Below are 57,671 nucleotides of genomic sequence, written 5' to 3'. Positions count from 1 at the left end.
TTCCTTTAAAAGCATTCCCATTTCTGTTTCCTCCATCTTTTCCTATATACAGATTACTTTTTCCTGAGCTTCCCAATACATCGTCTATCCGCTGAGAAGGCACATCAAATTTGGAATACATACTCAGGGAAGTCATGCTGTCCAGTTTTTCAGGCTCTATATAATTGATCTGTTCATTATTATAGCGAAAAACACTGCTTGTACTGTAGTATAGCGCCTTCTCACCGGCAAAGTCTGTTGAAAACAATGCAGTTTCTCTATTTGTATTTTTGTTCTGGTATACCATAAAAAGGGTTACCTTATTCAAGGTTTCCATGACATAAGGAATTTTCAGGAAGTTATTGGTTCCGTCAAAATCCAGTGTTTCGTTATAATTCAGTAAACCATATCCCGGTTTATTCTTTTCTGTATCTGCAGATATAATATGCTGATTGCTGCTATAATCTGTATACAGAAGGGTCGTATTTCTTCCCGTATCAGATTTCAGCCAAAGGCTTACTTCGCCCACTCCACCGGGACTTTGTGAAAATATCAAAGAACTGAACGACACAAAAATGATTCTATATAAATGCTTCATAGCTCCTTTATTTAATGATTATTTTTTTACCTGTTTTTTGAGTTGCCGTTTCCACATACAGAATATATACTCCACCAGGCAGTCCTTTTACATATAGGGTTTTGATAAATCCACCAGCAGGGAAATTCTGAGAACTTTCCTGATGCAGAGCCTCTTTTCCTGAAGCATCGTATAGGGTAAAGGTGACTTTAGAAGAACTTTCAAGGCTGAATTTGACATTGAGTTCATCATGTACCGGATTTGGATAGACGGCCAGTTCATTTCGTTTTTCAGCTTCCGTTTTTTTAGAAAGAGCAGATGTGGCTGCAGCTTTATTAGTTCTTGTCAGTGACTGTGCCTGATACAATAAAGGAAGGTCTACTCCGGCACCACAACTGGGATCGATATAGGCTAAAAATGTGGCTCCCGGCTCTGTTTCAAAACCTATTGTATTATTGCCTCCTGATGCATCAGGTAATAATTCCACAGATTGGGCTGCTTTATAAGTAACATCTGCTGTACTTTTAATCACATTAGACGCTTTGATATTTTTGGCTGTACCTACAAAACTAGGAGCATCTATATTGTCTTTTTCTCTTACCAGTACATAAAGATCATCCGAATAGCAGAAAGAAACCCCGGAAAGTATCAGCGAAAAATTTTGGTTTCCCTGCTGAAGATTTCCTTTATGCCTGATAATTACCTGATATAATCCGTCCGGATGATCAACTTCCACTTTTTCAATATTATCTACGGAATTAACAGAATTTCTTGTAGCTGATGCCGTATAATTTTGGATTCCTCCCAGTTTCCAGGGATAGAAAGTTTGGGTATTTCCGGAATTATCTTTTTTAACAATACTGATATCCAGATCATTGACGAGAGCTGAAGTTTCATCATCCGCATTACTATTTCCTATATTCCCGGCAGGGTCTGTCCATGCCAAAGTAGCTACAAGCGGCTGATTTGCTTTGCCAGCAACTACATACAACCGGTATTCTTTTCCGTTCGCCAGATTTTCTTCTTTCACCAAGGTGCTTTTGTTATTGCTGTAGATCAATTGAGCAGCCCTCTCCGTATTCATCAAACCCCATCCGTAAGCATAGTCGGGGCCAAGCGCTCCTCTATCATTAGCTGTATGGGTAATAATGCCTCTCACAGAAGATGACCACATATAATTAGAATTAAGGGTTTTCCAATATTGCTGTAATAAAGTTATTCCTCCCGCAACGGAAGCAGAGGCAGAAGAGGTCCCATTATAATAGCCATAAGCCGAATTATAAGTCTCTATAGAAGAATAAACATTTTCTCCCTGAGCAGCAATATCCGGCTTAATTCTGCCATCATCGGTAGGTCCATAGCTACTGAAAGAGGAAATACTAAAGTCTGAATCCGCTTCAGGATTGATGTTTTCATTGACCGAGGTGACTACCAGAACATTTTTGGCAACACCTCCTCCTTCCAAGAGATCATATCCCTGCTTGGCAGACACTTGAGGAGCAATGGACGGATTGATGCTTCGGGCATTCCCTACGGCTTTTACAATTTGAAAATAGGGAGCATTATACATGACATTATCCCATTCCTGTGCAGTAATATTATACTTTCCGAACTGATAAGTTTGTAGATATATTGGATCAAATCCGTAACTATTATTGGCAATTAACATTCCTTCCAAAGCTTCTGTGCTCATTTCTTCTGTATCGTTGACCCAGTCATAGGCCTTGGAAGTAGAGTCATAAGCAATACCGGTAGCATTTGGGTTATTGGTGTTATTACCAATCAGCGTCCCAGCAATATGAGTACTGTGCCGGGAAATAGCTGGGTTTTGATTGGCATCATATGAAATTTTCCCCATTAACAATTGATGAGTAAGCCTTGGCTTCGAATAATCCCATTGGCCAATAATCATTCCCTGACCCGAAATATTCAACCCCAATCCCTGACCCGAGTAGAATGTATTTGCCTTAATTCTTTTGGAAGGATTGGCATTTAACGTTGTGTAATACAGCGGGTGCCCTTGTTCATCTTCATTAATCAATTGCTTAACGTTCTCACCATCCACGATAACTTCTTTAAAGCCCCGGTTTTTTAATCGGTTAACTGCTAACATTCTCTGTGTAGATTGTCTTTTCTTTATAGCTATGATATTTTGCAGGGCTATTTTCTTTTCTGCAGAAAAATCATTGCTTTCTATTACTTGCGCTGTGACATTCCAATATTGACAAAATAAAATGGCAATGCCTAAGCCATATTTATAGGTTACTGCTGATTCCATATCTTAAAATATTTTACGATAATCATGCTCCAGTTTTTCTATGCGCTTTTGGAGCTTGTCTGTGATTTCGTTTTGGTTGGTAATCTGATTATCTAATTCTGAACTTTGTTGGATAAAATCTTCATTCCTTTTGTTAAGATCTATTGTATAGAGTGTCAGTTCCTCTATTTTAGCTAAAAGCCGGGATTTCATCTCTCCAAGTTCAATTCCGTTTTTTACCACTTCTTCTGCAGAGGGAATATTTGATAAATTCCCTTTTTCCAGAATATATTTTTCCACTTCCTCTAATTTTGGAAGCTGATAATCGGATCTGAGAACATAATCTGCCCAATCGTTATCAGAAGCAATATCTAATTTTATTTTTTCTGCTTTAAAACCTCCTTTTACAAAAAGTCTATAGCCAGAACAGCCTGTACATGAAAAATTAGAAAATCCAATACCTGCTGTACCTCCCATTCCCAATTGCATTGCTTCCTTACCATCTGTTTTAAAAAACAGATTCTGAGAGTCTGTAGTTCCTAAAAAATGGACATCAGGGCTGGTACCAGCATTTCCTCTAACATTCCAATATTTTATAGGTGCTAGTTGCGAATATGTATATTGAAAAAATAATAGGCATATTAAGAAGCTATTTTTATTCATTATTTCAAGGTATTAGAGTTAATTATTTTCTTATTTCCAATTTTCTCCAAAGCTTCTACTTTTTTCAAAAGAATTTTGATCATTTTCTCCCTGTTTTTTACCTGTCCTCCAAGCTCAACATTCTTTTGATGAAGCTCAATATTCTTTTTATTCAGATCTATAGTATAAAGTGTGAGTTCTTCGATTTTTTCTAATAATCTGGCATCCATTTCTGCAAGATCAATTCCTTTTTCCACCACCTCATTTGCAGAAGGAATATTAGGCAGATGCCCATTATCAAGTATGTATTTCTCCACTTCTTCTAACTTCAGAAGCTGATAATTCGGATAGAATACATGATCTGCCCATCCATTGGCAGAAGCAATCTCTACTTTTACTTTTTCTGTTTTAATTCCGTCTTTTACAAAAAGTCTATAATTGATACAATCAACACATGAAAGGTTCTTTGTTCCTATTCCTATCTTGCCAGTAGCATCTATGCGCATGTTTTCCACATTGTTAGTTTTGAAAACCAAACTTTGTTTATCTGTGGTTCCTATAAAATTTGCAGTAGGATCAGTATCAGCATTCCCAGTAAGACTCCAATTATTATTACCAGTGCAAATTCCTTCATAGCATAATGACTGAACGGTATCTAGCAGCATATAAACTGCTGCATTAGTAGGACTTGATACTTCAATAATAATTTTTGCTTCTGTACCTAGGCTCCCGGAAATTTTATAAGAGTTTCTTCCATTATAATTTTCTATAGCAGGGCTTGGAAAACTCTGAAAACTCATCAAAACTCCATTAGCATCAAATAATCTTATCCCTACATTCGTCTCTTTCCATTCAGAAACGGGGATATAAATTGTATAATCTTGTTTGTTTCGATCTACACAGATTCCACCGGCTTTTGTAACACATCCTTTTTGTTTTTCAAAATCATTCCATTGATCTTGAGGTAAGGCATCCAATATTTTTGATACTGGCACATCCTGAGAACTACCTATCTCAAATGTCAAAGGCTGATCCCAGACTTGTTGTCCGTTAATCTCACCCGCACCTTTTCCCTTAAAATAGTAATACTGTACACCATTTGATGTAATCTTCGGCAGCGATTGGATACTATATCCTTGAATTGTAGATAACGTACCATCTTTAAAATAACTTTTGAATATAATATCAGTACCTTTCCACTGGCTCACAGGAATAAGCATTTCTGCCCAACCGTTATGCAAGCGGTTAAAACAAACTTTAGCTTTAGCAACCCCACAAAAACCTGTTGTTCCTGCAGTATTCCATTGATCCTGAGGTAAAGCATCCAATATTTTTGATACGGCAACATCCTGAGAACTGCCTATCTCAAATGTCAAAGGCTGATCCCAAACTTGTTGTCCATTAATATCACCGGCACCTTTTCCCTTAAAATAGTAATACTGTACACCATTTGATGTGATCTTCGGCAGCGATTGAGTACTATACCCTTGACTTGTAGATAGCGTACCATCTTTAAAATAGCTTTTGAATTTAATACTAGTATCCTTCCATTGACTCACGGGGATAAGTATTTCTACCCAGCCATTGTGTAAACGGTTAAAGCAAACTTCAGCTTTAACAACACCACAAAAACCTGTTGTTCCTGCAGCATTCCACTGATTCTGGGGTAAAGCATCCAATGTTTTTGATATTGCTGTATCCTGGGGACTGCTTATTTCATAAGTCAAAGTCTGATTCCAAATTGGCTGGCCATTAATATCACCTCCCCCTTGTGCCTTAAGATAATAATACTGTATACCATTTGAGGTTATTTTTGGCAGCGATTGAGTACTATAGCCTTGACTTGTATACAAAGAACCGTTTGTAAGATAGCTTTTAAACCTCACAGTAGTATCATTCCACTGACTTACTGGGATAAGTATCTCTACCCAACCATTATGCAACCGATTAAAACAGACTTCAGCAAAAGCTTTAGATGAGTTAACCTCATTATTTACAGCTTTATTATTCATATTATGAGCTTGAATAAAAAAACAATAGAAGCTCAATAGAAAAGTGATAAAAAAGTTTCTTTTCATATTATTGTGGTATTTAGTTTAAAAATTGATATTCGCACTGTAAGAGTATCTTATATTTTAAATTACTATGTTCTCCTATAAATTCTCAAGAGAAGATTGGATATGATGTTACAGTATCCCGATTATCAGTAATTTCTCATTATGGATAGATAAATCTATTTCCGAATTGCATTTGCCAGGTTATATGGCTGGAAATACTTAAGTAAAAAGATAAGAATGGATAAAAAAGACCTTATTTCTTTTGCCTTTTAAAAGAATAATGGATAAGTAATGTAGCGTTGCCAGATTTTTGTGTTTTCATTGTGTTTTTTGTTTAGAATAAATCTATAATAAACCATAGTTCCCATCCAAATTTACATATTGTATATCTCATTAAATTGATAAATACAATCAGTAAAAACATAAAATATGTGTGTAAAAAAAAGTATTAATAATTTACAAATAATTAAAAATCAAATGATTGTCAACTCAATTCAATTTTGTACTTTTATAAAAATTAATTCATTGTCATGAGAATTTTTCTATCCGTTTTGTTTCTCTCTGCCATTTCTTTTCAGGCCTTTATACGAAGTCCTTTTCAGACTATATATGCTTCAAATAAAAGCATATCCAGCAGCCTTGTAACTCACTTAAAAAGCTCTACACAAGATCAGATAATATGGAATAAGAAATTGGAAAAGGCAAATAAGGAAAACTCGAACTTGCGGCAATTACACACCTGGGAAAAGAGATTATATTCTGTGACTATAGTAACTACACTCATTATACTCGCTGGTCTTATGCATCTGGTCTTTACAACACATATGAAAAAGAAATACTATAAGGGTCTTTATCTTCAGGAAATAAAAAAACAAGAAGTACAAAACAGTTTCCACAGAGCAGAAACAATCTTACATAGTGAAGAGAGTATTTTTGAGCTTACAGATATTAATCCTTTAATTGTTGAAAGTATCCTTCACTCTCTTGAAATTTTTGAAAAAGAAAAAAAATATCTGGATAAAAATGCCTCTTTATCCAATTTAGCAAAAGAATGTGCTACCAATACATCCTATATGTCAAAAGTAGTCAATCATTATAAAAAGCAGAATTTTGCTTCATATCTTAATGATTTACGGTTAAATTATGCCACAGAGCTATGGAAAAAACATCCTAAGCTACGCTATAAAAGTATTCAGGGAATGGCAGATATGACCGGCTTCAATACAGCCCAAAGCTTTTCTAAAAAATTTAACGAAAAATATAAAATATCTCCTACTCATTTTCTAAAAAACCTCAACCAAAATATCAAAAAAAGCTAAAATTGCTAAAGTAAAAAACAGCTAATTCTTTTTTTATTTATATTAGTTCCAAATAATTTAAATTCATTATATCCATTGTCATAAATATTTAATAATTTAGCCTAATATTTTAAACAAATGGGACTATTCCTTAAACCTATTGATGTAGTAGATGACATTTCACAAGAAGATTTCCGTGAAAAGTATCTAAAGCCATGTAAGCCAGTGGTAATCAAGAATATGGCTAAAAAGTGGCCTGCGTATCAAAAATGGACGATGGAGTACATGAAAGAGGTCGTAGGTGATGTGACTGTTCCTTTATATGACAGCGCAAAAGCTGATCCTGCAGCTCCCATCAATACACCCACTACAAAAATGAAATTCGCAGACTATATTGATTTGATTCAAAAGGAGCCTACCGATCTGAGAATTTTCTTTTTTGACCCTATTAAATTTGCGCCCAAATTACTGGATGATTATATCCCACCTAAGAATCTGATGGGAGGATTTTTGGATAAGTATCCAAGTATGTTCTTTGGAGGAAAAGGTTCTGTGACCTTCCTTCATTATGATATAGACATGCCTCATATTTTCCATACTCATTTTAACGGAAGAAAGCATGTTCTTCTTTTTGAATACAAATGGAAAACCCGTTTATATAAGCTCCCTTATGCAACATATGCATTGGAAGACTATGATATTGCCAACCCTGATTTTGAAAAATTTCCGGCACTGGATGGAATTGAAGGGATAGAATGTTATCTGGAACATGGAGACACTTTATTCATGCCTACCGGTTGGTGGCACTGGATGAAATACCTGGATGGATCTTTCTCCATCTCTCTTCGTGCATGGGACAAAAGCTGGGCTGTAAAAGCACATTCCCTGTGGAATCTGACTGTTCAGCGAAACTTTGACAATTTCATGAAAGGCCGTTATAAAAAAAGATATATGGACTGGAAAGAAAGAAAGGCTGTTGAAAGAGCTCATACAGCATTAAAGAAAGGACTGCCAAAATAAGCAATAAACTCATCAAAAACGGGTTGAAAGAGATTTCTTTCAACCCGTTTTTCTTATCATAGCTGAAAAATCTCTTTATTCTTTATTCTTTATTCTTTATTCTTTATTCTTTATTCTTTATTCTTTATTCTTTATTCTTTATTCTTTATTCTTAAATACACTATTTTACTTTTATCCATCATTTCAATTAAAATTTTTAATTAAATTGCATAGACAAATAACTTCTATCCTTTATTTGGTCTATATGTTTGAAAAACTTATTGATAGCTTTGAAAAACTCTGCCTTCAGATTATTATAGAAATACTGTTGGTTCCGGTAACTATTTTTAAACTGTTCCAGAAACCCAGCCGTTGTTATGACTTTTCTGTACATGAAATGGAAAAGGAAGAATCAGAACGCTTCCGGGATTATTTATCTCCAATCAAACTTTCAGTATACACCTCTGTCATTATTTCTGTATTATTGATGGATTATGGTGGCGAACAAAATTTTATTTCCAAGATCAAGGAATTAAGCATGGTAGAAAAGGCTTTATTTATATTCCTGATCAACAATTGTACAGCCGTATTATTCAGCGTGATATTATTGTGGTATAAAAAAGAAAAGGTAAATACCGTAACCTTTCGTACGTTGCTGTTTTCTTTCATTTATACAACTGTTTATACTTCTACTCCATTCTTTTTACTCATTCTTTCTGCCATGTTTCTTGGGCAGACCATCAATGTGCAGGCTTATCTCACTCATCTTGAAAAGCTACACACTTACGGGGTAAAAGATGATCTGTTTTTTATTGTTTTATTATTATTTGCAGTCATAGGAATTATTGGGCTTTTTAAATTATTCAAAGCTTTGCATTATATCCTGAAAGAAAATTTTCGGTATCACCCTTATGTAATATGGATCTTTACCCTGCTATTTTTTCTTATTCAGCTTTATTATGCAACAGGATTTGTATAAAATAATTATGCAACCCAAAACATACCAGTCTGTTCATATTTTTCTTAAATTTGTCGGAAAGCCACATCAATGTCCAGACCTCGCGAAAGAATAATAAGTACAGCTATGGTCCTCTTCCATCAGCAAGGTTATAACAGTACCGGTATCAATCAGATTATTGAAGAAGCGAACGTATCCAAAGCAAGCTTCTACCAACATTTTAAATCTAAAGATGACTTATGCATAGAATTTTTTAATAAAAGATTTGACTATTGGATCTCCGAGCTGGAAAAATTTACATCTGATGCACAGACTATAGGAGAAAAACTCATAAAATCATTTGATTTTCTGATCTATATGAATGAGAAAGAAGATTTCAGAGGGTGTAGTTTCTTAAATATTATGTCTGAAATACCGACTGATAAAACAGAAATTCATGATGTCATTCGTGATCATAAGGGTAAGCTGAGAAATTCTTTCAGTAAGGATCTTAAGAATGATATTTTAGCTGACCATATTTACCTTCTTTTCGAAAGCTCAATACTTACCAGCCAGCTCTATAGGTCAAACGAATTAATAGAAAAATCCAAACTCATCCTAAAAGACCTGCTTCAGTCTTCTCTTCAGAATAGAGAAGCTAATATATAAGCTTAATTATAGATTTTGGCTAAAGCCAGTGGAATATTTTATACCGAGAGCGGACTAAAGTCCACTCCTATTGAATGGTAACCAGAACATCCGTTGCCTGATATTTGTAAAGGCCCGGATAAAGTGGGAAAACAGTGTCTAAATTAAGAGAGAGAATTTATAAATTTACAAGACAAAAATAGGTAAAGTAATCCTATGCAGCCATTAACCGATATCTTATGCAAAAAGCAAATAAAATATATGACAGCATTCAACAACAGCATGATAAGTTAGGCATACAATTCAATTCAACTGAAAATCCCTATCCGTCTGATGATATTCAACAAAAACTTCTTCAACCCCGTAAGTTGTCGTCTTATTTTATTGTACTGATTGAAAGCGGTTCCATCAACTATACATTGGATCTGCAGAACATTAGCCTCACTGAAGGACAATTGCTATTTGCAATACCTAATCAGATTTTCACCCCACCCCATAAAGCAGATAATCTTACCTACTATAAGGTAATATTTGATGAAAATACTTTAGCATTGCTTCCACAGCAATTTTCTTTTTTAGTTAATCCTTTAAACACGCAAAAAGTAAGTCTTGATGAGGCAGCCAGGCAGCGCGTACAAAAAGTTTTTGAAATTTTAAACCAACTCCTTCAAACTGATAAAACCCAATCAGACACAGAGATAATATTAGCTTATCTGAACTCATTATTAGCAGAATTAAATAGTGCCTATTTTAAAAATAAAGAGCCGGCCAATATTTTAAACCCCAACTTGTCAAAATTTATTGAGTTTAAATTAGCAGTGGAAACCCATCTCACCGAGCAACCATCTATCCATACGATTGCTGAAAAACTAGCCCTGACCACCAACAGTTTATACCGCATTGTAAAAGAATATTCAGGCGTCTCACCTAAGAATTTTTTCACCAGCCGTTTGATGATAGAAGCACAGCGAAAACTACATTATTCAAATCTTTCTGTAAAAGAGTTGGCTTACGAGTTAGGATTTAATGACGCGGATTATTTTTCTAAGTTTTTCAAAAAATGTACAGGAAAAAGCGTCACTGAGTTTTTAGAAGGCACACAAGATTTGTCTGGTAAATAAAGTGATTTGTCCATCTCTCTTCTCCTGTAGCCTTATACATTTGTTGTATTAATTTTAAAACAAAGAAATGAAATCAGCATTAGTAACAGGAGCTAACAAAAGTATTGGCTTTGAAGTTGTAAGACAGCTTGCCCAAAAAGGAATTTATGTTTATCTCGGCAGTCGTAATCTACAAAATGGTGTAGAAGCTGTTGACCAACTGAAAGCAGAGGGATTGAACAATATAGAAGCTATTCAGCTTGACATTACGGATGACGAATCGGTAAAAAATGCCCGTTTGGAAATAGGAAAAAAAACAAAAATACTGGACATACTTATTAATAATGCGGGTATTTATGGAGGCTATCCACAAACTGCACTCGGCGCAACCATTGACCAGTTTAAAGCAACTTATGATGCGAATGTTTATGGTGTAATAAGAGTTACCCAGGCGTTTATTGATTTGCTGAAAAAATCGCCAGAACCCCGTATTGTAAATGTAAGTTCAAGCCAGGGTTCAATTACTCTGCATAGCAACTCAACATATAAATACTATGACAACAAAGGCGTTGTATATCTTTCTTCAAAATCAGCCATGAATATGTTTACCGTTGTTTTGGCTTATGAATTAAAAGATACTGCTTTCAAAATAAATGCTGTTTGCCCTGGATATACTAAAACAGATTTCAACGGTCATCGTGGGCCGGGCAGTCTCGAAGATGCCGGAAAACGGATTGTAAAATATGCTTTACTGGGCAAAGACGGGGCCACAGGAAAATTCTTTAGTGAAGAAAACAATCCCGAAACCGGTGAGATACCTTGGTGAAAACAATACAATAGGCTGGATAACAATTTCTTATAAGAGCACTCCTATACTGAGGGAGTAGATATTTCTTATACCGGAAATAGTATATTGAAATTCGGAAAAATTTCTTTGCAGTACTATTCTTTTGTTTTGCTATCACATTCACATTTCTTTACAAATGTTATCGTTCAGCAAAGAATGCCAGATGTAATTTTGTTTCAAATAATAAAATTATGAAACATTTTATGCAACAGGTTTTCAGTGAGGTGCTGGAAAACCCTGTATTTGATCAGACAGCAATCGAAAAGTACTTTTCTAAGCAATATGTCCAGTTTGTAGACCATACCCAGTTAAATTATGAAGAATTCATCCTGCATATAAAAAAGCTTAAAGAAAAAGTAGCTGAACAAAAGCTCGAAATTATTAATTATGCTGAAAATGGGAATACTATTTTTACCAAGCATATCGCAACCTCTGTTTTAAAAGATGGAAGTACCGTTCTGCATAAGGTATTGGCAGAATTTACCATTCAGGATGGTAAAATTATACAATGTGATGAATTGACTTTCTTACTGGAGGGAAATTATTCGGCAAAGGGGTTAGGATCTGAAACCTAGAAAAATAGGAAGCTTCACGTTTCTTATATTAACAAATCTTAAAACAATCTTAATTTTCACTTCAACACTTTTTCCAAACAGACGTTTAAATTTGTTCCAATTTTTAATCTAATAAAAGAAAGTGAAGAAAATTTTTACATCCGTTTTGTTTTGTGCTTCTATTTTTTTCTATGCACAAACCGGTTCTCTTTCCGGAAACATTAATGACGACGCTAAGATTGCATTACCGGGAGCCAAAATATCTTTAAATCCCGGAAATATCTATACAACTTCTGATGAACACGGAAATTTTGTATTCCTGAATGTTCCTCCAGGCACTTATACCATGAAGATTGATTACCTGGGATATGGAGTGCATGAATATAATGTAAGCGTTGAGCCTGAAAAAAACACCCGTCAAAATATTGTTTTTGATAAAAAAGAAAACTCTATTGCAGAAATTGTGGTTTCGGGAGCTACTTTAAAAAACCAGGCAAGAGCCTTAAACAAGCAAAAAAATAATGCCAATATCACCAATGTGATTTCCTCCGACCAGATCGGACGTTTTCCTGATGCCAATATTGGAGATGCATTAAAACGTGTTCCGGGGGTTACTATCCAGAATGATCAGGGTGAGGCACGAAATCTTATTATCAGAGGCCTTGCCCCGAATCTTAATTCTGTTACCCTAAACGGAGACAGAATTCCTTCTGCTGAAGGTGACAACCGTAATGTACAGATGGACCTGATTCCTTCGGATATGATCTCTACCATTGAGGTTAATAAAACCTTAACTCCTGATATGGATGCTGATGCTATCGGAGGTTCTGTAAACCTTATCACAAGGGCTTCCCCTAACGGACAGAGAATTTCAGCAACCCTGGCCGGAGGATACAGTCCGATTCGCGAAAAAGGCAATTATACAGCAGGATTAGTCTATGGGAACAGATTTTTAAACAAAAAACTGGGTGCTGTATTCAGTTTTTCTTATAACAATAATAATTTTGGCTCAGATAATATAGAACCAGTGTGGAGTCTGGCTAATGATGCTGCACAAACAGCCTACATCAGCAAAATGGGTGTACGTTACTATAACGAGCACCGCATCAGGCATAGTTTTGATCTTAATATGGATTATGAATTCAATTCAAAAAATAAGATCTATGCTTCAGCGATGTATAATTTCAGGAATGATAAGGAAACCCGTTATGCTTTGGGATATAAAATAAAGCCTGTTTATAATGCTGATGAAACGGAAATTACAGACTGGAAAGGCAGTATTACCAGACAAAATAAGGGTGGAAATGCAGATAACGATAACACCCGTTTGGAAAAACAAAAAGTTCAGAACTACGCGTTACGGGGTGAGCATTTGCTTGGATCTAAAGTAGACCTTGACTGGTCGATGAATTATGCCATAGCCAGTGAAGATAAACCTCATCAGCGCTATATAGAATTTGAAAACAGCAAAATGAACTTCTCCCAGAATCTCAGTGATCCCGAAAATCCGGTTATCACCCCTCTGGCTGCAGATAATTTAGGAAGCTATAAATTAAGTGATCTTTCGGATGCCAACAGCTTTACTCAGGAGAAGGAGTTTGGCGCAAAAGTGAATGTACGTTTTCCTTTTTCTGTCATTGAAGATCAGAAAGGAAGACTCCGTACAGGTTTCCGTATGCGTCTGAAGGAAAAGGAAAGGGAAAATGACTTTTATGCTTTTCAACCGATCAGCAATATGGGAAGCCTTCTTTCTGTACCTACAGTATATCTTGATGGGCATAACTTCCAAGCAGGAAATTATATCCCGGGCACATTTGTTGATCCGGCATACCTGGGAAGCTTAGATTTATTTAACCTAGCTTTGTTCAATGGAAAGTCTAAGCCTGAAAAATTTCTTTCAAGCAATTATACTGCAAAAGAACAGATCTATGCAGGCTATGTCCGTTGGGATCAGGATTTCAATGATCAGCTTTCCATGATCGTTGGGGCACGTGTGGAAACAACAAAGATTGATTACACCGGGAATTACGTTATGAATGAAAAAGACCTGCTAGGGCAAATCAATAACACCAATACTTACACCAACGTGCTTCCCAACCTTTCTTTCAAGTATGTTCCGGTACAGGATCTTGTACTTCGCGCTGCATTTACTACAGCACTTGCCCGTCCGAACTATTACTCATTAGTCCCTTACCTGAACGTGATCTCTGAAGATGAAATCGTGGCAGCCGGAAACCCTAATCTGAAAGCCACTTACGCCTATAATTTTGATTTTATGGCTGAAAAGTATTTTAAGTCGGTGGGAATTCTTTCAGGAGGAATTTTTTATAAGAACCTTAATAATTTCATTTACACCTACTCCAAAAGAAATTATACAGCTGGTGACTTCGCTGCCGACTTTGCAGGACAATCCAACCCTATTCCTTCCGGTGAAAGCAACTGGAAGTTTACCCAACAGCGCAATGGTGATAATGTAGATATTTACGGATTTGAAGTCGCATTGCAAAGACAGCTTGATTTTATTCCGGGAGCATTCTGGAAAGGTTTTGGAGTGTATGTTAACTATACTTACACCAAATCAAAGGCGAAAGGCATTACTAATGAAGACGGTATAGAAAGAACGGATGTAGGACTTCCCGGAGCGGCACCCCATATGTTCAACGGCTCTCTTTCATGGGAAAACAAGCGTTTTTCAGCCAGAGTTTCTATGAATTATGCTTCTCATTATATTGATGAGCTGGGAGGAAAAGCTTTTGATGACCGGTATTATGACAAACAGTTTTTTCTGGATGCCAACGCTTCCTATAAAATTACCAGCCAGCTGAGAATTTTTGCTGAAGCCAATAATCTGACCAATCAGCCGTTAAGATATTATCAGGGAATCCAGAGCAGAACGGCTCAGGCAGAATATTACAGACCCAGATTTACCATGGGGGTAAAATTTGATTTTTAAAACAGTCATGAAGAAAATAAAATATTACATCATTGCTCTTTCAGCTTTTCCTTTTGTGATCAGCTGTACAGGGCAGAAAGAATTAGGAGAAAACCTTAAACCAAGCGTTATTACTGAAACCGTAGCTCATGATACTGATGATCCGGCCATATGGATCCATCCTGACGATGCTTCAAAAAGTATCATCATCGGAACGGATAAAGATACTGATGGCGGGTTGTATGCCTTCGATCTTAACGGTAAAATAATTCATAAAGTTTCAGGGCTTAAACGCCCTAATAATGTAGATATTGAATACGGTTTTACTGTAAATGGTAAAAAAAAAACGGACATTGCAGCGGTTACAGAAAGAGAAACCAATAAGGTAAAACTGTATAGCCTTCCTGATCTGAAAGAAGTGGGAGAAATTTCTGTATTTGAAGGAGAAACAGAGCGCGGCCCAATGGGTATTTCTATGTATAAAAACCCGGAAACAGGAGATATATTCGTTGTTGTCGGAAGAAAATCAGGTCCAAAAGACGGTTACCTCTGGCAATATAAACTTTCTGAGAAAAACGGAACCATCATAGGTGAGGTAGTCAGGAAATTTGGAAAATACAGTGGTTTAAAGGAAATCGAAAGCATTGCTGTAGATGATGAAAAAGGCTATATCTATTATTCTGACGAGCAGTTTGGAGTTCACCAATATTATGCAGATCCGGCGAAAGGAAATGAAGAGCTGCTTGTTTTTGGAAAGGGAGATTTCACTTCTGATGTAGAGGGAATTTCCATCTATCCTACGTCCCCACAGAACGGATATATTTTGGTTTCCAATCAGCAGAAAGATACATTTAATGTCTACCTCAGAGAAGATCCTGCAAAGGGAAAAATTGCTGAGATTCCTGTTTCTACCAGTGAAAGTGACGGTTCTGAAGTGACAAATATTAATCTGGGACCTAAGTTTCCAAAAGGAGTATTTGTTGCCATGAGCAATGGCCGGGTATTTCACTTCTATGACTGGAGAATGATTGAAGAAAGAATCAAAACGGTTATCAAAACCGCAGATCAATCCAAGTAAATAGGTTTAAACCATTAGCTTTAAGTAAGAATAATAGAATGATTTTAAATGATTCTAATATTCTTACTGTCTTATTATTTTTAACCGTTTATTTTTATCCCTGAATATGTTTCCTCAAAAATTCGGCAGTATAGGATGTTTTATTTTTCAACAGTCCTTCCGGAGTTCCTTCAAACGTAATTTCACCTCCAAATTTACCGGCCCCCGGACCTATATCTATAATCCAATCTGCCTGGGCAATAATATCTAAATTGTGTTCTATAACAATTAATGTATTCTTTTTATCCGTAAGAGTATTTAGAAAGGATAATAATTTACGCGTATCACTGGGATGCAGACCTGTGCTTGGTTCATCCATAACAATAGTCCGGTTACCGTGCTTCAGTTCTTTGGTGAGTTTCAGGCGTTGTCTTTCACCTCCTGAGAAACTGTCTAACCGTTGCCCTAGCGTCAGGTAATCCAATCCTAATTTTATCAGTACCTCAAAATGTTTAATGACAGATTCATCGGCAAAAAAGGATATGGCCTCGGAAACGGTCATATTCATGACTTCTACTATTGTTTTTTGATTGTAGTGATATTGAAGGACCTTATGATCAAATCCTGAACCGCCACATTCTTCACAGGGCTGTTCAATATCGTCCATAAATGCAAGATCTATTTTTTCTATACCCAACCCTCTACAGTTTTTACAGGCTCCTTCACTGTTTCTGCTAAACAGCTTCTCTGAAACATGATTGGCATGGGCAAAAAGCTGACGTACTGTATCCGATATATTTAAATAAGTAAGCAGGTTGGAACGGACACTGGCTGCAAATAAAGATTGGTCTATAATTGTCACATCAGGATAGAAATCCGGTAATACTCTATTGATCAAAGTGCTTTTCCCTGAACCTGCCACCCCCGTTATCACAGTCATCACCTCTGTCGGAATACCGACGTTTATATTTTTAAGATTGTACAGCCGGGCATTCCTGATCTTCAAATAGTCTTTTGGTTTTCTTGGATGTAGGTTAATAACCGGCTTTTCTGCAAAGTAAGATCCCGTTTTGCCTGCAGATTGCTTTAGCTCATTAAAAGTTCCTTCATACACCACATTACCTCCTTTTTTTCCGGATCCGGGACCCATATCAATCACCCAGTCTGCCATTTTAATAATATCAGGATCATGCTCTACAATTAAAACGGAATTTCCTTTATCTCTGATCTGTTCCATAATACGGATAATGTTCTGTAAGTCTTTCGGATGAAGGCCAATACTAGGTTCATCAAAGATATACAGCAAATCAACAAGGCTGTTCCCAAGGTTTCTCACCATTTTTATCCGTTGAGATTCTCCTCCGGAAAGCGTTTGTGTAGTTCGGTCCAATGTAAGGTACTGTAACCCGATATTGATTATATTTTGGAGTTTTGCGGAAAGTTCCTTAATGATGACGTCATACGTTTTTGATTCCAGCGAATTAATAAATTCAAACAATTCATCCATTGAAAGGGCGGTACAATCCGCAATATTTTTTCCTTCGATGGTACAGGACAGTATTTTGTCATTAAGCCGCTTTCCTTTACAGGATGGGCAGGTCTTTGTTGTGACAACATTTTTCAATGCATCTTTTCTCGTTATATTTTCTTTTGAATCTTTTTTTAGGAATGCTTTTTCTATTCTTGGAATAATCCCTTCATATTTTACCGTTTTCCCCCATTCTTTATGAGGATGTTTGGGTTTATGTTCTTCTGCATAAAGTAACATTTCCCATTCTTCGTCAGTAAAATCTTTCAGCTTTTTATCATTATCAAAATAACCGGATAAGGTGTATCTTGTCAGACGCCAGCCTCCCGGCTGAAAGGTCGGAAATCTGACAGCCCCTTCATGTAAAGATTTGTTCTTATCAATCAGAGTGGTAATATTCAAGGCCTGGATAAATCCCAGTCCTTCACATTCCGGGCACATTCCCTGTGGATTATTAAAGGAGAAAACATTGGAATAGCCTACAAAAGGCTGCCCCATTCTTGAAAACAACAGCCTCAGGGAAGCATACACATCGGTAGCTGTTCCTACGGTAGATCGTGCATTGCCTCCCAGTCTTTTCTGATTGATAATGATGGGAACATTCAGGTTTTCAATTTTATCCACGTCCGGGATTCCATAATGCTGTAAGCGGTTTCGTACAAAACTATTCTGGGTTTCATTAATCTGACGCTGGGCTTCAGCTCCAATGGTTTCAAATACCAGAGAAGATTTTCCAGAACCCGATACTCCCGTAAAAACAACCATTTTATTTTTTGGAATTTTTATGGAAATATTTTTGAGATTATTTTGCCTCGCATTTGTAATTTCTATATTTTCCATGGTATAATGATTACCTTTGTTAATAGTTAACTAAGTTAAGTATATTTCTCATGAAAGCTATTGAAAAAGAATTTTTTAACACATTTACTGATTTTCAATGCCTCATTCTTGCTCACATGAACAGAGGGGACATCAATGGAATAACAGCAGCTCATTATAATATTATGGAGTTTATTTTGAGGAAAGAAGGTGCTACAGGAAGGGAGGTATCCACTGCTTTTAATATAAGCCAGGCAGCTATTTCAAAGCAATTAAAATTTTTGATTGACCATGACTTTATGATCCAGAAACAGGATGAAACCGACCGCCGGAAATTTAATCTTTCAGTAACGGAAAAAGGAAGGTTTATTATTGAAAACTCAGAAACATTCCGGGAAAGTATCACCCGGCAGACTGCTGCCATATTAACATCTAGAGAATTGAAGAGTTTTAATGATCTGCTGGGCAAGGTTTTAAAGCATCTCAAGCTTTAAATTAACCAAATGCCATTTTAAACACAACTTCTTTCCTCTCTTAAAATAATCAATTCTCATTTCAAAACTTTGCGTTAAAGCATATTATTATTGGAAGAAGTCTTATGTCAGTTCGTTTTTTTAACGAAGATTATCCTAGTATAACTTTATATCTAAGGCTTCAGTTCTCTTACTTATATGTTCCAAACAGTCTGTCCCAGATAGAGGTATAAAAGCCAAAGTTTTTACTTTCATCCAAATGATGCTGGTTATGAAATCTGGTGGTTCCTATACAATATCTGTCAAATTTTGCAGGGAAAAACTCTTTGTTCAAATGCCCGATCGTCCCCCAAATAAGATTGAGTAACAAGTAGATTGAAATTGAAACAACAGAAAAATGATAACACATCAGCAAAATAAGCATCATCATTCCAAAGCCAATCGTTTCTAACGGATGGAGTACAAAAAGACTTAAGTAATTGGTGCTTATATGCTCATGATGTTTACCATGCAGCAGTTTATATACAAAGGGTAGATGAGCGGCATAATGAAAAAAATACATCAGCAGATCCATTACAAGAAGTAAAGCAATGACCTCTGATACTATCCCAACCGCCAATTCTCTATTTCCCACTTCAATCCAACCGTTTTTCCATAAAAACACCCCCAGTAAAAGTACAAGACAGTTGCAGGCAATCGTCAAAATACTAAGATAAAAATCGGATGCCGTAATGGGATGATTTTTTTCCTGAAGTCTGCTTTTAGGACATGTTTTCTCTATAAAAAGGTAGAGTCCAATAGAAAACAGATATAGGAAAACATTAATAATAAGGCTGAATATGATCCATTCCAGCCATGAAAAATGCCAAAATATCTGTAAATAGCCGGAAAGTTCAGTCGCATTAAAATTCATAAATATACCTCTGTCATCTTGATTGTATAAATGTATGAATTTCGTAAGAAAACAGGCAAAAAGCAGGTCAAAAATAATGGTTACATTACATCAGGATTATTTCTGTCTTGCTTTTCTTTTAAGCTCCCGGAACCTTATGGTCAGTCTTTTTCTTAAGTTTTCATGATACTCCCTGTAGTTTTTTATACTTTTCTCAAGGTTCTTTTTATTGGATAAATAATCTTCATACAGGCTTCCTAATTCTGAAATTTGCAGAGCAATATCAGAAGACCGGGATTCAGGATCTTCCAAAGCTTCCAATAAAAGACGGTAGTTTTCGATACGGCTGGTAATGCTTGTATGAAGTTGTGGTTCTATTCCCTGCATGATACTAATTTTTTATCTTATTATTTTTTAATTTTTTTTAAAGAAGATTAATAACAGTTTTTTATTCATTTTTTAATTTTTCCGTTTACTTTCCTTTTGCAGCAAAAGGTACATCACTTTGATACAGAATTTTTGTTTTGTTGTAGGATTCAGACTGAACCTGTTTTAAATAAACATGGGTTAAAGCTTTTGAAATTAAGGTTTCTCCGGGATCTCCCAATGGAAGTAATGGCAGCTGAGCGTATTCATTCACCTTAAAATGTGGGGAAATCCCATTGCTGTATTCCCCTGTACCGTTCGCATTGAAAACTTTATAAATAACCGGATGGATCTGCCAGGAAATCTTTTTGGGCTTCCTTTTGTCTTCCACTATAAACCCGGCCATATCTTTTCCTAAGGTAACATCTCCTATTTGTACAACCTGCAGATAGGGTTTCAGGTTATTGATTACTATTTCTGCGGCTGATGCAGTACTGTTTGAGGTAAGAACATAGAGTTTATTTAACCCTAATGAATTGGCATGCAATACATTAAAATCAAGCGCTTTAGGATCGTAAGAAATCTGTTGAGCAAAAGTTCTTTTGACTTCACCTCCGTTTTTATTTCCTTTAAAAATAATAAAGGGTGAACTGGCTGATATTCCTGCGGGAATTAATGCACAAAGTGCTGCGGCAGATGACACGGAACCTCCATAATTATACCTCAGATCAAGAATCAATTCCTGAACCCCGGCAGCTTTAAACTCTGCAAACTTCTGATGAAGCATAGGGGTCATCCCATCCGGAAAATCATAGATATACAGATACCCCGTCTTTTTACCGTTTTCATTAAAAATTTTAGATAACAGAGGCTGTTCCAAAGAATACCCATAATACACGGTGACATCCTTTTCATCGGTAACAGCTCCATTTTTCCAGCTTCCCACCTTAAGATCTATCACCGTTTGATCTTTCATAGAAGAAGTAATGGTTTCTGCATTGGCAGCCGTAACTGCTTTTCCATTTATTTTTGTAATAATCATTCCTCTTTCCAGACCGGCATTGAAAGCCGGAGAGTTGGTGAGGACCAGTTTGATCACTGTCACCACGTCTCCACTGGTAAGCTGGACCACGCTATAATCAAAGCCATACATATTTCGTATGGAACGCGGATACGTAGAGGAATCTTGTGTGTTAACAATAAAAGAAAACCTGTCCTGAGGGGATAACAGACTCTTAAAAAAATCTTTTACCGGAAGGTGATAATCCGGTTTGGCAGGCATCTGATCAGCCCAATAATAATACCTTTTCATGCTGTCCTGTACCCAGACATTCAGGGATTCTGTACTTCCGTCGGGGAAAACAGGCGCAGTTTCGTCATTATTGGTACACGAAACGAAAAAGGCTATAATAGCAATAAGCTGAAATTTCAAAAATTTTTTCATATATAATTACAGATATTCTGCGACATCAATGTCTCCCTTTACAAGCCATACTCCATTTTCCAATTTTTCCTGAAGTACAATCATATTGGCCCCCATATGTTGTTTTACGGTCACCTTAATCATTTCGGATCCTACATAAGGTTCTGTAGTTCCCGGTTTATATAATTCCAGATATACCGGAGCGGTAGCGCTGAATGAATTATAAATTTTCACCGCGGTAAAATCATCCTTTCCAATACTCTCGAATTCTGCCAGTACCACTCCATTTTCTCTTTTTAAAATGCCTTTTACATTGGTAAGTGATGATCCTGAAAATTCTCCCAGGTTAGGAAAAATAAATTCATATCCTACTTTCCCAAAATTAACCTGAGGCTTTACAGCATACGTTTGCAGGAAAATGCCGGGAAGATTAAAAAAGTATAGATTTTTATAATCTGCTATATTGTCATAGCTAATGGTATATTTTCTGATTTCGGCTCCTGTTTCATTATTATATATTCCCAGTTTGTTGGTTTCCCCTTCATCCAGTACAAACTGAAGCTGAGTTTCTATTTTATTGGTGTATGAAGTATTTCCGTTAATAGATACCGGAACTCCATTAAACCTCAGCTGAAGTACATCAGGTTTTGAAAATCCTTTAATGGTTACTTCTCCGGGTTTCTGTATTTTATCATACCTTTCCATTACAGTGTTGTCTGTACATGAAAACAGGATGGTAAAGAATAGTAATGCAAAGATCTTATTCATCTTTTTGAATTAATTATATCATTTAAACTTTAAAATATTGCCCCACCCGATGAGCAGGGCAATAGATAATTATAAAAAAACGGGTTGGATATGTTTCGGACAGCCTTTCAGTTAAAATGCTATCCATTATTGTCAATGTAAAATTTGATGGTCTCTTTAATGATTGTTTTTTTTAAGAGTTAACTTATTATTTTTTAATAAATTTCAATCGCTCTGTAGTCTTTCCGTCAGTAATTTCCGCGATATAAGTTCCTGCCGATAATCCTGCTACATTAATAGATTGGGAATACTGAGCTGTAATCACTTTTTGGGCTGTAGTATTGTAAATACTTACTACTGCTGTTTTTTCTTTCAATTCCGGGTTAAGCTTTAATTTCAGAGTTTCTTTTACAGGGTTCTCTGCTATTTGAGTTATATTTTTCTTTGTTTTTACATCCTTTGTTCCTAAAAATGCGCTGGCATAAATAGCCATTTCATCGATATTGATATTTTGGATATTATTACTGTTAGGTTTTCTGTTGGACCATAATCCGATATAGATTTTCTTTCCTGCAAAAGCAGAGATATCTACCAGATCCTGTACAAATTGGGTAAGATCTGTAGGGAAAGGATTATCAGATCCTCCTACTTGTATTTTATAAGGGCTTGGAAGCTCATTACCTGCAGTATCTACAGTCATTGCCTGGAAATCTGATAATTCAGGAACTGCTTTCTGAGGAGTACTTACATAGATATAAAGGTCTCTACCGAGCGTGGTATGGGTAGTTCTTTGTCTCCCGACATAGGCAGCAAGAGTGATGGTTCCTGCCGTATTTGACAAATCAATCTGAGGAGAAATGATCCAGTCATTTTCTGAGCCAAATCCTGTTGCGGTTCCTGTTGGAACCAGGTTAATGGAATGACGGAGAACACCTGCAGTTCCATATACCATAGAAGTACCATTGTGATAAATATTTTGTCCCTGAAGCCATCCATTGCTGTTGTTATTCAGATCATGGAAGGTCCATCCCTGAAGATCAGCAGGAGTATCAAAAGTATTTCCCCATACCAGGGTTTGTGCTGTAGCCAGCTGAGATAAAAACAGAACAGATGATAAAATTATTTTTTTCATGACAATTATTATTATAATTTTTTTGAGTAATAAAAAGCAAGGAATCAGCATACGCTGTTTCCCTGCTTTTAAAAATTTATTATTCTACAATAGCAAAATTGTATTTTGTCCAGGTTCCCTGGAAGTTTCCACAGTTTCTAGGTGAAACATTCCAAAGACCTTCGTTGAAGAATGGCTGGCTCATTCCCCATAATGCCGCTGTATTTCCTGTAAGAAGGTTAGCTGCCGGAATTCCTGCTGTACCTGCACCTGTCACAGAAGTTGTAAATCCATGAACCTGAATAGAGTTTAAAGTAGAGGCAGCAGAAAGCTGAGAACCTGTACCTTCTACTTTGATTCCCACTGGATAACCTGTTACTACAGCATTATTTAAAGTTAACTTACCGTTTCTTCTGATATGGATACCGTTTTCGTAGGCAGCTCCTTGTCCTGCATTACCATATTTAGCGCCAATGATCGTAAGGTTATTGATCACAGGATTTGTAATCAATGAAGTAGCTGTACCTGTTGCGTTGTTATCCAACTCAATACCGTTAGAATCAGGGCTTCCACCACTTACAGTATGTGCTGAATTGTAATCTGCCAGAGAAAGAGCACAAGTAATAGTTCCTGTATACCCATTATCAAAGTCAAAATTATCATCTTCAGCAGCAAAAGAAATTAGGTTTGAAGCATTTACTGTACCTCCAAAGAACTCAAAAGAGTCATCCTGACCGTAAGAAACCTGGATATGATCTAAAGTAGTTCCGTTTCCAACACCTCCTAATGATAAAGCATTCACTTCATTACCAGAGTTAGCTCCTACGAAATCGTACCCAGCAAACTCGATACGTACATACTTTAAGATCCCTGCATTATGAGAAGGATTGGTTCCTCCGAAATAATAATCACTTCCTGTAAGACCTTCAATAGTAGTGGTAGAAGGCACATTGGTAGGTGCATCTCCTAAAAGGATTACCCCTCCGAAATCTCCAGGAGTTGCAGTAGTGTCTTCGTTTCCGTCCAATAATTTGTAGCTGGTAAAAATAATAGGCTGAGATTCTGTCCCGGTAGCATTAATTTTACCTGTTTTTGTAACTACTAAAATTCCTGAACCTTCTCCTGAAGCGTTTGGTTTAGCTTTGATAAAAGTTCCAGGCTGAATAGTAAGGGTAGCTCCATTTTTAACAGCTACAGTACCGTCAAGCTCTATAACACCACTCCATGTAGTATTAGAAGTAATAGCACCGCTAACAGTAGTAACAGGAAGTGCAGAAGCCGTAAGATATTCCGCAGAAGTTGCTTTCATATCGAATGGTGTAGAAGAATCTGCTAAGTTATCGTGTTGACAAGCAGTAAGAGATAATGCAGCAGCTGCAATAAGAGTTAGTTTTTTCATTGTTATAATTTTTAAGAGATCCGGTGTTTATTTTATGGCCGGAAATTTTAATATTGAGGAATATCCGCCTCTATATTCCTGCGATTTGGTTTTTATTTCACCCTGCATCCCATGAGGAGCTGATCTGCCGGGGTTTCCTGTTTATCCGCTACTACCCGGAAAAATATAGTAGCGTTCGGTTTTTGGCTGATCCGGTACTGCTGTGCGCATCATCAGTATTGATCCGGTTCCTGTTCAGGATTCCGAAACCTGTACATTTCTATATCAAGAGCTCTTAACTTCTATCTTATCATTGATCAAAATGTATAATTCACACTCAGCCCGAATATTCTTCCGCTGTAGGCACGAAATAAGATTTTGTCAATATTTTTATCATATTTATTGGTAGCGCCCGGTAATAATTCCAGGGATTCCCTTTCTGTTTCCAGGCCGCTTCCGCCTCCACTTTTCTTTCCTGCATAGGAATTAAAATTGTTATAGTATTCTTTTACCCTGTTGAAAAGGTTTTTGACATTTAATTTAACTTCAAGGTTTCTGTTCTGAAGAAATTTATATGAGATCTGGGCATCTGCTACGGCATACGGCCGCTGTATTTCTTCCCCGTTATAAGAATAACCTACGGTAATATATTGATCACCTTTGGCGTTATACAGGAAGCTCAGTCCCAGTCTTTCATCATCATACATTAACCCTACATTATAAGCATAAGGAGTCTGCCCATACAGAGGCCTGGAAACTTCATAGGTGGCATCATGATCACCAGTTTTTTCACGGTCTTTAAAAGCAATTACTTTAGTGTCGTTATAGGTAAAATTTCCGCTCACAAAAAGATGGGATAATATGGAATTGGCTGCAATGAACCCCAGGTTTTTCCGTACTTCCACTTCAAGGCCTTTCAGTTTTGCATTTTTAGAATTCCCATTATACAGATACAGGTTTCCTTCATTAGAAATATAGCCCTCACGTTCAATGGGGTGGTCTAAATTTTTATAGTAAATTCCTGCAGAAAAAATCTCTCCTAATCCCGGAAACCATTCAAATTTAAAATCATAATTATTGACTACAGAAGATACCATTTCTGTATTGTAAATCTGACCGTTGGCTATTGGGTCAAAATAGGGCAATCCTGTTCTTTCATTAAACTGGGGACGGATCACGGTTTTATTATAGGCCAGTCTCATATTGATTTTATTGGTGGGACTGTAGGTAAAATTGGCAGAAGGCATCCATTGCCAAGGTTTATCATCAACGCTAGGTTTGTTTACATTTCTGGCATCTTCAGTATCGAGTTGCTGAGAAATAAGATCATATTTAAAATATTCTGCCCGTAATCCCCAGACCAATCTGAATTTGTTCCTCCAGCGGTTATCAAACATAAGATACATGGCATGCTGCTCCACTTCACCTTCATATTTATCATTTTTATAGAGAGGCCTGGTCTGCCATCCAATCCCACCGGGAACATAATGAGAGCCATTAAACCAATCGGAAAGAGCACCGTACATCTGTAATATTTTACTGTTCGGGACGTTCCTATTCGGATCTACTCTCAATAAAAATTTTTGCTGTTGGTTGGTATTTGTTTTGGATGCACCGGCATACCCTATTTTGATATCATTTTTAAAGGTTTCTCTGTCTAAATTCCATTTGAATGAAGCTCCATAATTATAATCTGTTTCTTTAGTACCAATATATCCCCTGGCAAAATCACTTGAAGAATTATTGACCTCATGATAGCTTAAAATCTCACTTCCTATAAAATTATATAAACTCTGATGCAGTGTATAATCTTTTGTATCCGAAGACACCCCGGTTCTGGCAGCAAACCAGCTGATCTCCATATTTCCAAGCTTGTGATTACCTTCCAGCTTATTCTGCAGGAACATCTGGTAAACAGGATAATTGGTGTTTCCTGTAAAAGGTTTATCCAACGATTTAATTTGCGAAGGATCATTGTTTGGAATAACACCGTTATAAAAATAATTATAGGAAGTTTCCGCATTGGAAGGTAAACCACTTCCACTTGTATATTCATTCCAGCCCGTAATCCGGGTCAGGGTATTATCATAAATATGTGTGTAGGAATTACGGAAGGAAATTCTGCTTTTATTAAGCTGCAATCCAAAATTCAGCATCCCTGCCAGCGTAGAATTGTAATTGTAAGAAGCCCCCGTATTTTTAAAATTATAGAAAGGAATCTGCCCGTTGGCATCAAGAGGTCCGGTAGTATCCAGCCAGTTTCCTCTTCCCGTATGGTCGATATCCAGTTTATTCTGTTCATTTTTAATGATAAAGGCGCCTGCAAAACCCCATTTATTATTGTTTTTAAGAGCATACGTTCTTCCCAGTGCCATCTGTATATTAGACCCCATATCGCCTCTTGTCTTATACGTCGTAAAATTATCATTGACGAACTGTTTAGACTGTTCGAAAAACAATGGGTTGTTTATACCCATCGCCTCGAGGCCTTTCGGGAAGTTTCTTGTTCCGTCATCATATCCGAAATAATCATATTTTCCCCGTTTCCGGGTCAGGAATTCTTTAAATGCTGCCTGATCATTGTAAGAAGTTCCCAATGTAACGGTAGTGAAGTTTTCGTTGGGAATATCTTTGGTTCTTACTTCTACATACCCTCCTGCAAAGCTGGCATTCATATCCGGGGTTGCAGATTTACTCACCACTACACTTTCCACCATGGCGGTAGGAATAATATCGAAAGAGAAATTCTGGTTATAAGCTTCTGTGCTGGGCAAATTGATCCCATCCATAGCAGCGGTATTCCAGCGCTCTCCCATTGACCTTACCACTACATATTTGTTATCTATAGTCGTGATTCCAGTGACTCTTTTTAAAGTTCCCCCTACATCACTGTCCGGAGTTTTAGAGATCTGTTCCGCAGAAATTCCGTCACTCATCTGGGCTGCTTTTTTCTGTTGAGCCAGTAATCCTGCCTGCGTATCTGCTTTACGGGTAGCTGTTACCACCACTTCTTTAATGTCTGTAATTTTATCGGAAGCCGTATTTAATGCAAATGAAACCGTATTGGTTTCCTTATTGGTAACGGATAGCTTCTCTACCCTAAGTGTATTATATTTAGGGGCTTTTATCATAAGAGTATAGATTCCTGACGGAAGATCTATATTAAAATCCCCGTTATTATCCGTGGTTACGGCTTTCTGGGCGCTACTTACTTCTGCTCCGGCAATCGGGTTTCCCACTTCATCAACAATTTTTCCTGAAATACGTCCGTTTCCCGGTACAGAAACAGCTGAGCCGGCATATTGTATTGAAATAAGGTCGCCATGCAGACGGAATACTACAGGAAGTCCGCTGGTAATATCTTTCAGACAGCTGTTGATAGAACTGTTTTCACATTTTATTCCTTTTACCTTCAGCTCTTTGATATCTGTTTTTGAGTAGGCCAGTCTCATTCCGGTTTTTCCTGCAAATTCTTCCAATACTTCAATTAACGGTCTGTTGGTAGGAACAGAAAATGACACTTTCTGAACCAATTCCTGTGCTTCTGCTGCTACAGTAAAAAATAACGCTGCTATGGTAAAACCACATTTCAAACTTTTCATACGTGAGTGTTCTCTTTTAAATTAATGGTTATCTGATTATTTGTTTTTTGGTGATTATCTTTTTTATTTTTTCAAAATATAGATGTTGTCTTTTTTCTGTACTTCCAATCCCAATATGAAAGCCAGTGATTCAATATTTTCACCCACTGTTCCTCCTGTAAAATCTGCGGTAATCTTTTTATCTTCTGCTTCTTTAGGGTAATAAATCTTTGTACTGTAATTGCCTTCCAACACTGCAATGACCTCCTTTAGTGCAACATCAGTAAAGCTTAAAGACAGCAGTGCCGGAGTCTGTTTATTCAGGGTTCCGTCCGGAGCAAATGAAATAATGGCAGTAGTACGGGCTACTCCGAAGTTGGTCCACTTCTGATTGGGCTTCAGGTAAGAATCGGGAGCACCTGCAGAAGAGACGGCCACTTTTCCTTCATAAAGGTCCACTGCTTTTTTCTTTCCGGATTGTGAGATTTTGAATACCGTTCCCAATACTTTTGTACTGAAACCTTCAGCCTGAACTATAAAAGGATGAGCTTTTGATTTGGCTACAGAAAAAACAGCATCTCCTTTCAAATCTACAATCCTGGTAGATGCCGGAAACGATGGATCCACACTAAGCTCAGCTCCCGGCAGCAACGTTACCACAGTTCCGTCTGAAAGATGTACCGTTTTATTTCCAGCCCCTGCAAGGTAAACATCATGTTTAAAGAATGTATTATAGGTAAACCAGCCTCCCAATGACAAAAGCAAAACAATAACAGCTGCAACTCTGTAGGCATACTTTTTAAAACTTCCGATATGCCTGCCTTTTTCAATAGGTATAAAATAATGTTCCAGCGCAGATAATACCCTTTCTTTGACTTCTTTCATATGAATGGGATCCAGCTCTTTTTCTGCATGGATTTTCCATTTCTCTATAATTTCACTTTCCTTATCAGAGATTTTTTCCTCCGAAACTTCCCGTGCCCAAAGCCTGAAAACAAAGGCTTCAATATTTTTATATTTAAAACGTTTCATAAAATAGTTCATCGTATTCACAGATACTTCTATCTATAAGACGGTGAAAATGGAAAACTTCCCCAGGGCATTCTTAATATTCTATTCACATTAGCCTTCTATTACTTATCATTTTTAATATTTTTTACATTTATTCAACATTAGATTCATATTTAAGCTCTGATCTTCAGAAATATTTAACCTTACCATAACTAAAGTTCATAAAAAGTTAATTTTCCTTTAAGTAATTTTGTTTCAACAATATGAAACTAACAGACACAGCTTTATTAAAGAAAATAAAATCAGGAGACCGCCCTGCATTTACGCTGTTGTATGACCGATATTGGGATAGTTTATACCGCTTTGTTTTTGTACGGACCAAGGATAAAGAAGTTTCCGAAGAGCTGCTCCAGGATTTATGGATGAAAATCATTGAAAATACGGATACCATACAAACAGATGAGTCAGAAAGTGCAAAAGGATATCTGCTCCGCCATCTTCACTACCGGATCATTGATTATTACAACAGCTATAAAAAAGCTCCTCCCATCCTGAGTATTGATGAAATTGATTTCCCTCTGGAAACATATCTGACAGATACTGAGTATTTTGAAATTCTTGAAGAAAATGAAATTTCTACATTATTATCCATGATTGATGATGTCGTTTCGCAACTTCCCTCCACAGAGCAGCAAGTCTATGATATGAGGATCCGGAGAAATATGTCGGTGAATGAAACAGCAGAAGCTTTAGGAATAAGCAATAAAACCGTTAGTAATAAATTAAGCAAAGCATTGGGTGAAATCCGGGAAAAACTGAATCCTGAGTATCAGTCTTCTAAAAAGCTGGTGTCTATCCTTATGCTTATGGAAATGATGACAAGATATTAATTAAGTGAATAGTCAATTTGCTATGCAGTCAATGCTCAATTATGTGCGCCTTATAAATTCATAGCAGAGCGGATTTACATTTTCACTATATCGTCAATTAATTGCTGATCTTGTACACGCAACGCTGACCCCCTGAAATAATATGATCTACCCTTTCTACGGTATAGTTTTTTCCGATCAATGATTGAAAATTTGATAATTCAGCCCGGCAAAACCCCTGGCACTCGGTGGCTGCAGCACATATTGGGCAATGGTTTTCAGTCAGGAAATAGTCATGCCCTTCTTTTTTCCATTCTGCCATATACCCTTCATCACTGCGGACCTTTACCAGAATTTCCAACCGTTGTTCAAGAGATTTTGATTTGGCAAGTGCTTTTTCATACCGGTTATGTGTGTTTTTTTCGCGGTCACTGATCAATAAGTCTAAAGCATTTTCACCTAAAAGATTCTTTACAGACTTTAAAAGCTGGACGGTAACGTCGGCATGGGTATCCGGAAACCGACCCAATCCTTTTTCGGTGAGTGTATAATAGGTAGATGGACGGCCAACTCCCTCACTTTTTACAGTGGATTGAATCAATCCTTCCTGGGCAAGGTTCAGCAAATGCTTTCTCGCACCCTCTTTTGTAACAGTCAGTTCTTCAGCAATAAGATGTGAAGTTGCCTCTCCCCTCATCTTTAGAAACATCAGGATACGATCTGCTGCCGACTTTTTCATTTGACAATATTTAGGTTGTTTTATTTTTCAACAACAAAGATAGTCATTTTCTATAATCTCAAATAAACAACAATAAAATATTGATTTAAAACATATTATTACAAAAGTATGTCAACTCTATAAAACAACTAAAAAGTTGTTTTATTAAAATATATGTTTACCTTTGTGATACAATAATCAAAAAAATAAATACAATGAAACTGTTTACACTACCTCAGCTTTCTTATGCTTATGACGCTTTAGAACCTTTTATCGATAAGGAAACAATGACCATCCACCATCAGCGCCATCACCAGGCATATGTAGATAATCTGAATGCAGCCCTGGAACAAACCAGTGAAGTCAATCCTGATCTGGATTCACTATTACAAAGAATCAGCGAATATAGTCCGGCTGTAAGAAATAATGGTGGTGGGCACTATAATCATTCTTTATTTTGGAAAATTATTTCCCCGTCACCAAAATTAAACCCTGAAGGCCCACTGAATGATTCTATTACTGCAACATTTGGAAGCCTTGAAAACCTTAAAACAGAAATGAAAAAAGCCGGACTGGGTCAGTTTGGTTCCGGATGGGTTTGGTTATACATGAAATTCAACGGGTCCCTGGCAGTAAGCTCTACCCCTAATCAGGACAATCCAATGATGGATGTTTTATCAATGAACAGAGGCTTCCCAATTCTTGGAATAGATGTTTGGGAACACGCTTATTATCTGGCTTATCAAAATAAAAGAGCAGACTACCTTGATTCATTCTGGTCTGTGCTGAATTGGTCTGCAGTAGAGAAAAAATATGAAGAAGCCCTTTTAAAAATAAGATAATTGATTACAGAAGATTATGGAAACTTTCATCAATAAAGCAGAAGCTTCAGGCATTATTGCTTTAGATCTTTTAGATTATAAACCTACTACAGAAATTGTAGAACTGGATATCAAGGATTATCTTTTTATGGGAATGGTTGTCAAAGAGAAAGAATTTAAAGAATCAATTGCAGCAATCGACTTTTCCGTGTACAACGAAAAAGCTGTCGGAATCATCTGTTCCACCGATGCTATCATTCCACCATGGGTATATATGTTCCTAATGGAAAAGTTATCACCTTATGCCGTTTATGTAGATCTAAACAATGCCGAAGCTGTTCTTCTTGATCTTTGGAAACGCCGTCTCACTTATGCAGACCTGAAGCATTATAAAAACCAGAAGGTAGTTGTCCGGGCAAGGGCTGACCATGATTCTTCGCTCTATTTACTGGCTGCCGGACTTCTGAAACCTCTTGTTAAAAGCCTGATGTATGGAGAAATAGGGCTACCTAAAGTAATTTTCAAAACATAAAACAAAATGAAAGCACTCATATTCAACGGATCACTGGAAAGAAGAGCGGAATCCACATCAGGACATATTTCCAATTATTTTGCAGATCATCTGAAAACGATGGGAATTCAAACTGAAATTTTCACACTCGCTGATTCCGGGATTCCTTTATTTGATCTCAGTCTTACCAAAACACCCTTGGCTGTGGAGCGAATGGCTCAACTATTTACGGATGCAGATCTTCACATCTGGCTCGCTCCCCTATACCATGGAAGCATTCCCGGAGTTATGAAAAACTGCCTGGACTGGCTTGAAGTAACAGCCGGCAGATATGAACCTTACCTTACAGATAAAACGGTTGGCCTGATATGCTGGGCCGACGGACTGCAAGCTATGCAGGGAATCAATGCAATGGATGCTATTGCCAAATCACTAAGGGCCTGGCCATTGCCGTTCAGCGTACCTATCGTCCGGTCCGCCTTATTTGACAGTGACCATAAGACAGAAATTTCACCTTTATATTCGGGAAAGTTTGACAAGCTTATCGGCATTGCCACTTCAAAAAGAATAGAAAGAACTACAATAGATCAATCATAACATGATAGAACAAACAGCAGATTAGCCAGCCAGATCTACTTAAACGCAGACATGGATGGACTTGCTGTGAAGATTGCTAAAGATTAACAGCTTCAAAATAAAAGTTTGCACAGTTTATGATGTATAAATTACTGAAACTGTTTTAATTAAGTTTGTAGGGGATTTCTAAAACAGGACAACGTTGAAGAAATCCCTTTTTAAACATATAAATAATAAAAAAAATGGCCATAAAAATAACGGATGCCTGTATCAATTGTGGAGCCTGCGAACCTGAATGTCCCAACTCAGCCATTTATGAAGGAGCTATAGACTGGCGCTGGCAGGACAAGACAAAACTTTCAGGCAGAGTAACATTTCCTGATGGTACTGAAGCTGATGCCAATGCCTTTAATCCCGCTGTATCGGATGAGGTATATTATATCGTCTCTGGAAAATGCACCGAATGTAAAGGTTTCCATGAAGAACCACAGTGTAAGGCTGTATGTCCGGTAGACTGCTGTGTTGATGATCCTGATCACCGTGAATCGGAGGAAGTTCTTTTGAACCGACAGAAATTCATGCATGGAACCTGAGCTGTATATACCGTTTACCACTACAATTCATTTTTATAACATTATTTAAATTTCTTCTAGCTGATACTTTTTTTAAAACAAAATTCAGAACCATCAAAGACAGGGATCGTGAGTATTAGAATCAAAGAAAATGAAATATAAAATTTCAAATAAATAAGGCGAGTTAAAACCCGCCCTATTTATCAATCATCCACTGGTTTTATCCAAATTTTTTGATATTATTTTGTCTTAATCTCAGTATATATTTTTTGAGTAAATGGAGTCTTTATACCGAGCTCAGCTCCATATTTTAAAATTGCTCCTGCAAATAATTCCAGTTCATTATCTTTTTTCCCGGAATGAATATCCAGCTGTAAAGAAGTTGGGGTTTCAAAAGGAAATGTAGATGCCTTGGCAAAGGTTGCCTCAATAATATCGTCCTGCAAAGGAATTTCCTTCTGAACGGCAATCTGTTGTATTTCTTTCATGATTTCAGAGGCTTCAACTTTCTGCTGCTCATCGGTACACACTGTTCCGATAGATGAATTATGCTTTGCAGTTACCATTCCAAAGCTGGCGATAAAGAAAAACTTGGTCCAGATATCCGTTAACGAGTTGTCTTTAAAATCAAAATCAATTTTACTTTCTTTCAATAGATCAACTATCCAGTTCACATCGCTGGAAAAATGGTCAGGATCCCTACCCACGATCATTCTACCGGCTTTTCCCTTATGTTCTACCGTTCCCCTTTCTTTAATATGGGAAGCTACGTAAATACAGGTTGGCAATACCGTATGATCAGGGATTACCTGTCTGATCCTGTCATAAATATCAGCTCCGTTCATCATCGGAAGCAGTACAGTATCTTCGGTAATGACTTCTTTAAGCTGCCTGCAGACATTTTCAAGGTCATATTCCTTGACACAGATCAGCACAAGATCAGGATTTTTTATATTACTGATATGCTGCTCTACAGCATCAGGATGCGTGCTGTTGTCAGGGTGTTCCGGAGACACTAAGATCAGTCCGTTTTCTTTTACCTTCTTATAGGTTTCTCCCCTGGCCACAAAGGAGACTTTATATTTTCCGGAAATTTCATTAGCCTTATTTATTTTAAATCCAAAATAACCGCCTACACCTCCTAATCCAACAACAACAATATGTTTTTTATTCATGAAATTATTTTTAGCAAAGATCAGGGATAAGGTATGAAATACCACTTGACAAATGAAAAGAAATTACTTTTTATGGATATCTCTTCTGATCCTGCTCAGCGAACTGTCTTTAATTCCCAGATAAGAAGCAATTACTTTCAACGGAACATGCTGAAATATATTGGGATCTTTCTTCATCAGATTGAAATACCTTGTTGAAGCCTTTTGGCTGGCCATTTCTATCAATCTGTCATGAATATGATAATAGTTAACCACGAAAAGAAGCCTGCTGAACTCTCTGAATTCCGGGATATTATGAAAATTATGTTGTACATTTTCTAAACCTGTCGCCCAAAAGCTACAGTCTGTCACCGTCTGGTAAACTTCCTTGGTGGGCTGTTGCCTGAAAAAGGATAAAAAGTCATTCACAAAACACGGCGCCGCATAAATATTAGTCGTAATTTCTTCATTATCTTCATTTAAAATATAAGAACGGACATAGCCTTTTTCCAAAAAATAAGTTTTGGTGCTGATGGTATTTTTATCCAGCAAAATGGTATTTGCCTTTAAATCAAAATGACTAAAGGTTTCTGTAATTTTTTCAACCACCTCTTCTTTGATACTGAATAAGGAGTGAAAATAATTGTTGATTGATGATTTGTCCATTCAATAAATACTCAATACGAACATTAGGTATTCGGCTAAAGCAAAAGTAATACTTATTAAAGAAAAGAATGCAGTGAGCTTAAAATATTAAAGTTTTTATTAACCACAAATCGAAGATTTGACGTAGTCAAAAGTCACAAAGTTTCTTGAACACCTAAGATTTTTTTTAGTTAATATCATACTGCTGAAAAGTACACATAAGTTTTATGAAAATCTCTGATTTTCTCCTAAAGTGAACTTACTTATATGCAATGATTTTTACACTTGCTTAAGTGAGCTAAAGTGTTAAAATATATGGCATTAAGGTTCTTTTATACGATGTAGTAATAAAAATCTGCTTGATTTGCTGAATCAGCGAGAGAAATATTAACCACAAAAGTCATAAAAGATTTAAACACTTAATAAAGCTGGGAAAATAAGCTCACATAAGTTTTTAAAAAATCAAAGATTTTTTTGCTTAAGAATACTTTTATTTTCAATCCGTTTAAACTTAAAATAACTAAAGTGTTTATAGCTTTTTACTCAGATTTTGTTACTAAATTTTTAATTAGTTTAAACAGGCTTATTATTAAAACCACCCCGTCAAAAATTCTTTGAATTTTCACCACCCTTCCAAAGGGAGGTGAATACGTAAACGTAAGAGTCTTCCCGTTTTCCAATATCTATTACGGTATAAAAATTCAACAAATTGGCTTCTGGCTGTCCATTTTTTGTATCTTCATGTGCTGAAAGCTTATTAAGAACAATCATGGGTAATGACTTCCATTATAACTTCATAGAACCGGATCAGGCAATTGCCGATTTTGTAGAAAATCTGGGGACATTTCAAAATCTTTCTGGCGAACCTAAGGAAGTTGTTATCATTCCTGACGGGCGGGTTGATCTATTTTTCATGCAATCGCCGGCTGAACCTTTTTGTGTTACACTTCTCGGTTTGGAGACCTATCCGGAGCAAAGAGAAATACCTTCGAAAACTACTGCTTTTGTGGTCAGTTTTAAGCCTATCGCTGTGGAATATATTTTAAATACTTCTATTGCCGATGTATTAAATAAGGGAAAAGTACTTTCCGATGATTTTTGGGATTTTAAAGCTGAGGATCTATATGATTTTGAGCTTTGCTGTAAAAAAGCAACGCAAAAAATAAAAGAACTGCTGCCTGAAAAAACAGATGAAAGAAAACGGAAACTTTTTGAACTTATTTATCTATCAAAGGGTGAAATGAGCGTGAAAGATCTTTCAGAAAAAACAGGCTGGAGCAACCGTCAGATCAACCGCTATTTTACAAAACAATTAGGGTTATCCTTAAAAGCCTATTCTACTATTTTACGCTTCAGAACTTCACTGGAACATATTGCACAGGGGAAACTCTTCCCTGAGCTCAATTATACAGACCAAAATCACTTCATCAAGGAAATTAAAAAATTCTCAGGAGTTGCCCCCAAAGAATTATCCAAAAACAAAAATGACCGATTTGTACTATTATCCGTGTTGAAAGGAAAATAAATTTGCATTGTATAATTTAAATTAACAATGCTGATAGACAATACATCAATAGCCATCGTTGGGGGCGGTCCTGCAGGACTTACCCTGGCAAGACTTTTACAATTGAAAAACGCAAACGTAAAAGTATATGAAAGGGATTATAATAAAAATGCACGGGTAAAAGGCTCTCCTCTCGATATGCATGAAAATTCCGGGCTGGCGGCCTTACGTAAAGCTGATCTGTTGGATGAATTCAAAAAGACATTCCGTCCCGGTGCAGATAAGACCCTTATTATGAATGAACAGGCTGAAGTATTTTTCAGCGATCATGAACTAAAGCCTGAGGAAGATTTCGGAGCTGAACACTTCCGTCCGGAAATAGACCGTGGGCCCCTAAGAAATATGCTGCTGGAGTCCTTACAACCTGAAACAGTAGTTTGGGACAGCCATTTTTTATCGATGGAGGCTTGGCAGGGAGGCTGGATGCTTCATTTCAAAAATGGCACTTCCGCTTATGCTGATCTTGTGATTGCAGCAGATGGTGCCCATTCTAAAATACGTCCTTACCTCACAGAAATTAAACCTGTTTATTCCGGAATTATCATGCTTGAAGGTAATGTTTCGAAGGAAGCATCCCCACATATTGATGCACTGATCAAAGGAGGTAAAATAATGGCTTTTGGAAATTCTAAAAATATTCTGCTTGGTCAGAAAGGCAACGGAGACCTCGGATTTTATGCCAGCTTTAAGGCAGATGAAAACTGGAGTATACACAGTGGCCTGGACTTTTCGGATAAGCTACAGGTTTTGGAATGGTTTAAAACAGAATATGCTGAATGGAACAACATCTGGGATGAATTATTTGAAAATGCCCAGACTCCTTTTATTCCACGCCCGATCTATTCTATACCTTTGGACCAGACCTGGGAAGCAATGCCTAACTTGACTCTGCTGGGTGATGCAGCGCATGTGATGCCTCCCTTTGCAGGAGAAGGCGCTAATATGGCCATGCTGGACGCTTTGGAGCTTAGTGAATGCCTTACAGACAATACATACCCTACTTTACGGGAAGCTATTTCTGCCTATGAAATCAATATGCGCAAAAGAGCTGCCATTGCCACCCGGGAATCCCTTGAAAATGGTGAACAGATGCATTCTGAAAAAGCCCTGGCAACCATGCTGGCATTTTTTAGCGGACACTAAACCAGCCTAAAAGCTTATTCAACATTCAAATTTTGAGGAAGTACCATCAAAAACCTGTAAAAAATAGTTCACAAAAACAGCCTGATGAAGCCATCAGGCTGTTTTTATGTCAGTATTACTCCAAACCATCAAAAAAATGATAGATATCTGTTTCTGTTGGGATATGGAGTCTTTTTCTGATCCGGTATTTTTTCTGCTGAACAGTCCGGTGTTGGATGAGCGTATAAGCAGCAATTTCTTTGGATGTAAAATGTAATTTGATCATTGCGCAGAATGTAAGTTCAGAAGTTTCAAGATTAGGATTGATATTTAAAAGTCTGTTGATAAAGTTCGGATAAGTTTCTTTAAACCGGTTAAAAAATTCAGGATCATTTTTCCTTGCCAATTCTAGAATTTCGTCCTGTTTATTGCTATCTACTCTGGCTTTTAATTTTTCAGTTTCCGTTGTAAGCGCTTCTTTTTTCTTTCGCAGTAAGTCTACAATTCTCCAGGTATATATTCCCACCACAGAGAAACCAACAAACGATAAAAGGATCACCCATTGTATATTTTTATCATGTTGTTCGGTATCTTTTTTTGTCTCGCTAATAAAAGACTCCATATCCTGATTAATCGTTTTTAATAACGCAGCATTGGTCTTATTTTTTGCATTAGCAAAAGCCTGGAGATAAAAATAGGCATTGACATCATCATTTTTCTCCTTATGCAGCCATTTAAAATCATTATAAATATATTTGGTATAATAGGTATAAACATCTCTTGTTTTTTTATCAATTTCTAAAGCACGTTTAAGATTTTTTTCTGCTTTATCATACTGTTTATCCCAAATATAGCATTCAGCTAAAATAGTATGGGCAGTAAGGGCATCAATATCCATTGCCTTTTCTTTATCCGGATCATCAACTACTTTTCTTAAATATATTTCAGCAGAATCCAATCTCTTTTCACCCCATATATAATGTTCTCCAAATATTACATTCAAACGTCTTGAATCATTCAATAATCTGGCTTTATGCAAATAATATAAAGATTTATCAGCCTGTTTGCTAATATCAAGGTAGGCAGCCTTGTTTGTATATATTTCTGACAGTAATTCTTTTTTGAATGGGGATTCATCGATTCTTTTTGAGTAATCAAGTGCATAACTATTATATTCGAGCGCTCTATTAAGTTTATGCATCTCTACATTCAACTTGCTGTAATTATTATAAAATATTGCTTTATGAAGATTACTTTTTGAGTCTTTTAAAATTTTTTCGGCCTGATTAAAAAGAACATCCGCTTGCTGATAATTTTCTGTTGACGTATTTATTTTTGCTAAATTCGTATAACACAAAGCTTTACCTTCCTGGTAGCCTATTTTATTAGCTTTTCTATAATAGTTTGTATTCAGGTTAACGAGAGAATCATATTCTCCTAAAAGCCTGAGCCTTTCATTTTCATGTAATAGAGGAATATCAAAACTTTTGTCATACTTCTTATAATTGCGAGTACATGAAACTAAAATAATGAGCAAAATAAATAGAAAAGGACGAATCATAATACTTTTTAATTTTTCATGTATAAATTACAATTAAAAAGTGGTTTTCATATATTTTAACCTTATTATTACTCTTCTCATTTCACAATGAATAAAACTCTTTTTTAAAATTCATCTGACGGCATATAATTTTTTTACCCCAACTCATCAAAAAAATGATAGATATCTGTTTCTGTTGGGATATGGAGTCTTTTTCTGATTCTGTATTTTTTCTGCTGAACGGTCCGGTGTTGGATAAGCGTATAAGCAGCAATTTCTTTGGAGGTAAAATGCAACTTGATCATGGCACAGAATGTAAGCTCAGAAGTTTCAAGATTAGGATTGATACTTAAAAGCCTGTTGACAAATTTTGGATAAGTTTCTTTAAACCGGTTAAAAAATTCAGGATCATTTTTCCTTGCCAATTCTAGAATTTCGTCCTGTTTACTACCATCTACTCGGGCTTTTAATTTTTCAGTTTCCGTTGTAAGCGCTTCTTTTTTCTTTCGCAGTAAGTCTATAATTCTCCATGCATATATTCCCAGCACAGAAAAGCCTATAACCGATAAAAGGATTACCCATTGTATCCCTTTATCATGGCTTTCAGTATCTTTTTTTGTTTCGCTAATAAAAGACTCCATATCCTGATTAATTGTTTTCAATACTGCGGTATTGATTTTATTATTTGCATCAGCATAAGCTCTTAAATAAATATACGCTCTTTCTTTATCTCCTTTTTGCTCGTATACACGTCTAAGATCATTATAGATAAATCGGGTGTAATTAGCGTACACATTCCGTATTTTTTTATTAATTTTAAGGGCCTGCAGAAACATCTCCTCTGCTTTATCATACTGTTTGTCTGAAAGATAATATTCCCCAAAAACTGTAGTGACGTAAAGTGCTATAACATCCTTTCTCCCCCGTTTTTCAATAGCTGTATATGCTCTGAAAATATGAGTATAGGCAGAGTCTGAGTTTTTATACATATAAATATAATCACTTATCATAGCATCTGCGAAACCCGAAGCATCCAGTTTTTTAGCCTTCTGAAAATATTCTAATGCTTTTTCATACTTCTTTTTTTGAATGTAATACTCTCCCTGTCTAAAATAAATATTGAAAAGAATATCATTTTTTAACGCTGAGTTCTTACTTTTATATATGAATCCCATTGCTGCATTATTATATTCAAAAGCTTTATCAAGTTTTTTAAGCATCGAATTAAAACGGCTGTACACGTTATAAAATCTAGCTTTATGAATATAATCTTTTGAATCTTTTAAAATACCATCAGTATGATCAAAAAGGACCCGTGCTTTCTGATAATTCCCCAGTGTCATATTCAGCTCAGCCATATTGATATAGCATAGGCTTTTACCTTCTTCATAGCCCATCTTATTAGCTTTTCTGTAATATTCTGTATTAAGACTGACAAGCGAATCATAATCTCCAGATAGCCTGAACAACTCATTTTTTTCCCATAAAGAAATATCAAATTTTTTTTGATCCTGTTCTCGGGAATACTGATTGCACGAAAACAAAATAATTAATAAAACAAAAAGAAGAGAACGGATCATCATGTTTTCTAATATTTTCCAGTATAATTATGAGTAAAAAAATGTTTCATAGATACCCAATATTTACTCTTTACATTTTTATTTGTGTCACAATGGATAAAATACTTTTTTAAATTTATCCGACAATTTAATTATTATTCTTTTTACTATAATCCATCAAAAAAATCATAGATGTCTGTTTCAGCCGGAATATTCAGCCTTTTTCTAATCCGGTATTTTTTTTGCTGAACCGATCTGTGCTGCACAAAAGTATAATCAGCAATCTCTTTGGATGAAAGACGGAGTTTCAGCATGGCGCAGAAAGTCAATTCGGAATTTTCAAGATCGGGATTAATCTTTAGAAGAATACTGACAAAATCCGGATATAGTTCTTTAAATTTTAACAGAAATGAAGAATCATTTTTTTTAGCCAGCTCAACAACTTCCTGAAACTGTTTGGTGTGCACATGGTTTTTCAATTCGTCCGCTTCTTTTTTCAAACTTCTCTTTTTCAGTCTCAGCCTGTTAATAATCTTCCGGACATAGACTCCAGAAATAGAGATCGCTGCAATAGATAAAGCAATAGCTAAAGGCAGCTTATTTCTGCTCCAGTCTGATTCATTTTTCGTTTCTGCTATAAAATCATCCACCGTTTTATTCATTGTAGCAAACTGAGCAGAATCAGTTTTCCCTTGTTCTTCCGTATATTTTTCCAGATAATAATATGCTTTGTCTTCGTCATCCATCTTTTTATACAGTTCCGCCAAAGATTGGTACACCTCTGCTACATATGAAAAATGAGTATGCTCTATTTTTATGACCTCCAAAGCTTTGTTTAGATTTCTTTCGGCCTCTTCATAATTATTAATTTCATTATAATAATAGCCCATCACATAATATACCCAAAGGGCTTCTGTGTTGCTAATTTTATGATTCTGTATTCTTTCTTTGGCGTTGGAAACATATATTCCCGCATTATCTAACTGATTAACAGATAGATAATATTCCGCAACCAAGCTGTTACTGAAAGCCGAATTTTCTAATGCATTACCTTTCAAATAACATTTCAAAGCAGCCCCAAGCCATCTTTTTCGTATTAGAAAAATTCCCTTCTTCAAAAAGAGCTTTGAAAAAAGCTTATCACTGAATTTAGATTTTTTTGCAGCCTTTACATAACGGAATGCCCTGTCATTGTATTCTAAAGCTTTATCATAAAGCTTTAGATGAAAGTAATATTTACTGTAGGTATCATAGAATAGCGCTTTATGATATCCATTTTTGGAATTAAGCAGAGCTTTTTCCGCTTTTTGGAAAAAAAACAGAGCCTTTACATAATTTCCTGCAGAAACATTCACCTTTGCTATATTCAGATAACAAAGCCCTTTACCTTCTGTATATTCCATATTTTCCGCTTTTTTCAAATATTCTATGTTCAGATGGACAACAGATTCATATACGCCGGATGACAATAAAGTATCATTTTTGGTCAGTAAAGCAGTATCAAAGGATTCTTTCTGTTCTTCACTTATATTCTGTCTGCATGAGAACAAGACAAGCAATAAACCTATACAAAGGGTATAGATTTTAATATTTTTCATGACTTTTGAATATATAATTTTACTTCTGATAATTTAACCTATTAGTATTAGTTGAAAGAATTTTTTTCATCCGTTAAGCATTTTATTCTTTCCAAAATAGTCTGTTAGATTTTTTTCAATTTTTACACTCATTTATCTGTAACGATATTATTTTTTTCTCTATACCTACCTACACATTATAAAAAATAAATCCGAAAACAGAAATCCAATTAACATAGTATCATATCTTTAGATTATTAATAATTCTCTTTCATAAATATACATAATTTATCGTACTAAGTTGAGATAAGATATTAATTTAACAAACAACATCATTTAAGATTAATTATTTTCCATTTTTCCTTCTGTTTAATTATAAAATAAACTAAAAACACATCTTTTAACTTGACGGAAAAGCAGGCTATAAACATTAATTTTTTACCAAAATCAAGCGTGAAAGCACAAACATTCTGAAAACTATTCTATTTTATTATTTGCAGCAGAGTATTTTATAATAGAATGCAACCTATTCAATATAGTTTTTTACTGTGAATTTAAATAACACCGAATGCAGACAATTCTCACACAACACATAAAGCATTACAATTCAATCAACTACAATTTATTATTTTTTAGAGATTTATGTAAAAGTCTGGTTAAACAATTAAAAATTTAGTCACAATGCTGAATGAAACGCGATAAACACTTTAGTTTATTTTAAGTTTAAACTGATTGGAAACAAAAAGAACATTTAAGCAAAAAATCTTTGATTTTTTAAAAACTTACGTGAGCTTTAGTGAACTTATTTCCACAGCTTCATTAAACTTAAGTGTTCAAGAAACTTTGTGACTTTTGATTACGTCGAAATAACATTCATCGACTGAAAGGAGATAATCTTCGATTTGTGGTTAAAGTAAAAAGTGTAAACAAGTTCTAAGAAAAAGTATATAACATTTGATTTTAATTGTATCCAAAACTATTTGCATCTTTGTTACTACAATTAAAAACTTATCTATGAATATTGAATATCGAAAACTTCTTTCCGGAGAGAGTACAATGTACAGGGCTATCAGATTGGAGAGCCTGGAAAGGTTTCCTGAATCATTCGGAGCGACCTATGAAGAGGCCAGAAATACGGAAAAACTAAGAATAGAATATGATATAGAAAATCAGACACCGGAAAGGTTTGTCTGGGGAGCATTTGCAGCGGGGGAGCTTATAGGAATCTGTGTTTTTGTGAAAGATGCCGGTTCTTCCGGAAATATCTACCAGATGTATGTAAAAGAAGGATTTCAGGGTAAAAATATAGGGTATGGATTGATTGACGCTGTGATTCGTGAGGCAAGAAAATTATTTCATACCATTGATATTTTCCTTGATGTGATCCCCACCAATGAAAGAGCTTATTATTTATACAGAAAGATTGGCTTTAAAGAAATGGAAAAAGAAACAGAAGACAGAAAAATTGATTCTAACATCGTTATGCAATATCAACATTAAAAACATTTAGTATGAAAAAACTACAATTTTTACTCTTTTTGTTTTGCTTTTCAGCTGCTTTAGCACAAAAGCAATATAATATAGAACTGCTTTTCCTTACTGACAGCAATGAAGTAGCTCCTCATGTTGAAGTAACTTTTATAAAAGAAAACAAAACCGGTGCTGTACTGGTAAAAAAAGTAAAGGCCAATGATAAAGGTCTTTTAAAACTCAGTCTTTCTGATGCCTATTTTAGTAAAAAAGACTCATTAATTATTCAGAGTTATTATTATACTAAGGATACCTATTACTTTGACTATCATGAAGAGTTGGCAAAAAACCAGTTTCCTTTTAAAAAGACTGTTATCCTTGAGCATATTGTTCCTCCTACACTTGAGGAAATTAACAGCTCCAATGTTCCACCTCCTCCTATACTTCCCAAATCTTCAAAAAAAAGATCAAAAAAATAGCTTGTAGAATGGTTGAATTTTTTAGGTTAGGCCTAGATGAAAATCTAATATAACCCAGCCAGGTTCGCTTTCTCTGCTGAACGAAATGATCATTCGGATATTCTATTGTAAGAAAGTAAAGAAAGGCCACTTTGTCGCTGATAAGCGATATAAAAAAGTTAACTTCATCAAAATCGATTTCTAATCGATTCATTCTTGGCTCACTTACAATCAAGCATAATAAGAATAGAACTTTGCATCAACTTTTGCACAGATCCTATAATTGCCTGATCGTTTTATTTATTCGCAAAAAAATGCCATGCAGAAGTCTTTATTTCTACATGGCATTTTGGTGACCGGCTGGTACAAAATTCGAACTCTTTGTTGGAGGACTTGAGGCGATTGAATCAGCTAAAAGACACTAGATACAGGCATAGAAAAAATGGCAGATCTACCTCTTGCCAACACCAACAAAATCCTAAAAGGAAGAAAACTAAAAAGATGAAGTTAAATGATCAATTATTAACCTTTTTAATAAAATCACATGACCCTTCTATAATCCGTTAATTATTTTAGATGAGTTCAATTATTATCTTTTGCTTTACCAAAGGATAAATAATCCGTCAAAATCCCAATCACAGGAATAATAAATAGGCAATCCTAGAGTGTCGGAAAAATCCAGTTTATTTATATTCTTACCACCTGCGTACCATAATTCTATACTATTAACTCTGGTAAATTTATCTTTGTTTATTATAGTCCTATTGGAACTACTCTATAGATTGTTACATTTGTTTATAAACCCTATATAAATTACACACATGTCATTTATCAACGATTTAGGTAAGATTATTGTTTTTTTGTTTTTACTGTTAAGTGTTTTTCTGATTACAGTAAAATCCAAAAGAAAATTACCAGATTATTTATTTGCTGCTTTTCTACTCGTATCGGTGATAGATTTTTCTGGTTTGTTTATATCACCACCTGATTCTAAAATAATTAAAGGAGGGAAACTGGCAAGTGTATTACTACAGATGCCGCTCTATTATTTATATGTAAACTCGGCTTGTTATTATAATTTCAAGCTTCATAAAAAGCATCTTTTACATACACTTCCTTTCTTATTCTTTTTTTGTCTATACAGTATCTCAGGAATTTCAAAACAAAACTACCGGGTATTTGATAGTATTTCTATCATTCAATATTACTTTTATATCATTGCTGTATTTCTGGCACTAAGATCCTTCAGAAAAATATATCAGGAAAATTATTCCAGTAATCATCACCTTACTTATAAATGGTTGATGCAAACCACTGTTCTTTTTTTAATTGGAAATTTCTTTGTACTGATCAGGGGCTTTGTAGATGAAAGTAACCCGGTTCATACCTATTTATACATCTTTACATCCCTGTTTATATTATTTGTAATCAGCTGGTTTGTGCTGAACGCCTTATATCTGCCCAATTTGTTTGCAGGTATCAGTAAAGACCTGATTCCTGTAAAGCCGGCGAATGAATTGAAGAAAGAACCTGAACAATTGAAAAATTTGATGCAATTTATGGAAACTGAAAAGCCTTATTTAGATGATAAGTTAACATTGCAGAAATTAGCAGAACAAATTAATTTACCCGAAAAGCAGCTGTCATTATTGATCAATCAGCACACGGGTAAACATTTTTTCGACTTTATCAATGAGTTTAGAATTAATGATGCAAAAACTCTTCTAAAAGAGCAGTCTCAATTAACAGTACTGGAAGTATTGTACAAAGTGGGCTTCAATTCAAAATCTTCATTTTATACCGCATTTAAAAAAGCAACCAACTTAACACCTACAGACTACAGAAAATCAATCATTTAAACAGTGTCCGATTTAAAGTCGTACTGTTTTTATGATGCAAATCAGTTCGACTTTGGATACTCGGATGTGTATGTGGGTACAAAGTTCCAGATTTGCTTCATCATTAAAAAAATTAATAAAATGAAGCTAAAAATCAAATGGCCTTTGTTCCTTTTTTCTGTATTGAATTTCGGACTATGTTTCGGACAATCCAATCAAAAAGATCCAATCAGTCGGGCCGACTCTTTATGGAGTACTTATAAACAAGCAGAAACCCCGGGAATGGCTGTTGCAGTCATAAAAAATGGGAAAATAATCTATAAGAAAACCTATGGGCTGGCTAATCTCGAAAGTAAAACCCCAATAACAGATTCTACGGCTTTTAATATTGCATCGGTTTCTAAGCAGTTTACCGCATTTATTGCTCTTTTAGCAGAACAGGAAGGAAAGTTATCATTAGATGACGATATTAGAACTTACCTGCCGGAACTGAGTCATCTTCCCTATAAAATTACCATTCGGCAATTAGCCAATCATACCCATGGATTACCCAATTTTAGTGAAATCAAGAAATTGCAGGGGTTTGGTGATGAGTTTAAAGTAAACAATAACGAAGCAGTAAAGACTTTATTGGGAATCAAAAGTGTAAACTTTCTTCCGGGAGAGCAGTATCAATATAATAATACGGGTTTTACATTGCTTGCTGAAATTCTTCGCATGGTTTATAAAAAAGATTTCAGCCAAATAGCAAAGGAATATGTTTTTAATCCTTTACACATGAAAAACACCCTGGCAATAGATGATCCGGATAAAATTATTCCAAATAAAGCAGAATCCTATCAGTCAAAAGGCAATACATTCGTAAAGCTCCCTATCGGACAGATGGTGAGTGGTTCATCCAATATTTATGCGACGCTGGATGATCTGTGCAAATGGGCAGCCAATTTTCAAAATCCAATACTGGGAAGTCGTATGCTTTATAATACAATGCAAAAGAATACCGTGTTAAGTTCGAGTAAAAAGATAGAATATGGACTGGGCCTGCAAACTGAAAAATATAAAGGGTTGGATATTGTATTTCATGGTGGTGGCACTGTTGGCTATCGAACCTACATTCTTCACGTTCCTTCGCAACAATTTTCTGTTGTTATACTGGGAAATGGGCAGGGTTTTGACGGTTTGCTGATTACGTATCAGTTGGTTGATTTCTTTCTTAAAGATCAAGAAATAATTCCTGTTAAGCCTCAAAAAACAACTTATGCTCCATCAGAACTAATGCAATTTGAAGGAGTTTATGAGCTTAATCCCGGCAATTACCTTGAAATATCAACGGAAGGGAAAGATCTTTATCTCGGAACATATAACCATAAAGGTAAGGAACGCTTACAGGTAGCCGGTGACAATAAATTTAAAATTACTTCTATTCCTACCGCAAGCCTGACACTTTCTGACTATTCATTTAAATTTAGAATCGCTGATTTTACCTATACCGCAAAAAAAATCAATCTAAATCCTCCAAAAGCAGATGGAATGATTTTGAATAATTTGGTTGGGTTTTACAGAAATGAAGAATTCAATACAATTTATCAATTACTCATTAAAAACAACAAGCTGATAGCCAGGCATCCGTTAAACGGTGATATTGAATTGTTTCCATTAAAACCCGCAAGTTTTTATTCAACAACAGAATATTTTGGACAGCTTGATTTTAAATATAATAAAAATAAAGAGGTCACCGAGTTTATATTATCAGGAGCTAATCTTTTAAATATTAGATTTAAGAAAATTTTGAAATGAGAATGGAATGGAAAATAAAAAATTCTGAAAAACAACCGTTTATAAAAATAGGCCTCAACCTAAGTTGAGGCTTTAAAGTGACCCGGCTGGGATTCGAACCCAGGACCCATACATTAAAAGTGTATTGCTCTACCAGCTGAGCTACCGAGTCGGCCATCTACTTTTCTATGTTTCCATTTTAAGTAAACCCTTTGTTTAAGGGACTGCAAAGATAGAAAAATACTTTTTAACTCCAACTTTTTTATACATTTTTATTCAATAAATTTCACAGAACAGAAGACATTCGTTGGTTGATATCAATTCACTGACGAAGCTTGTATTTCTAAGTGATTATTTATTAGATTATTACTCACACAATACTATGTGAAAGTCAGTATATAATATTTAATCAATGGAAACCATTATTTTCTTTCAATCCTGAAAGATTACCCAAGATAAGGTGCTTTGTCTTCGGTTTTATTTTCCGTATCCTAATAAAGGAGGACAATACTTGAGAAAGATAGATAAGCTCGGGCTAGCAATCTTCCATCACCCAAATCCAAATATAACCATCGATGGAATCATCAGTATATCTAACGGTGTGCTGAGAAGCTGGGATATAATTTTGCTTTATGCAGCAGGTAACTAAACTTAAAAAGAAAAAAACTGAGATATTTCAGAATTGGGGATCAGGTTCTTGTAAACCCATCAATATAGGGTAATGAGAAGCAATTAAGCCAAATGTAGTATGTAAGTAGTACTAGCTAATCTTAAAATAAAGGCTGTACATATCTTTTTATTATATATTTGAAAGTCAACAATAATTCAATTAATGTACCGATATGATAAAGATTATCATAACAAAATGCATTTGCTTTTATAGTCTAAAAGACTAATTAACTTAAACACTTAAAATTATGGAATTACACAAGAAGATCTTGCTTGGATCATTTATCTCGATTGCGATGGTATCATGTAATACTACCAACGACAATGTGGAAGAAAATACCCCACAAACACAAACTTCGTTAAATGCAGATACGTCTACAAGTTTCAACACACGAATGTGTAAAGATGTTTATCTTCCTGGGGAGGGATATGTTCCCGGAACCGCCTCAAAGGGAGCTGTTGTTACCGATAAAAAATGGCCGAATGGCAGTATAATCACTGTAGCTTTCATAGGAGGTAGTACCACAGTTCGCAACAAAGTGATGCAATATGCTCAAGAATGGTCCCAATATGCCAACATTACCTTTAAATTTGTTACCAGTAAAAAAGCACAGATTCGTGTTTCCTTCAAATCCGGACCCACAGATGGATCTTATTCGTATATAGGAACACAAGCTCTTAAAATACCTGCTAATCAGGAAACAATGAACTTTGGTTGGTTTACTGATACAACATCGGACACAGAGTTCAGCAGAACAGCCATTCATGAATTTGGACATGCACTTGGTATGATCCACGAACACCAACACCCTTTAGCTGATATCCCTTGGGACAAACCAAAGGTGTATGCCTATTACGCAGCTGCTCCAAATTATTGGACCCAGGCTCAAGTAGACACTAACTTTTTTGCAAAATATTCAACTACACAAACGCAGTATAGTGCTTACGATAAATTGTCAATTATGCATTATAGTGTCGACCCAAATCTGACAACAAACGGATTCAGTGTTGGCAGTAATACTGTTCTATCTCCTACAGATAAGCAATTTATTGCAACAGTGTATCCAAAATAATAACTCAATCCATTGCAAAAAAGTCTACCTTGGCATATAAGGTAGACTTTTGTAATTGATACCATTAACTAGCTGATAAATAAATCTTTGTTACACTAATTAAATAAGGTGACTTTGTAGTTCATATAAGATTGCTCTAAAAAATCAATTATTTCCACCCTGTAACTGTCTGATCAGGTTGTGACTATTTCAAATCATCACAGGCTAAACAATTATTTTATAGTCTTACACTATCTTATTCTCAGTCTATAACTAAAATCTTAATTATAATTTTGCTTTAGCAGCTGTTGCTCCACCCCAAAGTGACCCTGGATTAACACGGTCTCCATGTAGCTCCATCATCCGGTCAAAGAGTTCGCGGGCCGTAGCTGTTTCTTTATTAAGACGCATAAAATCCTGGAAATAAACCTTGGTTTCCTGAATAATCTTTGGATGGTTTTCAAGTTCCGGACGCCCATGGCCGGCAACTACAGACTGGGGAGCCAGTGATTCGAGTTTGTCAAGTGCTGCAATCCATTGAAGCCAGGTTTCCGGGTTACCTTCTGCCATATAAGGGTGAACACCGTTATACGCTGCATCTCCTGCTACAATCAGACCAATGGACGGTACATGCAGACCTGTTGAAAGAGCTGTATCTGTATAGCCGGTGTCAATGAGAATCAATTTGTTACCTTCCAGTTCAATGAAATTTTCTTCAAGAGGCTCCGGGAGTGTAATTTGTTCAGGAAGTTGACCAGGAAAACGCGTAGTGCAGAAATTATTAAAGAAAGCAGGATTGAGCTCACCGCGCATATGCTCTATAATATCCGGCCTTGCAACGGCCTTTGCCTGAGGAAAATGCTGCCTGAGAAGCTCTATACCAAAAAAATGATCACCATGGCCGTGGGTGATGTAGATTGTAGTAAGGTTCTTACCACTGGATTTTACCCATTCTACTAAAGCTTGTGAAGCTTCAGCAGTAAGGAATGTGTCCACTAATACGGCATCCTTTTCTCCATAGATGAGAGTTGATGAATTGGGCACCCACGCCAGAGATTCATAGCCCGAAGGCAGTTCCCGATTGAGACCGGGACGTTTGGTAATAAATACGGAATACTGTAAAGTTCCGTATTCTGTAATGTTGAAGTTTTCTTTTTGATCTTTTTCCATATTCCTGATGTTTTTTACGATCACAATATAGTATAAATCGTCTGTAAAAAAATGAATAGCCAGGGATTAAATTTTATTTTAAAATATCAATATAACAATGAAATAAATTAACCTAATACACAGCCTTTTAGGATATAGAAAACTATTAAAGTAATTTCAGATAATGCATGCTGTAAAAAGTATTAAAGCGTATATCTGTCCGAATAAAATTTTTATATTAGGATCGAAAATAATTTAAAAAAACACCTTATGAAAAAAGCAAACATTGTATTTGTACACGGACTTTGGGCAGATGGCTCATGCTGGAATGATGTAATCCCTAGTCTTCTTGCTGAAGGGCATGATGTAATTTCTGTTCAGAATCCTCTCTCAACTTTAGCGGATGATGTAGCTGCCACCAACAGGGCACTGGACAAACTTGAAGGTCCCATTATTCTTATCGGACACTCCTGGGGTGGTGTTGTCATTACCGCAGCAGGGGTCCATCCAAAAGTACGGGCTTTGGTATATGTGGCTGCTATGGCCCCGGACAAAGATGAAACACTTGGCGGATTGACAGAGCATTATCCAACTGCAGCCTTACAGCATTTAGACATCGCTGATGGCTATATCCGGCTAACCAAAGAAGGCATTCAGAAATATTTTGCAAGTGATGTCCCAGAGAAACAAACAGCATTGATGTATACGACTCAGGGGCCTGCCAATGCAGCATTATTTGGTGAAAAAATGGGCACACCGGCCTGGAAAGAAAAGCCAAGCTGGTATATTGTTGCCAGCAAAGACGATGCTATCAGCCCAGAGCTTGAAAGAATCATGGCCAAAAGAATCAATGCAAAAATAACGGAACTTGACACAAGCCATGTCCCTATGATTTCAAAACCCGAGGAGGTACTGAAGGTCATTAGAGAAGCTATTGCATCTGTAATGTGAAAAAATTCAAACATTTTAACATTACAATAAGCCAAAATAAATCATGATATAATCAACCTGAGCTTAACAGATAGGCAACTGCCCTTTGATGTTCTATTGTAAGAAAGCAAAGAAGCGACTATAAAAAGTTAGCTACATCAAAATCGAATTCTAATCAATTCATTCTTGACTCACTTACAATCAGGCATAATAAAAATAGAACTTTGCCTCAACTTTTGCACAGATCCGAGAATTGCCTGATCATTTTATTTATTCACAAAAAAAGCCATGCAGAAGCCTTTATTTCTACATGGCATTTTGGTGACCCGGCTGGGATTCGAACCCAGGACCCATACATTAAAAGTGTATTGCTCTACCAGCTGAGCTACCGAGTCGGTCATCTACTTTTTATATTTCCATTTTCAAGTAAATCCCTTTATTTAAGGGACTGCAAAGATAAAAACTTTTTCTTTATCTCCGTTATTTTATTTAAAAAAATCATTTTTTTCACCTGATTACAATGGATGCAAATAAGTCTTTCTTCCCTTACCTTTTGGAACAGATTCAAAATCAATATATTTAGAGTTTAAAAACCAAAAAACGTTTAATTGGAAAAATTAACAAAATGAGGAATATCTGTTGCAAAACTATTCATTGGCAAAAGATTATTCCGATTGCTGTTAAAGTCAAAAACTGAATTATTATCGAAAGGAACACGGGGATAATACATGAAAGAAATTTGAATTCTGTTGAAAACCAGAAACGGATTATTGATTAAAACACCAATTCCTATTTTCGTGTTTGCTTTTGTTTTCAGCAGTGTATCATCAGGCATACCCAGCCAGCCGACTGCCGCCGTTAGATAGGGACTGAAATGAAAATTCTTCCAGGTTTTATTGATAAACAGCTGAAGCTGATATCTTAAAACCAATTTTTTTGTTCCGATATAATCCGAATTGTAAACAGGAAATTCGTCTGCAGCAGAAAGATTGATTCTGTCTTTATAAGAATAATTATGTTGTGGATTTCCCAAGGCTAAAGTGGGAGAAAAGAAATGTCTTGCTTTGGCAAATTTCCAATCCATAAGATTCGTAAAATAAGTTCCATCCAGCCGGAAAGATTCACGGTTAGGGTCATCCTCATTAAAAAATCTTCCAAACTGAGCTTTAAGATTGAAATATCCCAACTTTGTAAAGGTACCGTATGACGCAGAAATGCCAAGATAAGGCTTCACATCACTATTTCTTGACAAAGCTCCTGCCGTGAGATTCACCGAATTACCATATGCAATATCCTCCGGCAAATCATATTGAAAAATATTCTTCTGAACCGAGAAATTTCTGTGAATATATCCTACAGACATCAAAAAACTGTTATAAGAACTGAAATATTTATACTTGTCTATTCCCGGGCTGTCTTTATACTGATAATTCTGAAACCTCCCTATCACGGCAATATTACCGGAAACCTTTTCTTTTGGATCCGATGAAACAGGAATCTGATAACCACCCCATATATCCTGGCTGTAAACTTTGATTTGAACTTCCGGAAAAGTGGTTTCAGTTTCTGTTGGAAGTAAAACATTTCGCATAAAATATTCGAAACTAATACCACCGGCCCATTTCGTTAAGGGGGAGAAAAAATCTCTTCTGACATTGAAATTGATTCTTTCATTTTTAAAAAAATCCCGTTCCCCAAGAACCTGAGCATTGATATAGGTACCAAAAAGATTATAGGCTGTATAGCTCCCGAAAAGATAATCCTGCTTTTCTTTGGAATCATTTCTATACAGGAAATTCAGTTCATGACCTAATCCAAGTACATTTTCTTCCGTCATTCCCAACCCAATTTTACTTCCTGAATAACTGACTCTGGGTTTCAGACTCCAGGAATCGAGAACTTTTACAATAACATCAATAGAATCTTTACTGGAAGTACTGTCGGAAACACTGATATTAACTCTGTTTATAAATGGCATTGTTCTCAGCAAACGCTCAGATTCATAGAGTTTCTGGGCATTATATTCTTCACCTTCCTGAAAAAGCAAATAATTATTAACCGTGGAAGTTTTTGTATTAGAATGAAGGTGATTGGTGATCCAATCATACCATTTGGATTTTACTTTATCATCTTTAGAGCCATATCCAAAAGGGTCAATTGTTTCTATCCGGATATTTCTGATGTATTTTTTATTATAAGCTTCCTGCGACAGTTTTTCAGTCCTGCTTTTAACAGAAGTAGAATCTGCCTCTCTACGGAATATAAAACGATGAATAAATTTGGTAACTTTCCTTTGATCTGAAAATTCCTCTATCTTGTAATAGAGCGAATCTTTTTTCTCTTGTGCATTTAAAAAGAAAAAACCATTTAGAAAGAAAAATAAAATTACAATTGATTTAGTCATTAGTCATCAAAAATTCAAAGTTTACAATATCAATTTATAAGCCAATATAGGTTAAAAATACACTAATATCCAGAAAATATCCGTGTAAAAAATAATATGATTACTGCTGTTTTTACATGACTCATCTTCTTACTGAAATTCTCGGTACAACGAGGTATTTTTACTGTTATTTTCTCTGCTGTTTAAAATTTCAGAACTAAGTCCTGATCCGAACATATAGTACTAATTGGCTATGCTTTATAAAAACAAAAAAACGGATAAAGCAGTTATAAAAACGCTTTATCCGTCCAAGTGACCCGGCTGGGATTCGAACCCAGGACCCATACATTAAAAGTGTATTGCTCTACCAGCTGAGCTACCGAGTCGGTCATCTGCTTTTTTATGCTTCCATTTTTAAGCAAATCCCTTTGTTTAAGGGACTGCAAAGATAGAAAAATACTTTTTAACTCCAACTTTTCCCGAATATTTTTAGCACATTTTTTCTTGTAGCATTCACAAATATCTGTCTATAAATAATTTACACTATTTATTATTTTTCATAAAAATAAAGAGTTCTGCTTTTTGGGGAACATAATAGTAAAAATGCTTTTGTAATCAACATCTGTGATGATTCTTATTATTCTATTATTGTCGTTTTTTAAGACTTCATCCATGATTTCTGAAAAAGAAGGATTAAAAAATCTATTTCTAATCCTTTCGCATTATATCAAAGGTAAGCAAGTTTTAAAAAATCTGCGTAATCTGTGGAATCTGCGAGAAAAAAATCCATTTCTAATTATCTCGCTGATTGAGCTGATTACGCAGATAATGGTGGTAAACCTTACGTAATTTACTTGATCTGCGGGAAAATGAAATTAAGCTATACTACTCCCCTGCTGGTATTCAAAAAGCTTCACAATAGTATCTACAGCTTTCTGCCCGTGATGTTTTCCTATCAGATAAAGAGCCGCGTCTATTCCGGCTGTAATACCTGCCGTTGTGATCAGTTGCTCCTGATCAACATACCTTACCCCCCTTTTAATATTACTTTTTATATTATGCTGTTCCAATGCATCCAGCAACATACTGTGGGTTGTAATATCATAATGATCAAGGATACCTGTTTTAGAAAGCAACATACTTCCTGTACAGACTGTGAAAATAACAACCCCATTATGACACTGGTCTTTTACCCAATTGAGGACTGTATTTTGAAAATCATCATCCTGCAGGTATTGCATCACCTGGTCAGGATTTGCTCCGGGAATGACAATCATATCCGGTTTGGGGCATGTCTGCAGGTCGTAACCAGGAACAATAGCCATTGTATTAGCCTCTGTATAAACTGCTTCTCTGGTTTTCCCAACAGTATAGCAATGATAACTGCCCGGCAGTATTACATTCGCCTTAACGAAAACATCCAGCGGGCCGTTCAAATCCAGGACTTCTACCTGATTATACACTAAAAATGCAACGTTCATTGTCGTAATGGGTTGTACATGTTTCATAATGATAGTATTAAGATTAATAGATTAAGTAAAGACAAGCCTATTCCCTGCTGATTATTATAATCATCATCCAATAGTATATCCAAAAAATTAAAAATTATTATTCGACTCCCTTAAATGCTTTGCGGTATTGAGCAGGAGAAAGGGAAAGGTGTTTCAAAAATACCCTGCGAAGCGTTACTGAGCTTCCGAGACCACATTTATCAGCAATCAAATCGATGCTCATATCAGTATATTCGAGCATGCTTTTTGCCTGATCCAGCCTCATTTTTTCAAGAAATTTACCGGGGCTCATTCCTGATTGTTTTAAAAATACCCTGGAAAAATTGCGGACACTCATATGCATTGTATCTGCTATAAATTCGATAGTAATAGACTGTTCAAGCTTATCCTTCAGGAGATCACGTACATCTTTCGTTAATGCAGTCATCATATCATATTCCGGCAGTGCATTTCCAAATTGCAACTGTACGCCGGGTCTCTTAAGATGTAACACAAGATGGCGGGCAACTTCCGAGGCTACAGGTTTTCCAAAATCTTCTTCCAGCAGCGCCAGGGCAAGATCCATCCCCGAAGATACTCCTCCGGAAGTATATATAGACTGGTCCCGGATAAAAAACGGATTGACATTGACATTAATTTCGGGATAAAACTGTTGTAAGATATTTGCATATTTCCAGTGAGTAGTGACCCGCTTTCCATCTAACAGTCCTGCTTTTGCCAATATAAATGCTCCGATACAGACAGAGCCCAACCGTCTTACTTTTGTACTCATATTCTGAATAAAATGATAGAGATCGGGATTAACGTTATCCAGTATGGTAAGACTTGTTCCAGCCACTAAAAAAGTATCTGCATGAAAATCAATATCATAAATTGTATAACTACAGGTTAAGGGCATTCCTGAATTTGAATACACCACCTTTTCTGGAGTTCCGGATACAATGAAAATACGATATCCGGATTCTTCATCGCCCAGAAAACGGTTAGCCGATGTAAATACATCGCAAGGACCTGCAATATCCAGCAACTGTACCTCCGGCAATACCAAAAATACTATATTCTTCTTTCCTGAATCTCTTCTTACATTCTTCATATCTCGTTCTGTATAATGCAAATGTACACAGAAAGCCTGCCGTCCGCAATGACAAAAAGCATACAGTTTCGGCCAGTTTCTCATTTTCCCGATCCTTACCTGCAATAAAAAGACTATTCTAAAAAAAGACTTTCACAAACTCCGTCAACAGGTAAATTCATAGGGATAAACAGTAATGAAAATAAATCTTCACTTTACTGAATTCCAAGGAGCGGCAAATCTCTATCTAATGATTTTTATCAAGCAAAAAATAAAAGAGTTTTTTATCTTCTATTCAAAATAAGTTTATATCTTTGTCCTATAAAATTCAGAAGAAATGTTTTCCAAAACCTGCGAATATGCATTAAGAGCTTTAATCTATATTGCCCAGCAATCTAAAAACGGCGGCCGGGTTGGAATCAAAGATATTGCTAAAAGCATCAGTTCACCGGAACATTTTATAGCTAAGATTCTGCAGGATTTAAGCAGAAAAGGATTTGTTCAGTCGGCGAAAGGGCCAAACGGAGGTTTTTATATGGATCAGCAGAATTTGAATAATACCATTGCGGATATTGTGAGAGAAATTGATGGTGACAAGCTGTTTTCAGGCTGTGGATTAGGTCTTGAACAGTGTTCTGAAACACATCCCTGCCCTCTTCATGATCAGTTTAAGAGTATCAGAACCAATCTTCGTATCATGTTGGAGAGTTCTAAAATACAGGCATTTGTCGATAATTTAGATTTAAAACTGACCTATCTTAAGACCTAAAAAAAAAATTTAATCAAATAAAAGATAAAAAGATCTTAATATATTAAATAATAAAAAATGAAATTCTATCTTAAAAATCCTGTTGTACTGATGCTGTTTTGCCTGATGGCCGGAATGTTTATGACGGTTAGTTTTTTAGAAACACCGATGAAA

At 35.9% G+C, this 57,671-nt stretch carries 48 protein-coding genes and 3 tRNA genes (2 of these 51 running past the window's edge); 25 read left to right on the top strand and 26 right to left on the bottom strand.

Annotated elements, in window-relative coordinates; genetic code table 11:
• The 4 genes in view from MP477_RS17450 to MP477_RS17435 are tightly spaced (at most 7 nt apart) and all read right to left on the bottom strand, a layout consistent with a single transcriptional unit that may run on beyond the window.
• Nucleotides 1–577: the beginning of a T9SS type A sorting domain-containing protein gene (locus MP477_RS17450; protein WP_257191388.1), read on the bottom strand. It extends 1,391 nt beyond the left edge of the window; only the first 577 of its 1,968 coding nucleotides appear in the window; the start codon lies at nt 575–577; the stop codon falls past the left edge of the window.
• Between the two features lie 7 nt (nt 578–584).
• A complete protein-coding gene (locus MP477_RS17445) occupies nt 585–2,834 on the bottom strand; it encodes a S8/S53 family peptidase (protein WP_257191387.1) in 2,250 nt (749 codons plus the stop codon).
• A gap of 3 nt (nt 2,835–2,837) precedes the next feature.
• Nucleotides 2,838–3,476 (bottom strand): hypothetical protein, encoded by a 639-nt coding sequence (locus MP477_RS17440; protein ID WP_257191386.1) that lies wholly within the window; start codon nt 3,474–3,476, stop codon nt 2,838–2,840.
• The gene (locus MP477_RS17435) at nt 3,476–5,467 is read right to left on the bottom strand and encodes a hypothetical protein (RefSeq protein ID WP_257191385.1); all 1,992 of its coding nucleotides are present in this window, start codon (nt 5,465–5,467) and stop codon (nt 3,476–3,478) included. Before MP477_RS17435 ends, MP477_RS17440 begins: the two co-directional genes overlap by 1 nt.
• An 869-nt stretch (nt 5,468–6,336) precedes the next feature.
• On the opposite strand from MP477_RS17435, the gene MP477_RS17430 reads away from it, so the two are divergent.
• From MP477_RS17430 to MP477_RS17390, 9 genes are all read left to right on the top strand, one after another.
• The gene (locus MP477_RS17430; protein WP_257191384.1) at nt 6,337–6,831 is read left to right on the top strand and encodes an AraC family transcriptional regulator; all 495 of its coding nucleotides are present in this window, start codon (nt 6,337–6,339) and stop codon (nt 6,829–6,831) included.
• Between the two features lie 117 nt (nt 6,832–6,948).
• A complete protein-coding gene (locus MP477_RS17425; RefSeq protein ID WP_230038503.1) occupies nt 6,949–7,830 on the top strand; it encodes a cupin-like domain-containing protein in 882 nt (293 codons plus the stop codon).
• A 244-nt stretch (nt 7,831–8,074) separates the two neighbouring features.
• Nucleotides 8,075–8,788 (top strand): hypothetical protein, encoded by a 714-nt coding sequence (locus tag MP477_RS17420; protein ID WP_257191383.1) that lies wholly within the window; start codon nt 8,075–8,077, stop codon nt 8,786–8,788.
• A 69-nt stretch (nt 8,789–8,857) separates the two neighbouring features.
• The gene (locus MP477_RS17415) at nt 8,858–9,415 is read left to right on the top strand and encodes a TetR/AcrR family transcriptional regulator (protein ID WP_257191382.1); all 558 of its coding nucleotides are present in this window, start codon (nt 8,858–8,860) and stop codon (nt 9,413–9,415) included.
• Between the two features lie 218 nt (nt 9,416–9,633).
• Nucleotides 9,634–10,515, top strand: a complete 882-nt coding sequence (locus MP477_RS17410; RefSeq protein WP_257191381.1) for an AraC family transcriptional regulator — start codon at nt 9,634–9,636, stop codon at nt 10,513–10,515.
• A 67-nt stretch (nt 10,516–10,582) separates the two neighbouring features.
• A complete protein-coding gene (locus MP477_RS17405) occupies nt 10,583–11,320 on the top strand; it encodes an SDR family oxidoreductase (RefSeq protein ID WP_257191380.1) in 738 nt (245 codons plus the stop codon).
• 212 nt (nt 11,321–11,532) lie between these two features.
• Nucleotides 11,533–11,916, top strand: coding sequence for a hypothetical protein (locus MP477_RS17400; protein ID WP_257191379.1), 384 nt, complete (start codon nt 11,533–11,535; stop codon nt 11,914–11,916).
• Nucleotides 11,917–12,037: 121 nt separating this feature from the next.
• Nucleotides 12,038–14,848 (top strand): TonB-dependent receptor, encoded by a 2,811-nt coding sequence (locus MP477_RS17395; protein ID WP_257191378.1) that lies wholly within the window; start codon nt 12,038–12,040, stop codon nt 14,846–14,848.
• A 7-nt stretch (nt 14,849–14,855) separates the two neighbouring features.
• Nucleotides 14,856–15,905, top strand: coding sequence for a phytase (locus tag MP477_RS17390; protein ID WP_257191377.1), 1,050 nt, complete (start codon nt 14,856–14,858; stop codon nt 15,903–15,905).
• A 94-nt stretch (nt 15,906–15,999) separates the two neighbouring features.
• Here MP477_RS17390 and MP477_RS17385 read toward each other — a convergent pair whose 3' ends face one another.
• Complete coding sequence (locus tag MP477_RS17385; protein ID WP_257191376.1) at nt 16,000–18,252, bottom strand: excinuclease ABC subunit UvrA; 2,253 nt, start codon at nt 18,250–18,252, stop codon at nt 16,000–16,002.
• Nucleotides 18,253–18,302: 50 nt separating this feature from the next.
• On the opposite strand from MP477_RS17385, the gene MP477_RS17380 reads away from it, so the two are divergent.
• Nucleotides 18,303–18,725 carry a MarR family winged helix-turn-helix transcriptional regulator gene (locus MP477_RS17380; protein ID WP_257191375.1) on the top strand — a complete coding sequence of 141 codons (423 nt, stop codon included), beginning with the start codon at nt 18,303–18,305 and terminating at the stop codon, nt 18,723–18,725.
• Between the two features lie 169 nt (nt 18,726–18,894).
• Here MP477_RS17380 and MP477_RS17375 read toward each other — a convergent pair whose 3' ends face one another.
• From MP477_RS17375 to MP477_RS17340, 8 genes are all read right to left on the bottom strand, one after another.
• The gene (locus tag MP477_RS17375; protein ID WP_257191374.1) at nt 18,895–19,617 is read right to left on the bottom strand and encodes a sterol desaturase family protein; all 723 of its coding nucleotides are present in this window, start codon (nt 19,615–19,617) and stop codon (nt 18,895–18,897) included.
• A gap of 96 nt (nt 19,618–19,713) precedes the next feature.
• Nucleotides 19,714–19,983 (bottom strand): hypothetical protein, encoded by a 270-nt coding sequence (locus tag MP477_RS17370; protein ID WP_257191373.1) that lies wholly within the window; start codon nt 19,981–19,983, stop codon nt 19,714–19,716.
• Nucleotides 19,984–20,068: 85 nt separating this feature from the next.
• Nucleotides 20,069–21,406 (bottom strand): S41 family peptidase, encoded by a 1,338-nt coding sequence (locus MP477_RS17365; RefSeq protein ID WP_257191372.1) that lies wholly within the window; start codon nt 21,404–21,406, stop codon nt 20,069–20,071.
• 6 nt (nt 21,407–21,412) lie between these two features.
• On the bottom strand, nt 21,413–22,153 hold the full coding sequence (locus MP477_RS17360) for a hypothetical protein (RefSeq protein ID WP_257191371.1): 741 nt from the start codon (nt 22,151–22,153) through the stop codon (nt 21,413–21,415).
• A gap of 187 nt (nt 22,154–22,340) precedes the next feature.
• On the bottom strand, nt 22,341–23,264 hold the full coding sequence (locus tag MP477_RS17355) for a T9SS-dependent choice-of-anchor J family protein (protein WP_257191370.1): 924 nt from the start codon (nt 23,262–23,264) through the stop codon (nt 22,341–22,343).
• A gap of 79 nt (nt 23,265–23,343) precedes the next feature.
• Complete coding sequence (locus MP477_RS17350) at nt 23,344–24,642, bottom strand: hypothetical protein (protein ID WP_257191369.1); 1,299 nt, start codon at nt 24,640–24,642, stop codon at nt 23,344–23,346.
• A 296-nt stretch (nt 24,643–24,938) separates the two neighbouring features.
• Nucleotides 24,939–28,223 (bottom strand): TonB-dependent receptor, encoded by a 3,285-nt coding sequence (locus MP477_RS17345; protein ID WP_257191368.1) that lies wholly within the window; start codon nt 28,221–28,223, stop codon nt 24,939–24,941.
• A gap of 63 nt (nt 28,224–28,286) precedes the next feature.
• On the bottom strand, nt 28,287–29,234 hold the full coding sequence (locus MP477_RS17340) for a FecR family protein (protein WP_257191367.1): 948 nt from the start codon (nt 29,232–29,234) through the stop codon (nt 28,287–28,289).
• Between the two features lie 242 nt (nt 29,235–29,476).
• Here MP477_RS17340 and MP477_RS17335 point away from each other — a divergent pair, with 242 nt between their 5' ends.
• On the top strand, nt 29,477–30,103 hold the full coding sequence (locus tag MP477_RS17335) for an RNA polymerase sigma factor (RefSeq protein ID WP_257191366.1): 627 nt from the start codon (nt 29,477–29,479) through the stop codon (nt 30,101–30,103).
• Between the two features lie 97 nt (nt 30,104–30,200).
• On the opposite strand, the gene MP477_RS17330 is transcribed toward MP477_RS17335, so the two are convergent.
• The gene (locus tag MP477_RS17330; RefSeq protein ID WP_257191365.1) at nt 30,201–30,821 is read right to left on the bottom strand and encodes a metalloregulator ArsR/SmtB family transcription factor; all 621 of its coding nucleotides are present in this window, start codon (nt 30,819–30,821) and stop codon (nt 30,201–30,203) included.
• A gap of 194 nt (nt 30,822–31,015) precedes the next feature.
• Here MP477_RS17330 and MP477_RS17325 point away from each other — a divergent pair, with 194 nt between their 5' ends.
• From MP477_RS17325 to MP477_RS17310, 4 genes are all read left to right on the top strand, one after another.
• Nucleotides 31,016–31,642 (top strand): superoxide dismutase, encoded by a 627-nt coding sequence (locus tag MP477_RS17325; protein ID WP_257191364.1) that lies wholly within the window; start codon nt 31,016–31,018, stop codon nt 31,640–31,642.
• 16 nt (nt 31,643–31,658) lie between these two features.
• Nucleotides 31,659–32,153 carry a DUF2480 family protein gene (locus tag MP477_RS17320; RefSeq protein ID WP_230038459.1) on the top strand — a complete coding sequence of 165 codons (495 nt, stop codon included), beginning with the start codon at nt 31,659–31,661 and terminating at the stop codon, nt 32,151–32,153.
• A gap of 6 nt (nt 32,154–32,159) precedes the next feature.
• On the top strand, nt 32,160–32,729 hold the full coding sequence (locus tag MP477_RS17315) for an NADPH-dependent FMN reductase (protein WP_257191363.1): 570 nt from the start codon (nt 32,160–32,162) through the stop codon (nt 32,727–32,729).
• A gap of 221 nt (nt 32,730–32,950) precedes the next feature.
• Nucleotides 32,951–33,301 carry a 4Fe-4S dicluster domain-containing protein gene (locus tag MP477_RS17310; RefSeq protein ID WP_230038455.1) on the top strand — a complete coding sequence of 117 codons (351 nt, stop codon included), beginning with the start codon at nt 32,951–32,953 and terminating at the stop codon, nt 33,299–33,301.
• 218 nt (nt 33,302–33,519) lie between these two features.
• Here MP477_RS17310 and MP477_RS17305 read toward each other — a convergent pair whose 3' ends face one another.
• Both MP477_RS17305 and MP477_RS17300 read right to left on the bottom strand, forming a co-directional pair.
• Nucleotides 33,520–34,455, bottom strand: coding sequence for a ketopantoate reductase family protein (locus MP477_RS17305; protein ID WP_257191362.1), 936 nt, complete (start codon nt 34,453–34,455; stop codon nt 33,520–33,522).
• A gap of 63 nt (nt 34,456–34,518) precedes the next feature.
• Nucleotides 34,519–35,100: a Crp/Fnr family transcriptional regulator gene (locus tag MP477_RS17300; protein ID WP_257191361.1), complete on the bottom strand. Its 582-nt coding sequence runs from the start codon at nt 35,098–35,100 to the stop codon at nt 34,519–34,521.
• A 688-nt stretch (nt 35,101–35,788) separates the two neighbouring features.
• Here MP477_RS17300 and MP477_RS17295 point away from each other — a divergent pair.
• Complete coding sequence (locus MP477_RS17295; RefSeq protein WP_257191360.1) at nt 35,789–36,604, top strand: AraC family transcriptional regulator; 816 nt, start codon at nt 35,789–35,791, stop codon at nt 36,602–36,604.
• A gap of 27 nt (nt 36,605–36,631) precedes the next feature.
• Nucleotides 36,632–37,786 carry an NAD(P)/FAD-dependent oxidoreductase gene (locus MP477_RS17290; RefSeq protein WP_257191359.1) on the top strand — a complete coding sequence of 385 codons (1,155 nt, stop codon included), beginning with the start codon at nt 36,632–36,634 and terminating at the stop codon, nt 37,784–37,786.
• Nucleotides 37,787–37,901: 115 nt separating this feature from the next.
• Here MP477_RS17290 and MP477_RS17285 read toward each other — a convergent pair whose 3' ends face one another.
• The 3 genes from MP477_RS17285 to MP477_RS17275 all read right to left on the bottom strand — a co-directional run bounded on the left by MP477_RS17285 (nt 37,902) and on the right by MP477_RS17275 (nt 42,462).
• A complete protein-coding gene (locus tag MP477_RS17285) occupies nt 37,902–39,326 on the bottom strand; it encodes a tetratricopeptide repeat protein (RefSeq protein WP_257191358.1) in 1,425 nt (474 codons plus the stop codon).
• 134 nt (nt 39,327–39,460) lie between these two features.
• Entirely contained in the window at nt 39,461–40,888 is a 1,428-nt protein-coding gene (locus tag MP477_RS17280) for a tetratricopeptide repeat protein (RefSeq protein WP_257191357.1), read from the bottom strand.
• Between the two features lie 143 nt (nt 40,889–41,031).
• Nucleotides 41,032–42,462, bottom strand: a complete 1,431-nt coding sequence (locus MP477_RS17275) for a tetratricopeptide repeat protein (protein ID WP_257191356.1) — start codon at nt 42,460–42,462, stop codon at nt 41,032–41,034.
• Between the two features lie 993 nt (nt 42,463–43,455).
• On the opposite strand from MP477_RS17275, the gene MP477_RS17270 reads away from it, so the two are divergent.
• The 4 genes from MP477_RS17270 to MP477_RS17255 all read left to right on the top strand — a co-directional run bounded on the left by MP477_RS17270 (nt 43,456) and on the right by MP477_RS17255 (nt 48,004).
• Entirely contained in the window at nt 43,456–43,941 is a 486-nt protein-coding gene (locus MP477_RS17270) for a GNAT family N-acetyltransferase (protein WP_257191355.1), read from the top strand.
• A gap of 11 nt (nt 43,942–43,952) precedes the next feature.
• Nucleotides 43,953–44,390, top strand: coding sequence for a hypothetical protein (locus tag MP477_RS17265; RefSeq protein ID WP_257191354.1), 438 nt, complete (start codon nt 43,953–43,955; stop codon nt 44,388–44,390).
• 800 nt (nt 44,391–45,190) lie between these two features.
• Nucleotides 45,191–46,228 carry an AraC family transcriptional regulator gene (locus MP477_RS17260; RefSeq protein WP_257191353.1) on the top strand — a complete coding sequence of 346 codons (1,038 nt, stop codon included), beginning with the start codon at nt 45,191–45,193 and terminating at the stop codon, nt 46,226–46,228.
• A gap of 120 nt (nt 46,229–46,348) precedes the next feature.
• Entirely contained in the window at nt 46,349–48,004 is a 1,656-nt protein-coding gene (locus MP477_RS17255; RefSeq protein WP_257191352.1) for a serine hydrolase, read from the top strand.
• Nucleotides 48,005–48,082: 78 nt separating this feature from the next.
• On the opposite strand, the gene MP477_RS17250 is transcribed toward MP477_RS17255, so the two are convergent.
• A tRNA-Lys gene (locus MP477_RS17250) sits at nt 48,083–48,155 on the bottom strand.
• 793 nt (nt 48,156–48,948) lie between these two features.
• Between MP477_RS17250 and MP477_RS17245 the strand changes: the two genes are divergently transcribed.
• On the top strand, nt 48,949–49,725 hold the full coding sequence (locus tag MP477_RS17245) for a matrixin family metalloprotease (RefSeq protein WP_257191351.1): 777 nt from the start codon (nt 48,949–48,951) through the stop codon (nt 49,723–49,725).
• Between the two features lie 264 nt (nt 49,726–49,989).
• Here MP477_RS17245 and MP477_RS17240 read toward each other — a convergent pair whose 3' ends face one another.
• The gene (locus MP477_RS17240) at nt 49,990–50,874 is read right to left on the bottom strand and encodes an MBL fold metallo-hydrolase (protein ID WP_257191350.1); all 885 of its coding nucleotides are present in this window, start codon (nt 50,872–50,874) and stop codon (nt 49,990–49,992) included.
• 249 nt (nt 50,875–51,123) lie between these two features.
• Here MP477_RS17240 and MP477_RS17235 point away from each other — a divergent pair, with 249 nt between their 5' ends.
• Nucleotides 51,124–51,804: an alpha/beta fold hydrolase gene (locus MP477_RS17235; RefSeq protein WP_257191349.1), complete on the top strand. Its 681-nt coding sequence runs from the start codon at nt 51,124–51,126 to the stop codon at nt 51,802–51,804.
• A gap of 298 nt (nt 51,805–52,102) precedes the next feature.
• On the opposite strand, the gene MP477_RS17230 is transcribed toward MP477_RS17235, so the two are convergent.
• From MP477_RS17230 to MP477_RS17210, 5 genes are all read right to left on the bottom strand, one after another.
• Nucleotides 52,103–52,178, bottom strand: a tRNA-Lys gene (locus MP477_RS17230).
• Nucleotides 52,179–52,387: 209 nt separating this feature from the next.
• Entirely contained in the window at nt 52,388–54,187 is a 1,800-nt protein-coding gene (locus MP477_RS17225) for a hypothetical protein (RefSeq protein ID WP_257191348.1), read from the bottom strand.
• A gap of 292 nt (nt 54,188–54,479) precedes the next feature.
• Nucleotides 54,480–54,552: transfer RNA gene (locus MP477_RS17220), tRNA-Lys, on the bottom strand.
• Between the two features lie 489 nt (nt 54,553–55,041).
• Nucleotides 55,042–55,674: a DJ-1/PfpI family protein gene (locus MP477_RS17215; protein WP_257191347.1), complete on the bottom strand. Its 633-nt coding sequence runs from the start codon at nt 55,672–55,674 to the stop codon at nt 55,042–55,044.
• Between the two features lie 100 nt (nt 55,675–55,774).
• Nucleotides 55,775–56,770, bottom strand: a complete 996-nt coding sequence (locus MP477_RS17210; RefSeq protein WP_257191346.1) for a GlxA family transcriptional regulator — start codon at nt 56,768–56,770, stop codon at nt 55,775–55,777.
• Nucleotides 56,771–57,086: 316 nt separating this feature from the next.
• Between MP477_RS17210 and MP477_RS17205 the strand changes: the two genes are divergently transcribed.
• Together MP477_RS17205 and MP477_RS17200 are read left to right on the top strand one after the other, a co-directional pair.
• Entirely contained in the window at nt 57,087–57,518 is a 432-nt protein-coding gene (locus tag MP477_RS17205) for an Rrf2 family transcriptional regulator (protein WP_257191345.1), read from the top strand.
• 57 nt (nt 57,519–57,575) lie between these two features.
• Nucleotides 57,576–57,671, top strand: partial view of a hypothetical protein gene (locus MP477_RS17200; RefSeq protein WP_257191344.1) — the start only. Its footprint extends 357 nt past the window's final position; the window shows 96 of its 453 coding nt (coding positions 1–96); its start codon is at nt 57,576–57,578; its stop codon lies off the right edge, out of view.

Source organism: Chryseobacterium sp. WG23, from assembly GCF_024586575.1.
Lineage (GTDB): Bacteria > Bacteroidota > Bacteroidia > Flavobacteriales > Weeksellaceae > Chryseobacterium.
This window is presented reverse-complemented; position numbering and strand designations above follow the sequence as displayed.

Excerpts from the sequence above, each read along its gene's own strand:
- MP477_RS17445 (WP_257191387.1), bottom strand. The coding sequence starts at position 2,834 with ATGGAATCAGCAGTAACCTATAAATATGGCTTAGGCATTGCCATTTTA.
- MP477_RS17440 (WP_257191386.1), bottom strand. The coding sequence starts at position 3,476 with ATGAATAAAAATAGCTTCTTAATATGCCTATTATTTTTTCAATATACA.
- MP477_RS17435 (WP_257191385.1), bottom strand. The coding sequence starts at position 5,467 with ATGAATAATAAAGCTGTAAATAATGAGGTTAACTCATCTAAAGCTTTT.
- MP477_RS17430 (WP_257191384.1), top strand. The coding sequence starts at position 6,337 with ATGAAAAAGAAATACTATAAGGGTCTTTATCTTCAGGAAATAAAAAAA.
- MP477_RS17425 (WP_230038503.1), top strand. The coding sequence starts at position 6,949 with ATGGGACTATTCCTTAAACCTATTGATGTAGTAGATGACATTTCACAA.
- MP477_RS17420 (WP_257191383.1), top strand. The coding sequence starts at position 8,075 with ATGTTTGAAAAACTTATTGATAGCTTTGAAAAACTCTGCCTTCAGATT.
- MP477_RS17415 (WP_257191382.1), top strand. The coding sequence starts at position 8,858 with ATGTCCAGACCTCGCGAAAGAATAATAAGTACAGCTATGGTCCTCTTC.
- MP477_RS17410 (WP_257191381.1), top strand. The coding sequence starts at position 9,634 with ATGCAAAAAGCAAATAAAATATATGACAGCATTCAACAACAGCATGAT.
- MP477_RS17405 (WP_257191380.1), top strand. The coding sequence starts at position 10,583 with ATGAAATCAGCATTAGTAACAGGAGCTAACAAAAGTATTGGCTTTGAA.
- MP477_RS17400 (WP_257191379.1), top strand. The coding sequence starts at position 11,533 with ATGAAACATTTTATGCAACAGGTTTTCAGTGAGGTGCTGGAAAACCCT.
- MP477_RS17390 (WP_257191377.1), top strand. The coding sequence starts at position 14,856 with ATGAAGAAAATAAAATATTACATCATTGCTCTTTCAGCTTTTCCTTTT.
- MP477_RS17385 (WP_257191376.1), bottom strand. The coding sequence starts at position 18,252 with ATGGAAAATATAGAAATTACAAATGCGAGGCAAAATAATCTCAAAAAT.
- MP477_RS17380 (WP_257191375.1), top strand. The coding sequence starts at position 18,303 with ATGAAAGCTATTGAAAAAGAATTTTTTAACACATTTACTGATTTTCAA.
- MP477_RS17375 (WP_257191374.1), bottom strand. The coding sequence starts at position 19,617 with ATGAATTTTAATGCGACTGAACTTTCCGGCTATTTACAGATATTTTGG.
- MP477_RS17370 (WP_257191373.1), bottom strand. The coding sequence starts at position 19,983 with ATGCAGGGAATAGAACCACAACTTCATACAAGCATTACCAGCCGTATC.
- MP477_RS17365 (WP_257191372.1), bottom strand. The coding sequence starts at position 21,406 with ATGAAAAAATTTTTGAAATTTCAGCTTATTGCTATTATAGCCTTTTTC.
- MP477_RS17360 (WP_257191371.1), bottom strand. The coding sequence starts at position 22,153 with ATGAATAAGATCTTTGCATTACTATTCTTTACCATCCTGTTTTCATGT.
- MP477_RS17355 (WP_257191370.1), bottom strand. The coding sequence starts at position 23,264 with ATGAAAAAAATAATTTTATCATCTGTTCTGTTTTTATCTCAGCTGGCT.
- MP477_RS17350 (WP_257191369.1), bottom strand. The coding sequence starts at position 24,642 with ATGAAAAAACTAACTCTTATTGCAGCTGCTGCATTATCTCTTACTGCT.
- MP477_RS17345 (WP_257191368.1), bottom strand. The coding sequence starts at position 28,223 with ATGAAAAGTTTGAAATGTGGTTTTACCATAGCAGCGTTATTTTTTACT.
- MP477_RS17340 (WP_257191367.1), bottom strand. The coding sequence starts at position 29,234 with ATGAAACGTTTTAAATATAAAAATATTGAAGCCTTTGTTTTCAGGCTT.
- MP477_RS17335 (WP_257191366.1), top strand. The coding sequence starts at position 29,477 with ATGAAACTAACAGACACAGCTTTATTAAAGAAAATAAAATCAGGAGAC.
- MP477_RS17330 (WP_257191365.1), bottom strand. The coding sequence starts at position 30,821 with ATGAAAAAGTCGGCAGCAGATCGTATCCTGATGTTTCTAAAGATGAGG.
- MP477_RS17325 (WP_257191364.1), top strand. The coding sequence starts at position 31,016 with ATGAAACTGTTTACACTACCTCAGCTTTCTTATGCTTATGACGCTTTA.
- MP477_RS17320 (WP_230038459.1), top strand. The coding sequence starts at position 31,659 with ATGGAAACTTTCATCAATAAAGCAGAAGCTTCAGGCATTATTGCTTTA.
- MP477_RS17315 (WP_257191363.1), top strand. The coding sequence starts at position 32,160 with ATGAAAGCACTCATATTCAACGGATCACTGGAAAGAAGAGCGGAATCC.
- MP477_RS17310 (WP_230038455.1), top strand. The coding sequence starts at position 32,951 with ATGGCCATAAAAATAACGGATGCCTGTATCAATTGTGGAGCCTGCGAA.
- MP477_RS17305 (WP_257191362.1), bottom strand. The coding sequence starts at position 34,455 with ATGAATAAAAAACATATTGTTGTTGTTGGATTAGGAGGTGTAGGCGGT.
- MP477_RS17300 (WP_257191361.1), bottom strand. The coding sequence starts at position 35,100 with ATGGACAAATCATCAATCAACAATTATTTTCACTCCTTATTCAGTATC.
- MP477_RS17290 (WP_257191359.1), top strand. The coding sequence starts at position 36,632 with ATGCTGATAGACAATACATCAATAGCCATCGTTGGGGGCGGTCCTGCA.
- MP477_RS17285 (WP_257191358.1), bottom strand. The coding sequence starts at position 39,326 with ATGATTCGTCCTTTTCTATTTATTTTGCTCATTATTTTAGTTTCATGT.
- MP477_RS17280 (WP_257191357.1), bottom strand. The coding sequence starts at position 40,888 with ATGATGATCCGTTCTCTTCTTTTTGTTTTATTAATTATTTTGTTTTCG.
- MP477_RS17275 (WP_257191356.1), bottom strand. The coding sequence starts at position 42,462 with ATGAAAAATATTAAAATCTATACCCTTTGTATAGGTTTATTGCTTGTC.
- MP477_RS17270 (WP_257191355.1), top strand. The coding sequence starts at position 43,456 with ATGAATATTGAATATCGAAAACTTCTTTCCGGAGAGAGTACAATGTAC.
- MP477_RS17265 (WP_257191354.1), top strand. The coding sequence starts at position 43,953 with ATGAAAAAACTACAATTTTTACTCTTTTTGTTTTGCTTTTCAGCTGCT.
- MP477_RS17260 (WP_257191353.1), top strand. The coding sequence starts at position 45,191 with ATGTCATTTATCAACGATTTAGGTAAGATTATTGTTTTTTTGTTTTTA.
- MP477_RS17255 (WP_257191352.1), top strand. The coding sequence starts at position 46,349 with ATGAAGCTAAAAATCAAATGGCCTTTGTTCCTTTTTTCTGTATTGAAT.
- MP477_RS17245 (WP_257191351.1), top strand. The coding sequence starts at position 48,949 with ATGGTATCATGTAATACTACCAACGACAATGTGGAAGAAAATACCCCA.
- MP477_RS17240 (WP_257191350.1), bottom strand. The coding sequence starts at position 50,874 with ATGGAAAAAGATCAAAAAGAAAACTTCAACATTACAGAATACGGAACT.
- MP477_RS17235 (WP_257191349.1), top strand. The coding sequence starts at position 51,124 with ATGAAAAAAGCAAACATTGTATTTGTACACGGACTTTGGGCAGATGGC.
- MP477_RS17225 (WP_257191348.1), bottom strand. The coding sequence starts at position 54,187 with ATGACTAAATCAATTGTAATTTTATTTTTCTTTCTAAATGGTTTTTTC.
- MP477_RS17215 (WP_257191347.1), bottom strand. The coding sequence starts at position 55,674 with ATGAAACATGTACAACCCATTACGACAATGAACGTTGCATTTTTAGTG.
- MP477_RS17210 (WP_257191346.1), bottom strand. The coding sequence starts at position 56,770 with ATGAAGAATGTAAGAAGAGATTCAGGAAAGAAGAATATAGTATTTTTG.
- MP477_RS17205 (WP_257191345.1), top strand. The coding sequence starts at position 57,087 with ATGTTTTCCAAAACCTGCGAATATGCATTAAGAGCTTTAATCTATATT.